Consider the following 52,956-nt stretch of genomic DNA (forward strand, 5'->3'; position numbering starts at 1 on the left):
GTTCGATTTCCCTAGGGCGGGCCAACAAATTCAGTCATTTACGCCCAGCGCGTCGAAAAGTTTTGCAGACCTGAATTTCGGTTTTGCACGAGTAACCGCTAGAGGGCATTTTTTCGTTCTCCTTTGAGCGCGAACGCCCGAGGAGCGCGATGTCCGTTCCGCGTCCGTCAAGATGGCAACAATCAATGATACCTTAGGGCGGCATTAACGGGAGCGACGATTTCCTCAGCGGCCCTCCTAGTTTCAGCGTCGAGCTCCAACCAGCGCTTAGGCCGCGAACGCGGCATGCGCTCGACCGCATCCAGCCATTCCTCGTGTCGTCCGTCCGGACGTAGAAACTCAATGACTACGCGCAGCGTACTTCGAGGATCCGCAATAAGATCTTCGTACCTGATAGTGAGGAGCTGGCCGCTCGGGATTCGTTCGATTGCCTGGAGCCCAAGACGCGTAGATTGCGCCCAGAATTTGGCGTAAACCGCAAGCCTGTCTTCGAAAGTCATGTCGTCAGGCAGGCTATATGGACGACGACGGGAATGCTGTTGAGTAAGTTTTCGCTCAACCTCGGTCAACCAAAGAAGGCTTGCACGCGCGGCGCCGCGCATATTGAAATACATATAAGATTGAAGGTGACCCCGGCTGGCAACCGATTGGAGTAGCCAGCTGAACCGGACGATTGGGTCAAACAAACGCATGCCCATCATCGATAGAACGACATCTCGACCATCACGTGTGAGATGAACGTATTTAGCAGCTGGAAAACCACTCAATATATCTGGGATATGCCAATAAGAGAGGCCCGATCTCTCGATCCACATTTGCCGCTTCTGCCGCAATGTTAAATAATCAAACAGCCGCTCCGTTTGGCCAGTTACGCTTGCCTTCTGCCAGCCTGGAATAATTCGACCAAGTTCATCGAATACTTTTTCAGGATTCGATGTCAAGGATGGCAATGTCATTGTCAGTATTGGGGGGCAATGGGCCAGGTCATATCGCCCCTTTATCTGATCATAGGTAAACTCAATTGGCAAAGCATCAGCCAGTTGCGCCTGATTTATGAAATTCGAATACCATACCGGAGGATAAGAGAGATGCCTCCAATACGTCTTGCCGCTCCAGTTCGGATTTCCGATCGACCTCATCCATAGGCAAGTCCAATATTCCGAGATCGACAACAATTCAGGGTGATGCGACAACGCCCGGGAAAGCAACGTCGATCCTGATCGTCCGGCCGATAGGACAAAAGCACCTGACACATCAACCTCAGGAGAGCAGGATGGCAATCCTGCCATCAACTTGGGTGATTGAATTTCGTCAGGAGAATGACGATGGACCATTATCGCGGCAAGTTCGGACAGTTCAAAAAGTGTTGATATGGTGTCACAATGACGGCGCTTTCTCGAGGCTGCGTAATCGGTTTCTCTACTATGCGCCCTCACGGCCCCTGCCGCACCTCCTTCAAAATCGCCTCGAGCGAGTTCTCAATCCGCCCATAGCGATCCTCGAGCACGGTGATCCGCGTCTCATGCCCGGACCGCTTGTCGATCGTCAGCCGCATCGCCTCGAGCGCCTGCGCATTGGCATCGGCGGTCTTCTGAACCGCCTCCACACGGATCACCGCCTCCTTCCCGTCCCCGGCCCCGGTCGTGACGTACCAGGCCCAGAGGAGGAACGAGACGAGGAGGCTCGCGCCGAGGCCCACCACCCAACGAAAGCTCGTCCAGAAATCCCGCGCGCGCTTTTCCTGCGCGGCGTGCCACTGCGACTTGAAATCCCGCAATTCCTCGCGAACCTCTCGCGTCTCGGCGTCGGTCATGAGCAAAGCGCTCCATAGGCGGCGTTGTGCTCTTTCACCTGGCGGAGCGTCGGCGCCGTATCGGCCGGGCTCCAGGTGATGGGCGCGAAGGCGAGGCAGCTAAGGCCGCCGGAAGCCGTCGTCATCGAGCAGGCGCCCAGCGTCAGCATCGCGAGCAGCGCCACGGCGCGCGCGGTTCGTCGCGTCCAATGCGTCATTGTCGACCTCGGATTGTTTGAGAATGGCGGCCGACAGAGCGGCCTCGATCTTGGCGGCGGCGGCGTGGCTTTCCGCCCAGCGGCCGGCCACGTAGCCGGAGCCCGCGCCGATCGCGACGCCGGCGGCAATGCCGAGGAGGCCGCGCCAGCCGCCGAGGAGGAGGAAGAGCGCGCTCATGCCGGCGCCTCGGTGACGCGCCGGCCGCGGACCTTGCGCCACACGAGATAGGCGACGACCGCGATGCCCGCCGCGAGCACCGCGGCAACGGCGATCTCGCCGAGCGGCCCGACGGTGGCGGCCATCGAGCCGAAGGTGTCGAGCGTTCCCTTCGCCTCGTTCACGACGGAGATCACGGCGCCCGCCCCGGCCGCGCCGGCGGTCGTAATCGGCGCGGCGGACTTCGCGACCGCCCTCTCCTGCGCCGCCTTCGTCTCGTGCGCCTCGAGCGCGACCTCGATCGCGCGCTGCGTCGCCGGCCCGGCATCACCGTCGACGTCGAGGCTGCCATTCGCGATCTGGAAGTTGGTGACGGCCTCTTCGGTCTTGATCCCATAATAGCCGGTGCCCGAGAGGGCCGGCTTGATCCCGAGACGCGCGAGCCGCCGCTGGAGCTCGCGCACGTCCTCGCCCGACATACCCGTCACGAGAAGCGCCCGCAGCCGGACGCTCGCGTCGGCCGGCGCGCCGATCGCCGTCGGCCGGCCCTTCCCCTTCCGATAAGCCTCGGCGGCCGCCCTCGCCGCCTCCGTCATCGGGATCCCCTCCGGCCAGATGAAGCCGCCGGGCAGCGCCGAGGAGACCGGATAGGTCGAGAACTTGATCATGTTCTGGACGTTGGCGTTGATCACCGTCATTCGCTTCCCGTCTGCCGAGACGTGATCGACGAGGCCGGTGTGGCCGAAGATCGAATCGATGCCGTTGCGCGGCTGGACGAAGATCGCGCCCGGCACGGGATAGGCGAGCGTCGTCCCATAGCCGTTCTCGGCGAACGAGCGGGCGAGCGCCGATTTGGTGCTGATGCCGCCGGCGACGACGATCACGCCGTTGAGGACGGCGGCGCAGTACGCGTCATCGTCGTTGTTCCACCAGGTGATCTCACCCGCTTTGCCGAGCGCGACGATCAGCGGATTGTGGCGCGGGCCGGGGATCTCGCGCTCGCCGTCCCAGAGCTTGAAATACTCGAGGTGGGCGAGCGAGCCGGCCGGGTTGCCGGCCGCGAGGATTGCCGCCTTCCGGGCCTCGCTGATGCCGGGCCAAAGGGGGTCTTTCTGCGCAGATGCGGCAGCCATAAAATTGACCTCATGTCGTGGGGATGTGCCGGTTCAGCCGTGCCGAGTGAGGCCCCAAGCCGATCTGCTCCGGCGGTCGTCTGATCGGTTCGGTTCACAACTCGAAGGGGGAGTAGTACAACGCGGACGCGCTTAGGATTTTGCCGGCCCCCATTGTCGGGTAACGCGTACCAATGGAGGAATACCTAGATGAGACCAGTCATGGACGCGGAGTACTATATATACGAGGCGGGTCTGACACATCAGGGCACACGCCTTCTAAGTCCCGAGGAGCTCAATGCCAGTCTTCACTTTATTCGAAAGCAGAACGCCTTCGTAAAATCGATGATTGCCTATGAAGCGATCAATGGAAAGCATTCTCCAAATCTAAATCTCAGTATCCTTGATAGTAGTGAGCTTTTGGAAGAGGGGAACTGGCTTGAGCTTCAGCGTTCATTTGCTGAAGTGAGCAAAAGAATAAAACAGGCTCAGAACGCGGAACATTCAATATCGTTCCGAGTATGGCTGGGGGGGTATCCCTACTGCTAGTGAGCGTCTAGGGGTATTGGCGCCTGAAGGGATTCTTATCTCCGACTCGGTCGGTGGCCGAGCGCGCAGGAGGCAGAGTTGAACTCTGAGTCCCGCTCTACCCTAGGGTCGAAGGGATTGCGCACAGGGGGCCCTTGATCCTCACGACCGTCGGCGCTTCTTGGTTCTCTATCCGACATTGAGGCGCTAAGAATGCCTGCGACGCATTGTTCCCTTTCGGTTGGGGCGCGGAGTGATAGCTCCGACATGCGTGGCTCGCCAGGGCCCAGCGTGAAGGTACAGGAAGTGGCTACAGGATACATTGATGACCAAGACTGACCATACCGATGCCCCTGATGCCCAGCGTCGGCGCGGCCTATATTTTTCGGGCATACAACATATGGTGCACGGGGAATTCAAAGTTCCGGCCAGCTATCCCGCATTCGTTGCGAACGCAGACGTAGACCAGGACAACCTTGTTGAATTCGCGCTTAATCAGCCGATTGGCCCAAGGTTCTGCGAGATGTACGGCGAGACAAGCTTTAATAAAGTTGTTCAAGAGTACATTCTTCCGATAGTGAAATTATTCGCGAAGCACCGACTTAAAGGAGACTTTGCAGTATTTGCTGGGGATAGCCGGTCTTCGTTTAAGATTCCGACGTTCTGCAAATCGCGTGATTTGATGAACCCGGGAAATGGTGTTTTGCTTCCACTAAAGCGCGGCCGCCATTTCGGCACCATCAAACAAGTCATGGAAAACGACCTCCCCTTTGACGAGAAAGAGACCAAGCTCTTGTGGAGAGGCTCTACAACGGGCCCCCTTAATACTAGCACTCTGCGAATGCGCACCGGCAGCCGTGCCTTCATTCCGGCAGCCATGAAAGTGGTCAACTCCGACAATATCGATTTGGGTTTCACTGGGATTACAGGAAATGTCCGAACCAGTAACATACCTTTGTCGGAGTTTGAGAACGCGATGCGGTCACATATGACAATTCCGGAGCAGTTGAAGTATAAATATCTTCTATGCCTCGAGGGCAATGACGTCGCCACCTCGCTTAAATGGATGATGTACTCTAACTCTACAGTTATTATGCCGCATCCGACCGTTGAATCCTGGGCGTGTGAAAGTTTTTTGCGCCCCTTTAAGCATTATGTTCCGGTTCGCTCAGACCTATCCGATCTTCAGGACGTGTATGACTGGTGTGTCGCCAATGAAGGGCGGTGCAGACAGATCGCTGAGAATGGGAGGCGGTTTATGGAAGCCTTTCTTGATGAAACCGTAGAGCGAAAGATCGAGACCCGGGTTGCCATGGCATATAGCGAACGCGTTAGCCTTAAACCGAGGGTTTCGTCCTGAGCGAAGCAGTCGCCACAGCGAGCTAAGGTCGGGGCTCATACCCAGTAGCTTACGGTCGCGGTAGAGGAAGGGCGAGAAGCAGCTCTTCCAGCGCCGGTTGGACTTCGGCGGCATGATCGGAAGGCGTCGCGAGCCGCGACCGTCTCAGCATGCGGCCGTTCGTGCCCGCATTACAGTACCAGAAGAGCCAGGATTTCTATCGCGCACTTGGCTTTGGACTCTTACGTTTTTGGTTTGCAGGTGATCGTCGTCCTTGCCGCGTCGGTACCCCAGCGATGCTCGACGTTGTCGGAGACCCAATTGCCGTCGACCATCGAGCGGATCCCCATCGCGATGACGTCCATTTCAGCCCGCACGTTCGCATCGCCATTGATCTCGAAGGTTGCGGACGCTTCGTCCCGCCCGAGTGATGCGGCCTTGGAGCGCGCCGCATGTTCGGCGAGCTCCTTGGTCGGATAGGGTTTTCGGATGCGAAAGGTCGGCGCCGCGGTGCCGGAAACGCCAATCTCGGAATGTGGGACCGGCGCCTCGACGATCTCGAGCTGCGACTTCTGTCGGTCGAACCAGGTCGCCTCGACCTTGTCGTGCTTGGCGCGCTCGCCAAACTCGCAGCTGTAGGAGACCAGGTTGCCGAATGGTGCGGGCGCGACGACGAAGGGACCAAGCCCTCCCTTCCCTTTCGGGATGACGATCATCACGTCGTTCTTGATCGTGACGGAGAGGTCGAATTCGTCGCGCAGCCGGGTCACATATTGCTGGTCGCTCTCTTCCTGCTGCGCGTGATAGGGCACCAAGATCGACGCGATCGACTCGTCAACTTTGGCGGACAGACTATTTCGGCCGGCGATCTCCTCGAAGATCTGACCAAGTGTTTTCTCAATATATTCCTTGGTCTGGCGCTGCTTGAGGGCGCTCGTCTGATCGGCGGCTCTGCCGGTCACGATGACCCTCTGCGGCCAGCCCTCCAGCTTCACGGTGTCCGCCGTGTACATCCCCATGAAGATGGTCGGCTGGTCATAACCGAGCCAGACGGCAAGCTTGGCCCCCGTCGACGGGAATGCTACCCGGCCGCCTTTGTCGTCGACGATGAACTGCACCGAGTCGCTTTCGAGCCCGGCCGCGTCGATGACTGTGATCTCGGCATTGAGTTCGGCCAGCGTCCCGGTGATATCGGTTCCATTGGCGGTGACCTTAAACCGAGGCTTTAGCGCCATAGATGGATTGCCGTGTCAGTCGTCGGAGCCGCGGGTAGCTCCGGCAGATAGACCGTCTCGCCACCGGCGAGCCGATAGGTGTTGAGGAGATGAGGATTCGCTTCGAGCATGGCCTCGAAGCCTCTGTCGCAGCGGCCATAATGCTTCCAGGCGAGTGCATCCAGCATGTCGCCCTCCACGGCCGTGTAAGCGAGCATCGTCATTGGAACAGCTGGTAGGCCCCCGTGAGTCCGACCTGGGGGATGGTCTGGGAGATGCCGAGGCCGGCTCCGCTGAACATCGGACCATCGGAGAGGAGCTTGATGTCGACCTCAACGCGCTGGGCGACGCCGGCGGCATCGAAATAGCGCATCTTCTCGTAGATATCCTCGATCAGAAAGCGCCCCCAGACTTCGCCGCTGATCGAAGCGAGAGTGAAAACCTCCCCCGCTTCCGCATCGCGTCTCATCCCGTCGACCTGATCAAGACCGCGCCCTCCGAGAAACCGCGGATAGAGCGTCGCCTCGATCCGGACCTCCTGAGCTTCCGAACCACTGTGGTGCATCGACGGACGGGACCCTTGGATCTTCACACGGCCGATTCGAGGCGACGTTCGTCGATCGATGCCGTGCATCGGGACATTCAGAACGTCGAAACGATAGGGCCCGAGGCCGAATAGCGTCATGATCCAGTCGCCCCGATATCTTCGAGCGCGCTACCCGAGCGGAAATCGAGTGCGCGAAGCACCTCGGCCGCCGCGCTGCGCGGGTCCGTCGAGCTGATGTGGAAGGTGGCGTAGATGGTCGGCCCGCTGCCCGCTGAGGAGCGAGGTTGCCCCCCATCGCGCTGCACCGGTACGGCTCGCAAGACAGGCTCCTGTTCCGTGCGCTGCTCGGGAGACAGACCCCGAATGCCCGCCACGATCTCGGACAGCGCCGCCGGTGGCGCCTGCACCGCATGTGCGGGGAACGCCGCGGCGATCGAGGCCGCGATGCCCGTCGCCGCCGCTGACGCGGGACCAGACCGCATGCCGCCGGCAAGCTGCTCGACGATCTTGCGGCCCATCAATGGAAGCTCTCGCAACGGGCCTTCCTTCGCCGGACTCGCCGGGAACTTGTTCGCCACGGCCTGCGCGAGCTGCGTCGAGGCCGCGTTCACCTCCCCTGCCCGCGACCGCATCCCCGCAGCGAGCTGCGACACCGCCGTTGCGCCTGAGACAAAGAGCCGGCCGCTCAGACCGTCGAACGCACCGATGATGCGAAGCGCCCCGCTCTGCGCCTCGGAGACGGCCCCGGCCATCCCCTCCGCGATACCGTTGCGGATCTCCTCGGCCATCGCCTGCGCCGCCGCGGACGTCTGCCCGCCGCCGTCGAGCAGAATGCCGATGAACAAGTCCACCTTTTGCCGGAGGCTGTCCTCGGCGCCGACGAGGAGCCCCTCGAGCTCGGACCGCGCCGCCTCGAGGGATGCCTTTTGCTCCTCCGTCGGCCGCATGCCCCGCGCGGTGCTCGCCACCGACTGAATGGCGGCGATCTCTCTGGACAGCGTCAGGATGCGCTCGGCGCGCGCCTCCGCCTCGGCGAGCGCTTCCGGGCTCGTCGGCGCCTTGAGGTTGACCACGTCGCGTTGGATGGCACCGCTCGCCCACTCGCTTTGCCAATCGCGCGGCGGCGAGTCCTGGAACTTCCCGAGCAAGCTGTTGATCGCCCCGATGAGCCCCTGGCCGAGGGTGTGCACCGCGCCGACGAGCTTGCCCTCGTCAGCCGAACGGTTCGCCTGTGCGCCCTTCGCGATCTCCTGGACCTGGTCCCATAGCCCGATGGCGCCGAGCGCACCGACCGCGCCGGCGCCGACGCGAACGGCACCACGCCCGACGCGTGGCCCGCGCGGCGCCGCCGGCTTACCCTCCGGCGTCGGAGAAGGTGATGATGGCGCGGTCGCCTTCTCCTGTGGCGTCGGAACCTTCGGACCTTTGCCGTTCCCGCCCGCCTTACCACCAACTCCGGCACTGAAGAGTCCGCCGATCCGCTTCATGCCGCCCACGGCGCGGCCGAGGGCGCGGATCGACCATCCCACGGCGACGATGCCCGCCGCGATTTTCCACCATGGCTGGCTCGCCAGGCGATCGAAGAAATCGCCAATGCCCTGCGCACCGCTCACGGCATCCGCGATCGCGGTGATCCCCTCGGCGAGGACGACGAGGCGGCCGAGCGGCGAGAAGAGAAGACGGATGCTAAGGGCGAACACCGCCGCGCCGAGACGCTTCAGCACTTCGATGCCGGCGATCGCCGCCCCGGTGCCCAGAACGCCGAGGCCGTCGACGATCTTGCCGAGCGCGGCGCCGAGCTCCGACAGCTTCGACATGTCGCCGCCCATGATGCCCGACAGCGCCGCGCCGAGGTCGCGCGACTGGTTGGTGATGCGCTGAATCACCCCTTCCGCGCGCTTGGTCGCTTTCGCGATCTCCGCCGGCCCAGCATCGGAATCGAGCTGCCGGCCGAAAAGAAACTCGTCGAACGCCTGAAACTGCTCTCGAACGCCCCTGAACATGTCCGTCTCGCCGAGGCCGAGCCCCTCGGCGAGCCCGCGCCAGGCTGCGCCGATCCGCGTCACGACCGTGTCGTTCGCTCGTCCGATCCTGCCCAGGCGATCCGAGGCAGCGTTGGCGAAGTCGGCGATCGCGGGAAGAAGGGTCGAACCGAACCCCGTCGAGATTCTGGAAATGTTGTTCCACAATCGCTTGAGCGCGGCGTCGGCGTCGGCGCTCGTCAAGGCGAAGGCGCGGTCGACGCTGCCGACATAGTTCGATTCGTTCGCAAGCGCCTTCAGCCGGTCGATGATCTTGTCGACATTCTCCGCGATCGCGGCGCCGTCATCGCCATATTCGAGGCCGAGGAAGTCGGTGAGAAGGCCGGAGCGCTGCTCCGCGCCGAGCGACTTGGTCAGCTCAAAGAACGTCGTCAGCGCCTCAACCGGCGCCTCATAAAACTTCTGTTGCAGCTTGCGCGAATAGCCCTTGCCGGCGATGGCATCGAGCGCCTTGACAGCCTTCTTGTTGGAGGCGAGCCCCGACATCTTCGTGAGGATCGCCTTCATCGACGTGCCGACGATCGAGGATTCGATGCCGACCTCTCGAAGCGAGGCGCCGAAGGCAAGGACGTCTTGAGCGCCGAGGCCGAACGTCTTCGCCGTGGCGCCCGAGCGCAGGAGGATATCGATCAAATCCTTTTCGGACGCACCCGCGGAGTCGGCGACGTAGTTGATCGCGTCGGCCAGCTTCGTCAGCCCATCCATGTTGAGCTGATAGGCGTTCTTCACCTGCGACAGCAGTGTGCCTGTCTCGGCGCCGGACATGTCGAAGGCCGTTGCCGCCTTCGCGCCGAGCATGGCGAAACGCTCGAGGTCGGCCGATGCGATGCCGAACTGACCGGCCATTGCGACCAGTTTGCCGAGCTCGTCCCGCGCGACCGGCGTCGCGTTGGAGATTCGGATGATCGACTCTCGCATTTTTTCGAGACCGGCCGGCGACAGCGTCGTCTTTTTGGCGATCTCCGTCATCACCGACTGGAACTTCATCGCGGCGCCGACGGTGCCGCCGATCCCGCGGGTCAGCGCCTGATAACCGACGAACCCGGCGGCCATATTCCGCAAGGACGCGGCCGGCAGGATCGGCGACGACGCTGCCATCGACTTTATGCGCTGGTTAAAGCCGTCGAGCCGACCGGCAAGTTTCTGCATCGGGCGGGTGATGCGGTCGTTCAACTGAAGCGTGAGCCGCGAGATCAAATTCGCCATATTATCGGCCCTTACCCTTTCCGCCGCCGTTGATCCGCTGATGCATGCGAAGCGCCGCAGACGCCCACGTCATCGCCTCGTCGGGCGTCAATCTCAGGACGTCGCGGGGACTCCAGTGGAGGACGTGGGCAATGAAGGCGACAACGTCTCGCCAGTCGTCGGCGCGTCCTCCATCGGCTTTCCCATAAGGGTGTCCTCCAACTGATCTTCGATCTTGACCGCCCACGTCGCCGGCTGTGCGTCGATGACAGCGCGGGGGACGTCGGCCAGCGATGCGAGCGTCATGAAAAGCCGCTCAACATCGTTTGCGGCGTCGGCCGCCGCGATCATGTCCTTGACGGTGATTTCCTCGCGGACATCGATTTCCGAGTAGGTCGTGCTGCCGATCGTGACCGGCTTTCCCAACGTGATTTTCATGGTTCTCTCTCTTTTATATCATCTCAAGTTCGCCGTCGCTGACCTTCAGTGACTATTCGGTGATGAAGGTCAGCGGCTGGATCGGCTCGCTCACGCGAATTACTAACGGCCCGGATCAGAAACCGAGGGCGGAGTTGATGGGCGCGTTGACGTCCACACCGTCGACGATTTTCTTCATATTGAGGATGTCGACTTCGTGGATCAGTTCGTCGCCGTGCATCAGCTTGTAGTAAATGATGCTTCCGACAGTGTAGCCGACGCCGGAAATGCTCCCGCGCTCCCACTGTGCCGCGTCCGGTTCGGAGAGCCGCCCCGTCAGCACGATCTCGATCGTCTTGGTGTCCCCGGTGACATCGGAGACGGCCGCGCCGCGGAAAGTGATCGTGTCCGTCTGGCCGATCGGAATACCCACGCGACGGATCACGTTGCGGTTCCAGGTGGCGAGCGAGAATGAAGCGTCCGACAGCGTGGTCCCGAGCGGGACGCTCACGGCGGCCGGCATACCGCCGCCGTGAAAGTCGTCGGTCAGATCCCCGATCATCGGAGGCGTGATCGACTGGATCTCGATCGCCATCTCCTTAGCGGAGACGAAGCTGGCGATGGAGCCCGTGAAGGCTCGGATAATGTCGCGCATGGTGGCCTCCTTGAGCCGCTACTGGATCAGAGCGCCAGACGCTCAAGTTCCCGGGCCGCATTGCGCGCGAGCTCGGTGTAGTAGCCAGTGTTGCGGTGGTAGTGGAAAATGATGTGCTCGGCCGGCGCCGCGGGCTCGGCGTCGTAGCTGACGTAGACCTCGCCGATCAGGAACGATTCCGGCGTGTTGTAAGCAGGGTCCAACCACACGCGTGACCCGATGGTCGCCCCCCGCGCCACCAGGCGGCGGAGCCCCGCCGAAGCGGTCTCCCCGATGTTCTTGAGCAGATCGATCGAGAACGGCTCGTCGACGAACGCGCGGCAAGCGAGCTCGACACTCTCGACGATGACGTCGGAGGTGCGTCGCACCGACCAGAAGGCCGTGACACTGTCGCCGCTCGTCGTCCGGTTGCCCCAGAACAGGAAGCCGCCGGAAGACCGATCACGGATGATCGTCGAGACCTCGTTGTCATTGAGATATTCGGCGTCGGTGTTCGGGTCGGACCATCCGTGCGAGATGGGCCGCGCCGTGCCGAGGATGCCGAGAACCTGCTTGTTCGAGGGCGAATGCCAGAAGCCGCGCTGCTGATCGACGCGGACCTGGAGGCCGGCAAGACGGGCCGAGGGTGGATCGGTGACGATCGCACCATCCTTGGCGATCTTGCACCACGGATCGACGATCATCACCCGGTCGGTGCCGTAGTCCTGACGAGCCAACACGGCTGCGGCATTCGTGGTGTTCGGCCCGTCGACGACGACCATGGCGCGCATCGGCCCGGCGATCGCCTCGAGTTCTTTGCCCACCGGGTTCGCGACTGTCCCGAGCGTCGCCGTCGCCGTTGCCGTGTCGCCGTCTTCAGGGGCCGCAATCGCGATCGTCGGCGCCTCCGAATAGCCGGCGCCGGGGTTCTCGATGATGATCGCCGTCACCACTCCGGCGACAGAGACCACGGCTCGTGCGCTGAAGCCGGCGCCACTTCCACCCGTCGTGGTGATCGCTGGCGGGTTCTCCCGATCGTAGCCAGAGCCGCCGGCGCTGATCGTGACCGACGCGACGCCGTCCGTCGGGCGCACCGCGGTGAATCCCGACGCGATAAGAATCCGTGGCACGATGGAGAACATCGACTCGGACTTGCGGAGCGCGTGGGCACCAGTGAGCTGAAGCCGATTGCCCAGGATGTTCCACATGGTCGCGGTGACATCGAGCTCGCCTTCGTCGAGTACCTCTTCGACACGAACCACGACGATGGTGGCGTTCGCCTGATCCCAGATCGCGTCGAGGGCGTCCGGGATGGTGCCGGACAGGCCGAGGCCTTCCGGGAGGCTGCTCTGTCCGGTGATCAGCACAGGCTCATTGAGCGGCCAGTTGGTCTCATCCGCGTCGGGCGCCGTCCCGATGAGCCCGATATAGGACAAGTCGATGAATTCGACGGCGCGAGGAACGTTAGTGAACTCGCGCGTAGTGAGGCCGTGGAAGCGGGAATCCACCATTCTTCATCACCTCTTGGATTTCAGGCCGGCGATATGCGCGCACGGCAACGGGCGCGGGCGGCGTAGGCCACCCACGTTGTGGGATTGTCAGGAGTGGCTCGGCGCTGACGGCGAGCCGCGATCATGTTGAGTGCTGCTATTCGTCGGCGGTTCGGGTCGCCGGAAACTGCCGGAGCTGACCGGGCCAAATGATGCGGACCGCGCCGGGGCCGCCTTTGCCGTAGCGCGCGTTGGTGAATGGGATTCCTCGGGCGCCGACCTGGATCGTCAGGGTCTCGCCCGCGACGACAGGCGCATAGTTGACCCAGGAGAGTTCGCCGCCTCCGCCACCGTACGTGGCGCCGGTATCGCCGTCCCCGCCACCTCCACCGCCGATCCCGTTTGCGTCGCCGCCGCGACCGGATGTCGTCATCGAGCCGCTAGCGCCTCCCGAGCCTCCGCCACCGGGCGCACTCGGTGAGGATCCGCCAGGGCCGTTAGCGCCTTGCCCGTAAAGCTCGACGCCACCGCCGGCGCCGCCGCCGTTGCCGAATACGGCCGGGCCGCCGGCGCCACCGCCACCGCCACCGCCTGCACCGCTTTGGCCATTGGTGTCGAATGTCACGCCGCCACGACCGCCATTGCCGGTATAGCCGCCGGCACCACCACCGCCGCCGCGGTTCTCGGTGTTGCCGCCCGCCCCACCATTGCCGCCGCCATGCTTCACGCCGCCAGCGCCGCCGGCGGACGGGGTCGATGGGTGGTTGCCCGCCTTACCTCCGACTGCGGAACACAGCGTCGTCACCCCGCGTTTGACGGAGGATTCACCGCCGTGCGCGAGGGATGCGTTGTAGACCCCATACGCGCCGGCCCCGCCGCCGCCGACGGCCACGATTGCGACCATCGTCACGCCGTCCGGGACGACCCAGCTATAGGAGCCGGGCGTTTTCCATTCGGCCTGTCCCGCGGTGGGCGGCTCGATGTCGTCCGAGATGCGCGATAGCGCCGGGCCGATCGACCGAAACTTCGAGGCGACAGGGTTGACGGTCGAGGATAACGACCGTTGCCGCGTCGAGAGCCGCGTGAAGCGCGGCATCAGGCATCCTCTTCGATCACGCAGACCGACATCTCGGCATCACCGGTCGCCGATGCGGATGCTCGGATCTTGTCACCCGCCTCGAGCACGAGCCCGCCGGCGACGACGCTGATCGCGTCGCCAGGAATGACCGTTGTGCTGAGGCAGAGCCGGGTCACCGCGTTGGACGCCGAGGCATCCGTCCACCACACCGTCACAACCGCCGGATTCGATCCGTCGACATTGGCGACCTGGCACATCGTCACGAGCGCAGTCTTGCCGTCCGGGCACGTGTAGGCGTCCGCCGCCGAGGTGGTCAGCGCCAGCCGCGCATTCCGATTTGCCATGAAACGCCTCTAGAGGGTTGAGGCGATCCAGAATGATCGCCGTGTCGCCGCTGCCTGCGCAGTTTCGGCGGAGAGCGCCGCCGCATCCGCAGCGATCACCGCGGCGCTCGCCGACGTGCTCGCATTGTTGCGATAGGCGAGAGCGTCGTTTCGAGCGGACACAGCCGTCGCCGCCGAGCTCGCCGCTGCGCCTGCCGCACCGGATAGCTCCTCGGCCGCATCCGTCACGGTCACGAGTGCCGAGGAGACATCGTCCCAGATGTCGATCACCGCTCGGATGACGGCCGATTCGCTGGTGATCTCCCAATCGCTGTAGGGGCCGCCTGACCCGACGATGTGCCGTATCGTCACCAGCAGCTCGCCGGTCTCGCTGTCGTAGCTGATGACCTCGCCGATCGCGCTGAACTCGTAGCCGCCCGACCGGGCGATCCCGACGAAGCTCGACGGACGGAACGTTGCCCGCTGCGAGCCTTCATCGGCCACGAAGACGAACTGCTCCCCCTCCGTCAGCGTCAACGACGTCGACGACGTGATCATCAGGAAGCCGAGCTTCGCCGCTTCGGAGACTTGCTCGATCAGCGGCTGCACGTACTCGAAGAAATTGCTCACGCCGATGGAATTGAGGCGGTTGACCGCCTCCTCCCAATCGGGTGCGAAGCTCTCCAGCTTCGTAAAGCGCGCCTGGATGTCGGCGAGGACCTGATTGACGAAGATGACGTCGATTGGGTCGGTCGGCTGGCGCCGATAAAGGTTGCCGTTATTCGGCACTCGCCAGGTGCTCCCGGAGCTTGTGCGCCAGCGCGCCGCGCATCTCGTAGGAGCGCGGCCGTCCGTAGCTGTCGAACGGACGCCAGCGAACGCCCTCGGCGGTCACGGCCTTCTTGAAGCGAACCGTGTAATTGGTCTCCGGGTCGAAGACGAAGTTCTCATCCATGATTAAGAGCTCCCGTAGGTGAAGACCTTTTGCAGGGCGTAGATGTTCGTCGTGTCGGTCGTCGTCCCCTCCACCTTGATCTGGCAGACCTGGAGGCTGACGCCCGTGAAGGTCCGGAAGAAGGTGATCTTCGTCGGGTCGGCGGGATCGACTTCCGAGTCCGAAGCGTCCGCCGTTTCGCTCCCACCGCCGTCTGGCAAGAGCGTCACGGTGATGTCGTGGTCCGATCCGTCGAAGTTCGCGCAGGTCACTTCGATGACAACCGTCGTGACGGTTTGCCCGAAGTCGACATCATTGCTGATCCAGGTAAGTTCGTCGTCAGGCCGCCATGCCTCATAGTCAGCGTCGGTGAAGTCGATCGCCGGCATGAGGTCGGTCGTACCGGTGAAGATGGCCCGCATATTGAGGACCGTCGGAAGACTGCCGAGCGGATCCGAGTTCTCGGCATTGTCGATCGGGTACCAGGCCCCGGAGCCATTCGGCTGATAGCTCAGCATAAGGCTCGTGCCTTCAGGCTCGATCGCACCGATATTGCTGTCGACCGAGAGGATCCCACCGGGCAGCGAGAGAGGAGCCAGCTGCACAACGGTCCGAGTCTGCGCGAAGCGGCAATAGTAGATCTGGATCGCGAGATCGAGATTCGGATTGATGTCGCTCCACACGCCGTCGTTCGCGGTCTGCAACGAGCCTTGAAGGTACTTATTGCCCGAGACGCAGGCCAACGAATGGCTCGCATCCGTAGTCAAAACGACCGCGTATTGCATGCCAGGTTCGAGAAGCGTCGGCTTGAACGGCACATCGGTCCGGGCCGGCCAGAGATTGATCGACCCGCTGGAGATCGTGGTGGTCGCCACGACGGCCTCGGTGTTCGGCACGCCGTCGACCGTCTCGCAAATCTGGACGGTGACGTCGCCACTCCCCTTCGCGGCGAAATAGAGCCCGATTTTCGGCACGTAACCGGCGGACGAGGACAGGAACGTCTGGGCGATGTTTCGCCCCGCCACACCGGTCTCGACGTAGTGCCAAGGATGATAGACGAAGCGGGCCCAATCCTTCCACCAACGCTTTCGGCGTTGGACCTTGGCAAGACGGCGCCGCTCGATCAGCGACAGACGGCTTTCCCAGACGTCGTAGTCGGGGTGCCAGTTCGAATCGAGCGCCTTGCGCCAGAGCGCAAAATAGCCGGACGTCAGATAAGAGACGAGCAAGGACGCGGGATGCGGCGTTTTATAGGCCGAGCCCCAACGATGCCGGATCCGACCGCAGCGCAGATGACGCCAGTGAATCGTGTGGGACTGCTTGTCCGAGAAGGACACGTCCGCATCCCGACCGACCACGTCGATCCGCAGCTCCTCCTCCCAGTACGGAAGAGTGAGATTGTCGACGGTCTTCACGAGCGGATCGTTGGCCGCAAACAGCGCGAACTTGCTCGTCACCGAGCCGTTTGATGCCGGCGGCGGGAACGTTGCGCCATCGTCGATCCGCGCTGCGTAATCGGGGTGCGTGGTGTTCGACCCGCTTTCGTCGCGGAAGTTCTCAATGTAATAGGCCGCCGCCGTATCCGGCACGTCGACCACATCCTTCAACTCCGCAAGATCCCGGAACACCTGCCGAAACGTGATCGGGCCAGGCAGCGCGTCGAGCTGATTGATCGTGTTCGACAGATCGGTTTCGAGGCTGTCGACACGACCGAAAACCTGGTTCTGGCGCGCCTGCATCTGGTTGACGGACGAGGCCAGGGATTCGTTGCTCGGCAAACGCCGCGAAGTGTTCAGCGTGATCCCGGTTTCGTCCTCGAGCCCCGCCGTCGTCAGGGTGATCCATCCGATCGCAACCTGCCCGCCGGGCGCGGCCGGCGCGGTCGGCGATGGCGACGGATCGGAATAGAGCGCCGCGGCGGCCGCGAAGCGGTCGTCCCGGGTCGCTGTGCTGCGGCTTTCCGTCGTGACAAGATCATTCGTCGGATCTTTCAGGAACTCACGAGGCGCATTGCCGGCGGGAGCCTGATTGGCCGACACGCAGATCGTGACGATCCGCTTGTTGCCTCCGGCTTGCGGAAGATCGTTGTCAAAGTCGAAGGTGTGCTCGGTCCGGAGCGGGTAGACCTTGCCGCCGCTCCAGAATGAACCGAGGGTCAGCGTGGCCTGAAGGTTGGACACCCGCTGAATCGTGAAGTCGGCCCAATAGAGGCCGGTCCCGACGGCCTGGGCGCCGACACGGTCGAGCCCCTCCCGACCGAATGCCCCGATGTTGTTCAGGAATTCGGTCGAGATCTTTTGCGCCGACGAGATCGTGGCGATGCGGTCCATTCACAGCCTCCTGCGGGCTCGGCGCGAGCCAAATTTGACAGAGCCGTCCAACGGGATCGGCGCTCGCAGATCGAGCCGCTCTGCCATCGTGAAAGTGACCTGGATTTCGTCCCGCAGCGCTTTCGCCGCGCGGATCGCTTCCCAGGCCGTGAAGTAGTTCGAAAGGTCGTCCTCGGACGCGAAGCAGAAGTCCGCCACCGAGACATCGGCATAGCCATGTGGCGGCCTTGCCCGCCCCGGGAAATCCGCGAGGAGATAGGCCGTGTAGGGGTCCGGCTGCGTCCAAGAGAAGTCCGTATAGGCCCCGGCCGGTCGCGCATCGATCGGCGGGGTCTCGCGGCTGACGATGTACCAGCGATCGTAATAGGCCAACTCGGCCTGATCATTGAATGCGAACGCATGGTCAGACACGGCGACGTTCGCCGCGTAGAAATGCGGAACCGTCCTCGTGACATTGACCCGCTCGGGCCAGACTTCCGTCGTTTCCAGCGACGGGGTCAACGTCTCGACGATGAGGTCGACGTCCGACGTCTCGCCATAGGTGCGGACCGTCGTCGTGATGATCTCGGGATCGATCTGATCGACCAACCACGCATGATCGACGAACGTGTTCGCATCGGCGAAGGGCGTATAAGGGCCGGCCCGCCGCGGGATTGTCACCCGCTCGACCAGATCCTCCGTGACGGTTGCCCGTGTCTCGTCATACTCCCAGCGCTGGAGTGCGATCTCCTCCCCATCCTTGGGGTCGAAGATATAGCTTCGCCGTCCGTGAACCGTCTCCGGCGTGTCGGGCCACCCCCAGCCGTAATCGGCGAAGGCATGGTCGGCGAAATGCTCCACTCGAAGGGCGTCGCGGGTGTCGTTTCGCGTGTAGACGCGCAGCTGTTTCAGCGATGCCTTCCAGGCCGCCGTCACCTCGGCAGCACGATCCGGCAGCGCCCACGGCCGATCTGAAGGCGTCAGCGTGTCGACGAGGCGCGCGCCGATCGCCTCGAAATATCCCGCGAACGCTCCCTCAGTGCCCTTGATCCGGTGGAGCGGGAGCATCCGCGCCGTGATCCGGCGCTTCGTCTCTGCATCCCAATTCCGGCGCCAGATGTCGGCGGAGACCGACCAACCGAGCCACGGAATGAAGCCATCGGGAATGTCTTGCGGCCGATAAAGCAGACGCAAGTCGACCGGGATCGTATCGATCCGCTCGCCGAAAACATCGTCGAACGCGAGCTCTTGTGGCGTCGACCCCAAGGGCAGAAGCCGATTGTCGGTCAACAGGTCACGGCGCGACCCAATCGTCGGAAGGCGCTCGATCGTCGGCGTGACGTCGACGCTCCCGAGCTTGACCTCGGCGTTCTCGTGCGCAGGCAATGGATCGACCTCGATCGGCACGTTGACGCCCCCCATCGCCGCAGCCCCTGTGAGGGCGTCGCTCGTCGCAGGGAACGGCTCAACTGTGATGGGGATGTCGGCGCCAGCGAGAACAACCTCCTGCACTTCAGCGCCTGCCATCGGCGCAATGCTCGGCGTGAGGTCGACGCTGGACAGCTCCGCATATTCCGTTGCGGTCGCCGACAATGTGCCGACGGTGACCGAAGCTCGGATGTCGGTGAAGGCGACCCCGTCACCCTGGACAGCGCGGATTGCCCCGACCGTCACCGCGAGCGACACCGACCCGAGCGGCGCCGGCACGCGCTCCACCGCTGACATGGGCGCCGTGCCGATGGGGACATCGACAGACGCAAGATCCGCCGCTTCCTCGAGGTGGACGGCAAGCGCATCAACCGCCAACCGCACGTCGACTGCGCTGAGCCCGACGGTGGAGCCTTCGCGCGCATCGGTTGCCGTGGTCGTCACCGCGATATCGACGGATGCAAAGCGGACAAGCTGCTTCGCCGCGACCGAGAGCGGCTCGACGGCCAAGGAAACATCGACGCCCCTCAGCGTCAGCGCTTCCTCGCTGGCGATTGTCAGCGGCTCGACACTCACCGCGCTGACGGTGCCGCTCAGCGCCACGGGCCGCGTCTCGCCCACTGCCATAGCGGACGCTGTCGGCTGCATGACGATAGACGCGAGCCCGATCGCTTCCACAGTGATCCCGCCCATAGGCGCGATGCTGACCGGAATACCGATTCCGACGAGGTCCGCAGCCTCGGCGATCTCGACTGACAACGGCTCGATCGTGATGTCGACCGTCACCCCGGTAAGGCCAAGCGCCATGGACTCGGACACCAAGAGGCCGGAAACCGCCACGGGCACGCCGATCGAGTCAAGGCCCACCACAGCGGCCTCGGCGGCCGCCAACGGCTCGACCGTGATGGCAATACCCGCGGCTCCAAGCGACGCTTGTTCCGCCGCTTCTACCGAGAGCGCGGCAACAGCGACCGGGAGGTCGATCGGCACCAAATCGACTGCGCCGGCCTCGTAAACGGCGATCGGTTGGACAGCGACCGGAATGGCCACGTCCACGAGGGGACCGGCATCCTCATCTGGCGCCGGCGCCCAAGTCGACTGCGTGTTGTACCAGATCGAGAGCGTGCCGAGCGACGAAGACGGCCAAGCGGTGGAGGGCGACGCGGGCGCACCATCGCCGCCATAGCGACCCCAGCCGCCGTCCCCGTTGCCGGTCCAGACGTCATAGGTCCAGTCGGCGCCCCAATCACCGCCTTCGCCGATCAGGTCATTGTCGAGCCAGAGCTTCGCCCATTTGTTGACCGGGTCGAACTCCCAGGTGAGATCGTGCGTCTCGCCCTCGAGCCCAAGCGCCGAGACGTTTACGCCGACATAGCGCGTCGCCGAGGTGCCGCCGTCGCCGAACCGCAGCGTGATGTAGTTTTGGCCGCCGGATACGGAGATCCAAATCTGCGCGCCGTCCTGGAACCAGTTGTTCCCGACCTCGAAGAGGATGTAGTTGCCCCACGTCGCCGGGAAGGTGACGCTGGCGCCACGCATGACGACCGGTTGGCTTCGACGCGCTTCTGAGGGCGATCCGAAGGTCTGCCCCTGGCTGTACGTGGCGCTGGGAGTGCCGAGACCTGCAATGGGGCTGGGGTTCGGCATACTGGCCTCGTGGGGCGCGTGACTCTGGTCGTCCCTGGATCATCGCCAGGTGATGGTGGCCCCCTTCAAACTGCCGAGAACCGCCTCGCTCGTTAGGCCGCTTCTTCGCCGTCAAGGATGGCGATTTCATTCGCGGTGGTCGTGAACCACTTCGAGCTCGTCGACGAAAAAGTCAGCGGCGTTTCCAGCGGCGCGACAATGCACAGAACACCATCGCCATCCGTGCCGCACCAATGGTTCGCTTCGACGGCGGCCACCGTGACGTTGCCGTCGCTGATCGGCGGAATGCCGGTGGCTCGGCCGGAGACCGATCCATCGGCAATGGTGGACGCGGTGACACCTGTCTTGTTCGCGACGGAATAGGTCGCGACGTCCCCATAGCTCGAGACCGCCTGGGAAAGCAGGTGGATCTCACTGATGTCGGCGATCATCGCGCTGAGAGCGGCGTTCGCATATTTGTCGTTTACCCAAACGGCCATTTTCGTCCTCTTTACTCGTCGCGCTCGGCGGCAACGGTGAGCGTGATAGCGCCCGCGCGAACGGCCTCGGTTTCATCGATAATGACGTCGCTGGCCGGCTCAGCGAGCACCACGCGCTCGACACCCTCCACCTGAAGGGCTCGGAACACCGAGGAGCGGCTGAGGTTTCGGCCGACCTTCTTGCGAAGGTTCAGCTCGTCGGTCAGAGCGTTGGTCGCCTCGGCCAGGAGGAGCGCGGCGTCGGGCCCAGGTCGAAGCACGAGCTCGGCCGTGACCTTCACCGGTACCAGCGTCGCCGCGACCACATTGACCACGTCCGTCAGCGGCCGGATGTCTCGATCCAAAAAGCGCGTCTGTACCGCGGCGATTTCTTCCGCGTTCGGCACACCATCGGCGGCGCCGAGGAGCGCAACGGTCACGTAACCCGGCGCCGTTCTGACCGCATTCGCGTCGAGCAGCGTCGGTGCTGCATCAAGCGCGTGATAGATGTAGGCGCCTTGCGGCCCGGCCGACGCGAACGCTTCGATGTGGAGATGGATTCGCTGGCGAAACGCCGCGTCCGTCTCCCCCTCTTTGCGGGCGACATTGTAGAGGGCCGCGAGATTGTCGAGATCGGCGCCGGTGGCGGTCGGGAACATCACGGCCCTCGCCGCCGCATTGACCCGCTCGCGGAGTTTTACCTCGCGAAGCGCCACGGCCTCGCAGAGCTTGATCACCGGTTCGGCTTCGACAAGCGCGGTGAAGGCCGGGTAGCGCGCGACGAAATCCGCAATGATCGCCTTCCTGATCGCCGCGGCCGGGACCGTTTCGACGATGTCCGGCACAGGCATCCGCGAAAGATCGACAGAGACAAATCGGGTCACAGCGTCACCGGGATCGTTAGGAGTTCCTGACCACTTTCCAGATCGATCACGTCGATGAGGATCTCGATCTCGCCGTTCGCCGCCGCCCCAGCCACTCGGACGCTCTTCACGAGCACGCGTGGATCCCAGCGCATCAGCGCGTCGTAGACGTCGATGATGATCGCGAGGATGGTCTCGGAGTTCAGCGGCTCATCGACGAGCCGATGATGCTTGGTGCCGTACTCGCGGATGGAGACCGTCTGACCGAAATTGTCGATGACATCGCCCGGCGAAACGCGTTCACCGATCCGGGTCCGAAAGAGATCAGCGATGCTTTGCTTGAGGTGCGCCGGTCCGGACAACGGCTGAAACGTCGTCGAGTCGAGGCCCAGCATTGCGCGGGATCAATCGGCCGGCTTCTTCGACGAACGCCCGCGCGGAACGCGCGGCCCCGGCGTCTTCGGCGACGCGATGTCGGCTCGCTTTTTGACGCGCTTCGCGAGCAAGAGGTACTTCGCCTGGCGCTCGGTGAGCTTCACGATCGCGCCCTCGTCGACCCAGCCGTTCGTGATCCCGAAGCCACCCTGACCGGGCAGCACTTCGTAGGACATGGTGGTCATGATCTCACCTTGGATGGATGTTGATTTTTGAGCTGCCGGCGACGCGAACGTGCCCGCATGTGTCAGCGTTTCCGTCGTGGTTGACGGGAATCCCCTGGATGCGAAACCAGCTCGCCCCGTTCGCCGTAACCCAATTGCCGGCACAATGGATCGGCACGAGCGGGCACGGCGGGTGCCCAGACCCGAGCGCCCCATCGACGGACAGGAGCCGTCCTTGATCGCGGACTTTCGATTGGGGCGTGGTCGTGACGATGCCGCCGCCATCGTTGGCGTCGCCGATCACGTGCACGATGGCCATGGCCGGCTCCTAGTAGACGTCGACTTGGTCGGCGTAGATCTTGAGGTGCCCGGTTCGGATCTCGATTTCGCCATCGCGCATGGTGAAGCTCGATGCCCCGACCACCTTCACGCTTTCCTCACCGGACTGGCTCGGCTGCCCATATGCCTCGCTGAAGCCCCCAGGCAGCACGAAGCCCTGCCCGGGCTCCCCGGAGGGCGAGACGAAGAGGACGCGCTGATCCTTCACCGGCGGATCCCATGTGCGCACACCCCCGGCGATCTCCATCCAGGGGACGAAATCAGTCGGAAGCCCTGCGGCCTCGACCTTTACCAGCCCCTCCTCCGGCTTAACCTCCAACACCCGCGCCTCGCGGAAGATGTTGTTAAGCCGCCGATCGTGCTGTTCGATCGCTGATTCCATGCGTGCAAGTTTCGCGGCGAGACGGCGGACCGCGTCCGCGTCTCCCGCGCTCATTCTGGTTCGCCCGGTTCGAGGACGGTCGCCTTGACGAGAACGCTGTCGACCGGCGCTCCATCAGGGGGCGCGATGCCGAGGCCTTTCGCGATCATCGCGCTCAGCCCATAGCGGTGGGCGATCTCTTTCCAGCCCTCCGACAGGTTGTTCGGATCATCGGTCCGGAGGCGCCCGGCGAACTCGTTACGGAACATCGCGGCAAAATCCTCGAGGAGGCCCTTCCCGCTCGCCTCCATCGCCTCGATGACCTCAAGCCATACCCCGCGGGGCGCGCCGTCAGGCACCGGCTCATGCAGCGGCATCACGTCGAGCGTCAGCTGTCGCGCAGCATATCGCGTCTTTCCCGAGCTCGTCGCCCGAAGCGAGCGAACGCGCGACCACCTCGCGGCGATCCTATCGAGACGCGCCGACCAGGGATTATCCGGGTCCATCAGCGCGACTCGAATTTGCCGCTCGATGAGATCGAGGAGCATCTCGATCATCTCGTCGGTCTGCGGACCGATGACGAACTCGTTCTCGTCGTTTTCGCCCTTCTGATTGGCTTGGACGGAGATTTCGAAGACCAGAGAGACCGGACCGGGGTTCGACAGAGCACCGAGCCCGTCGATCTCCATCGTGCTGTCGTCGGTGTAGACGACGACGAACGGAGCGCGCTTCTCGTCGCCGCTGAACACGCGCTCGATGATGCCGATCTCGCTGTCGAACACCTCGTCGCCGACGAAGGTCCGATTGATGATCGCCTCTTTCGCGCAAATGCGAAGGGCTGCTCGCGCGAGGCTCATACCGGCGTCACCAGGATCTCGGCTCGACCGGAATACCGCGCGATGCTGCTGACCTCGAATGCCGGTGGTCCGGGGCGATCGATGGCGACGATCCGATCACCGTCCCGCAGATCGTAGGGCGGCATCAAAGGGAGCTGGATGAAGATCTTCGCGCTGTCCGCTTCCATGTCGCCCTCCCAGCGCCGGCCGATGAAATTGCCGCGTTCGATCGTGCCGACATCGATTTTCAACAGGCCGCGGGTGACGAAGGCCGGGCGCGTGGCGTCAGAGCCCGGCCGCTCACCTTTGCCGCTCCGCACTTGCGGATCGATCCGGATCTGCTCGGAGAACACGCGGTCAATTGCGCGATCGGCGAGGCGCTCCATGGCGAACCAGTTGGCCATGGCGTCAGCCGCGAATGGCCTTGATGATCTCGGCCTTCGTGTCGGTGCGCTTCACCTCGACGCCGAGGGTTTCGGCTTCGGCGAGAAGCTCTTCCTTCGTCATGTCGTCGAGCCCATCGGGCTCGTCACCGGAGCCGCCCCCGACGTTCGTCGAGCCCTCGGCGCCGTCGGCCGGCTCGATGCTTCCGGCCATCAGCGGGAACTCTGCCTCGATCTCGGTCAGATCGACCAGTTCGCCAGCCTCACGAGCGGCGCCGCCGAGATAGGGGCGGCCGGAGAGAACCACGTACGTCTGTCGCGGAAGTTTGGCCATCCGGCCCTCCTATCGGTCTTGAGCTAGGTCAGCCGGTCAGGCGGCCGCGCCGTTCAGGCGCACGACGCCGGTCGCGGACGGGTTCGCCGCAGCGGCCAGCGCGACGCCGATCAGCGTGTTGTCGGTCGCGGTCGTCGTGGCGACCTTGTTGTCGTCGTCCCAATAAACCTTCGCGCCGACCGTCCAGGCCTGCGCCGAGGTCTTCGGGAGCGTGTAGACGCCCGTGGTCTTGAACTGGGCCTTGGTGTCGCCGCTCGCATAGCCGGCCACGGCCACGCCGAACAGCGAGCCGACGAGAGCACCAGCACCGGAGGCAACGTCGTAGGGCGCAGGCATGGTGACCGTGTCGCCGTTCTGGATGAAGTTCTTCATGGCAGTGTTTCCCAAGCGGAATGTCAGGAGAGGACGGCCGGCGCGGTTAGCGCACCGGCCAGGTCATGCCCAGGCTCAGGAGCCGGCGTTCTTGTAAAGCGCGAGCCACCCCATGGCCTTCACGCCGGCGTCGATCCGAACCTTGAACTCGACACCGTCGACGTTCCAGCCGGGGCGCTGCTCCAGCAGCGGCTGATCGTTGCCGTTGAGATAGGCGACCTCGATCGTGTCATAGGTGTTCGGGTCGCCGGCGAGATACCAAGCCGTCGTCGACGCCGCGTCGAGGCGCGGGTCGGAGATCACCTCGGACATCGCGCGAACCGAGTTCGGCTTCTGGAGCTTGTCGCTGTCGTGATCGAACTCGCTGTTCATCAGGACCTTGGCCGCACCTTCGAGGGCCACGGGAACGAGGAAGTAGCGGGGACGAATACCAAGGGCGTGGGCGACGCCGTCCGGATCCTTCTGGAGCGACATGGCGGAGCGCGCCGCATCGAGCGAGGCGACCGACGGCGCGGCCGCCGAGCCGGCGAGGTTGTTGTGGCTGGCGTGGAAGAGCGCCGTCCCGTCCGACATCGTCGGGTTCGCCGTAAGAACCGCATAGACGAGATTGCCGATCGTGCGGCGCGCGGCGCGGCCCATGCGCTGCGGGACGCGCGTCATGACGCTCATGTCGTCGTTCACGATCGCCTGGCGCGTGATCGCGAAGAGCGAGCCGAACGTCGCGAGCTGGATCTTCTCGCCGCGATCGCCGATCGTCGCGTGCTTGTATTCGGCGCCTTCCGGCACCTCTCTCAGCGCGGGGTAGAGGCCGAGATCGATGCGCGTGACTTCCTTGAAGTCGTTCAGCACACCGCGGGCCGTCCAACGCTCGAACGTCTCCTCGACCTCGGCGTAGCCCTTGAGCATCGATTTGTTCGCCACGTTCGCGAGGATGTTCGCGAAATCGGACGTCGAGTGCATCCCCGATTCCATGGAGATGCCGAGGGCGTGGCCGGCCATCGTGAGCGGATCGCTCGTCGCCGCGAGATCCTTGCGGTCCCGGTTGAGGAGATAGGCGCGGCCGAGTTCCTTGAGCGACATGTTGGTGAACTCGTTCACCTCGCCGCCCTCCATCCCCGCTTTGTGTAGGAGAGAGCGCGTCACACCTTCGCGGAAACGGTCCGTGCCGTCGGCGGTCACCTCGATCTTCGGAACCGCGGCCTCCTCCTGCGGAGTCCGGCCGGCGATCATGTCGATGATCAGATCACGGGCGCGCATCTCGTCGTTGTCGGCCTTTGCGATGACCTCGAACGTCTCGTCCGAGGAGAGCTTCGCCGAGCGGCAGCGGCTCATGATCGCCATCGTCGCGTCGCGCACCGTCGGCGCCGCCTTCGTGGGTTCGTCCTTCAATTCGTTCTCCGGCGCCTGTGCGACCACCGCGGCCGCCTGCTCGGCGGGGTTCGGCTCGCGCTGCTTCGTGACGAGTTCGGCATTGGGGACACCCGCCGCCGCGTTCGGATCGGCCATTCCGGCCTCCTTCATCTGCGCGGCGGGTGACGCCGCGGGGTGGGCAGGAAGCGACCGCATCGCCGCCTGCGGAATGGTCTCGGGGGTGTTGCGGTAGGCCCCGTAATCGAAGGCCGCGACGGCATCGGCGGGGGTCTCTGCAAGGTCCGTCGCGAAGCCTTCCGCGACGGCTTCCTCCGCGTTGAACCACGTCTCGGCAAGCATCAGCGCGCGGACATGCTCGACGGTCTGGCCGGACCGGGCGGCATAGACGGCCGCGATCGTGTTTCCGAGGCGATCGAGGAGCGCGGCGCTCTTGCGATGGACTTCGGCGGGCCCGATCGTGATCGAGCTCGGATCGTGGATCATCATCTGCGCGCCTTCGCGCATTATCCGAAGGTCGCCAGCCATCGCGATGTAGCTCGCCGCCGAGGCCGCAATTCCGTCGATGTAGACCGTGACCTCGCCGGGATGGGCTTTGAGCGCGTTGAAGATCGTCGTGCCTTCCCACACGTTGCCGCCGCCGGAGTTGAGGCGGACAGTGAGATCTTCGGGCCCGTGCTCGGCGAGCGCCTCGACAACCTCCCGCGCCGTGAAGCCCGATCCGTCGCCCCAGATGTCGCCAACACCCCCGAACAAGATCAGCTCGTCGTCGACGAGCAACCGGTGAGCCATCAGGCATCCCTCCAAAAGAAAAGGCGGCCCGTGGGAGCCGCCCCGTCGCGCTGCATCGTTCCGCGCGGTCTACTGTTGAGCATCGCCGCCGGTGTCGCCCTGGTAGAGACCGGCCTGCGAGACGCGACGGGAATCGCTGTCGAAAATCAGACCAGCCTCGTCGGCGGCGGCATTGTCCGCAATCTGCTCGGCCATGAGGTCGTCAGGATCGAACCCGAGCTTGCGTTGTTCGTGTGAGCGTGACGACAGTCCACCACGGATCGCCGCGACGGCGGCCGGCACCTCAAGGGTCGGATTGATCATCTCGCGACGCGGCGACGTCCACCACACAGAGGCCGGAGCATTGTTCCCCGTCACGAGAACAGCGCCGGCGAGAAACCACCGCGCGACCGGATGGCAGAACTGCGGGATCAGCATGTGCTCGCGCCAGGCATCGATCGAGCGCTGGAACTCCAGCCACCCCATGCGGCCCGACGAGAAGTTGACGTTCGACAGATCCCCCGTGAGAGCCTCGTAGCTGATCCCCATCCCCGCGGCGATCTCGCGATAGCCGGCCCGCATATAGTCGACGAAGCCGTCGACCTTCGGAGGGTCGCCGAACTCGATGCTTTCGCCGGGCTCCAGATAGCGGATCATGCCCGGCGTCATCTGCTCGACCGGGTACGGATCGCGATCGGACTCCGCCGCGTTCTGCGGCTCGTCGGTCGTCGTGACGAAGGCCGCATAGCAGGCGGCGATTTTCTGGCGCATCAACTGCGCGTCGGCAAAATCCGCGATATCCCGAAGGCGGACGATCACCGGGGCGAACCATGTCACGCCCCGCGCCTGTGATGCTCGGTCGGGCCGGAAAATGTGAGCGACCATTTCAGCCGGCACGCGGGACGATTTCTGAAGCCCGGTCGTGAGCGACGCCGCGCCGGGATGCTCCCGAAACAGGTGATAGGCAACGCGCCGATTAAGGCGGTCGAACTCGATGCCGCGGTGCGCGAGATTGCCGTTCGGCAGCCGACCGTGAACGCTCTCGTCGAGGTGATCCGGCTCCAACACTTGGAGCTGGAACGGGACCGCTAGTCCATCCTCGGCGCGACGCGGCCGCATGCGGACCAAACACTCGCCCGACTCGATCACCGTCTGCATCACGAGGTTCTGGATGCCATAGAGGGTATGCACCCCATCGGCGTCGATGTCCGTCGTGTCGAAGTGGAGCTTCATCAGCTCCTCGAGCGCGGCCCGTGCCGTGTCAGACGGGCTTTGCGCGCTCGGCAGGATGCCGGTCCCAACGACGTTGTGGGCGATCACCTGTTTGATCCGAGCCGCGTGCGGATTGTTGCGGCTCATGTCGCGCGCGACGTCGCGCAGCCGCTGTCCGCTCACACCGATCTCGGCATTGGCGTCCGACGGGACCGCGCGCCATCCTTGCGTTCGCCGGCTGATAGCAGCGCCATCGTAGGCCATTCGCACGTGGTCGAAGGCGGCGGCCTGGGCGCGCGCCCGAGCAGCCGATGCCTTGCCGCCGCGGAGGAGATCGAGGGCCCGATCGACGATGCCCATCAATAGAACCCGCTGGAGAACGTCGTGACGGTCGTGTTGCTCGGCAACGCCATTCCGAGCTCCGCCTTGATCTTGCGCATCTCCGAGCGCATCTCGGCACGCGATCGATATTCGACCTCGCGGCGCGTCCCGCCGCTGTGGAACACGATCCGCTGGGCGCCGGATGCGAGCGCCTCCTCGAGCGATCCAAGCCACTCGCGCAGCAGCGCTTCCCGTTCGGGCGTCAAAACCATTTCACCGCCCTCCCCAGAAGTCTTGCGTGTTGCCGAGCCATGAACCGCGCGAACCCGCCCTCCCCTTCGTTGGGCCGGCGGCGACGTCATCCGGTGTCGAAAGTTTTCCGCGCCGCTCATCGGCGTTGATGCGGACGAAGGTCTTCGCCGCGATCGCGTAGACCACGCAGTCGAGCGCTTCCGCGCGACGACCTTTGATCCGCTCGAAGCGGCGTTGCGGTTGCCCGCGGCTATACCGGACGACGAGCTTTTCCGAGGCGAGTTGCTCGTACCAGGACGACGGCAACGATCGCGAGAACCGGATGCGGCGGCCTGATTGGAGCCACCCCATCAACATGGTCTTGACCGTGTCGACGCCGACAATGATGAAGCGACCACCGCCCTTGATCTTCTGCTTCGAGAACTCGGCCGGCGCCCGCTTGAAGCCCTCAACGCCCTTGTGGGCGAAAATCTTCCGGCGAGCCCGCGGGAACGCGAAGCTATAGACGTGCGGCTGATGGTTGCCGTCCGAGGAGTCCACGCACGCGGCGTCGATCCCGATCATGCCTCCCAGCGGATGACGCCACCGGGATTTGAGGAGCTCGTCGAGCTCGTGCCAGACGCCCTCGTCCGCATAGGCGCCCCAGATGATGAAATGGGCAAGCACGAACACCGTGCCGTCCTCGGCGTGGCCGAGAATGGTGATCTCGATCCGGTCGTCTTGGACGTCGCAGCCCGCGGTGATCGCGAGCACGGCCTCCGGGATAGGAAGGCGCTCGTCGCCGACGAGTTCGTTGAGACCGAACGGCTCCGCCCGCGCTTCGAGCTCAACCTCGCTGAGATCCTCGCCCTCGCCTCGCCAACCTTGGCCGAGGATCGTGTTGACGAACGTCTGAAGCTCGCCGGGATCCTGCTTCGCCGTGACGAACTCGGCCGCGAGCTTCCCCCACGCCGCGTTCGGAGCGAGCGAAACCAACGCGTTGAGGTGGAACCCGGCGTGACGCTCGACGTGCGGCGCCAGCGCCCGCCACCGTCCGCCGGCCACCATGCGCGGCTTGAAGCGCTCCTCGATGAGGTCCCGGCAATGCGGGCAGCGGAACGCGGCCGCACCGGGGTCATCGCCCCACTCGATGTGCTCCCATTCGATCATCGTGAAGTGGCCGCATGACGGGCACGGCACCTCATAGATTCGCTGGTCGGAGTCTCGATAGGACCGAAGGACCGCAGACGTTTCCTCGATCGTCGGCGTCGACCCGATGATGATCTTGCGGTCGGGCTCGTTCAGAGTGCGCCGCTCGGCAAGCCTGATCGGCGAGCCTTCTTTCGTCATCTCCATCCCGTCTGCTTCATCGATCAGAAGCACACGGACGTTGTGTCGGCGAAGATTGCGAGGCGCCTTTGCCGGGACGACCTTCAAAAATCCGCCAGGAAATCGGCGATGATAAAGCGTGTTGCGCCCACTCTCATCAGCCTCCGCCGATAAGCGGCCAGCCAACTCCTCAGACGCATCAAAGATCGGCTCGACGTCCGAGACCATGTAGTCGCGGCAGTCATCCTCGGTCGGCAACAACGTCATGATCGGCGCCGGATCGTTGACGACGAACGAGGCGATCGCGCTTGTGAGGAGCGTGGTGAACCCAACGCGCACCGGCTTCACGAGCGTCACACGCTCATAAGCCCGGTCGCCAATCGCATCGGCGATCTCACGCTGGAAGGCCCACAGCCTCACCTTGCCGGGCAAGGACGAAACGCCTTCGGGCAGCTCGATCGTATCCTCGATCCATTCCGACAAGCGAAGACGCCCCGGCGGAACGAGGGCCCGCAGGGCCTCGCGCGCCACCTCCTCAACCAGATCATGCGGCATCGGCCGCCTCCGTCAGCGCCAGGCGGATCTCCTCGTCGATCAGGTCCACGTCCTCGCGCGTCAGGTGCGGACGCTGCGCCCGGACCCGAGACGGAACCGCCCGCATTCGCGCGCTCACATTCCGCAAAATCGTCGACCACCGAGAGAGGACTTCCTCACGGGGAAGCGCCTCTTTCCGAGCCACGAGGTTCTTGATCGCCTGCGCCTCACGCTGCTCCCGAGCGAGAAGCGCTCGCTCTTCGGTGAGGTTGAGCTTCTGGTCCGCCCCCGCCGATCGGCCAGCAGCAATGCCGCGGATATGCTCGCAGTAGGCTTTGACGCAGGGCTCAAGCTGATAGCGCCCGCGCGCGTTTCTTTCGATGATCCCCCGCTCGGCCAGCTCCCGCACCATGCGGTCGCTCACCCCGAGCCAGCGCCCGAGCTCACGAGCCCCTACAAGCCCATCGCTCATTTGCGGTGGAACCCCCCTTGAAAAACCTTCAGCGAGCGAAATCCTGCGGTGACGCGACCCCGCGGCCTGGCCCTTTGAGGGAGGACCCGCGCGCACCGGGTGCGCTTACTGTTGTGTTGTAAGGGGCAGCAGCGAGCCCCAAAGGCGCACCGAGCGCGCACCTCAACCTGACGTAGGTTGAAACCCCGCGATCTGGGGCACCACACACCCCACCACACAACCCAAGGGGGTCACGAGAACGCCCCTCCGGTGAGCTTGACGATCCGCCCCGCGAGGTTGGCCTGAATGATGGGTAGCCCAGCGTGGAAGGCCTGGGCGCTCTGGTCCTTCACCGCCTCCTCTGCGGGTGCTGGGCCGAAGATGTTATGGACCGGCTTGTCAGGCCAGAAGGTCTTGAACTTGCCGAAGCGCTGCTCGGAGTAAGCGAAGGTGCGCTTCTTGTCCCACACGGTCGCGGTGACGCGTCCCTTGGCGAGGCCGGGGTTCGGCCAATTGCCGAAGCGGCCATAGGCGTCACGCGGCTGCCTCGAGCGATCGCGCCCCTTCCGGCTGCGGATGGACTTGAGGTCCGTCGGCTGCACGCCGGTGCCTGAGACCTGGATGGTCCAGGACATCGACCCTTCGCCCTCAGCGTAGAAGTCCACCGTGCGACCGTCGATGACGCGCTTTTTGATAGAGGTCTGCTCGGTGAGGGCTTTCTTGACCTGCGTGGTGGTCTTGCGTCCGCCGCTGATGAGGGACCGTTTGAGCTCAGACCGCCCACGCTTCCCGAGCGCGTCGACCGCCTGCATGAGACGTTCGTGGCCATCGCCTTCGAGCTTGATGGTGATGCCGGCCATGGGTCACCTCCAAACGCAATAAATTCCGATTTTCCTGCGATTTTCCCCTTGCACTTATGGGCTACAGCCCATATATTGAGGGTGTCAACAGGGCACTGCGCCCACACAGGAGGTTGACCGATGGAAACCAAGATCATCATCCCGGTTCTCGACAACGACGGCTCCGACAACGCGGCCGTTCTCGACCGCACCATCCGCACCGTGTGCGGCCTCTTCGGCGGCGCCACCGTCTACGCCGCGAAGGGCTACTGGCTCAACGACGAAGGCCGCCTCTATGAGGACGCCGTCTCGGTCGTCGTGTCCTACTCCACCAACGATGAGGCGATGGACTCGCTTCGGGCGCTCGCCCGCGAGGTTCTCGACCTCACCGATCAGGAGGCGGTCTTCATCTCCGTCGGCGGATCGGCCGAAATCATCGAATAACAGAGAGGGGCTTCGGCCCCTCCACCACCTTGGAGAAGCCACCATGCCTATTGCGATTGTGTTCCGCGAGGATGGAAGCATCCCCGCAATCTATAGCGAGAAGACCGACGCGCTCCTGGCAGCCCGGTTGGGCGAGCTTCCAGGCGCCCCGGAGAAGGCCGATGCCAAGACGTTGCGCGCATGGCTCTATACCCTGCCCGAGCCGTCCGGCTGGTTCGCCTCAGTGGACGAGGCGCGCTCGCTGCTCGCCCGATCGCGGCAAGAGCCCGCGATGCAGAAAGACGAGCTGCGCCATATCCGCGAGACGCTCGGGATGACCCGTGCGGAGTTCGCCGACGCGCTCGGCTTCAAGGGCAACGACAACACCCGCCACAAGCAGGTGTTCGAGATGGAGTCGGGATCGAAGCCGATCATGCCCGAGCGAGCCCGCCGCGCTCGATCGCTCCTCGCCGAGCATTGGGTGAGCGAGGGCGCGGAACGGTAGTCGATAGGGTTGGGCGGCTTCGGCCGATTGAGGCGCATGAAACCCGCACGGGACACCTCGCGCATCGGCCGCGTGTCCTGCCCGCCGCCCGCGGGGCCCAGGTGGAGCGCCCCGTGCTTCTTCACACCAGCGAGGCGCGGCGATCACCTGCCTTTACTCGCCCCCGCTTGAGCGAGACGCCGGCCATTCCGTGTAACTTTCCGTTACCTTTCGATTGACCCCCATGTATCTGTGAGATACATTATTGACATGAGGTCAATCACCTACACCAAGGCCGCGACCAAGACCCTCCGGAAAATGCCGGCCAACGAGGCCAAGCGCATCCGGGCCAAGATCGAGGCCTATGCAGTGGATCCGGCATCAGTGGCCAACAACGTGAAGGCGCTTCAGAACAGCCCTTACATTCGCCTCCGGGTCGGCGATTGGCGGGTGATCATGCAGGACGGCGACGTGCTCATGATCGTCAAGGTCGGGGCCCGCGGCAGCGTCTACGAGTAAGGAGGCATCGAACATGAGCGACACCGTCACCATTCCCCGCGAGGAGTATGAGCGCCTTCTCGCCATTGCCGAGGACGCGAAGGACATTGCCGACGCGGACCGCATCGTTGCCGCCGTCTCGAGCGGCGACGAGGAGACCATCCCCGCCGAGTATGTGAACCGCATGGTCGATGGAGAGAGCCCGCTCCGCGTTTTTCGCGATCTGCGGGGCTTCACTCAGGCTCACCTGGCAGAACTGTCAGGCGTCAACCGGGTGATGATCGCCAACATCGAGGCCGGCAAGCGTTCGGGCTCCATCGAGACGATGAAACGTCTGGCGACGGCGCTATCCCTGACGGTGGACGACCTGATCTGAAGGACTCTCCGCCCCGCGGGAATTCCATTGATCATGCGCCGTCATGCCGCCCAATGAGGCACGAGATCGCAACCAGCGTCTGCGGAACTCACAGCCCGGACATTGACACTTCGGATGGTGGCAAAGAGGGTATCAACCCGAATACTGGATAGATATTATGCACAAAATGACTTTGCTAGCGGCCATCGTCGGCGCTCTGCTTTCGTCGACCGCCTCCGCACAAGAGTTTCAACCGCTTTCGGAATACATCGAACGTCCGCCGGAAGATCAGGTTTCGAGCTACATCTTTGAACGCTGCGCGGGCCTCTACCAAGGCATCCTCGCGTACAACCCAACGCGAATGACTGATGAGGTAAGCGAGAGATTTGAACAATCAATTGCCATCGTGGCCCTAGTGGCAGTTAAGCTGAGGGAGAAAGCCTCCATCACAGAAACACCGCCAGATGTGCTGACGAACTCGACTGCAAACGACATCGTCAGAATTGCAGAAATTTATCTGGACCGGATAAAAAACAATTATGCGACGACCGGGCAAGCTTTCGCTGATGACGCCCTCATTACAGGTGATTTAGACACGTGCCGACAGATCACAGAGATTTTCCGGGGCATCATCCCTCCCGACGCCTTGAAGTGATCTGAGCACTGAATTGACCGTAGAAATCTGGCCCATCGTCCAAGGCGTGTGCGCTGTTTTCGGAGCAGGTGCCTCACTCGCTCTATTGGTGGACAGGCTATCAAAAAGCCGGCCATCCGCTTACATTATCGCGAAGACCCTCGGGCCCGATGACCGCCGATGGCCATTTATCCGCGTGACGAACAATTCGGATAGACCAATCTTGGTCTCCTTTGAGAATGCCGAAGACCGGCCGATTGGCCTTTCTATCGACAATTCGATCGATGCGATCGCCGCCACACTATTGGATAACATTTCAAGGATCCATGTGGATGGTAAGGCGCACCGGGATATTCAAATCATAATCCATCCTCGGCTTTCGCGAGAGGATCATTTGACCTGCGTATTGAAGTGGCGTTGGGCACAGCTCCCACGATGGCGCCGCAACCTGCGAGAGGACCTTTTAAACAAATATGGGTCCACCCTCGAGATTAGTTTCACCGCACGCCAACTCGATCTACTGCGCGAGGATGAACTTTTTTCAGATAGCTGAACCTACTCCATAGGGTTCGACATCTGACCGCCACCTGAGCACCTTCAATTGGCACAGGGGTCGCCGGTCTCTCCCGGCGGTCACCTCATCCAGGGGAGGCCCCGGCGCACAGTGCTGGGCGATGCGGCTGCTGAGGTTGGCGGGGTCGCATCCTGGATATGGTTGCGGAGGCCAGATTCGCACCGGCGACCTCCTGCTTATGAGGCAGGCGAGATGGCTGCTTCTCCACTCCGCAGAAACTGGCTATGCCGCCTCCGCCAATCCGAGCTTCTCGCGCTTGCGAGCCTCGATCTCGGCGCGCCGGCGGCGCATTCGCTTGTTGTGATCTTCGATCGCCTTCGCGCTTCTCGCAGCGGCGTCAGGCTCATCTTCATCGTGAGCCAGAGGCTTTGCATCGGCGGTCATCCACGCCCTCGGCGCGTGTGCCGCCTGCTGCAACGCGAGTTCGTCCAGCGTTGCGTTTTGTTTACCCGAAACCGCCGTGTCGATGAACACCCCAGAAACGCCCGTTTCGCCCAACAATTCAACATCATGGCGAAAATGGCCTGCGATTTCGCAAATGGCCCGATCCGCGCGCCTTTTGCCCGTGTGCTCCTCAATCCCCTCGCCGCGGCACCAGCCCTTCATGGACCGACCGCCGGACTTCATCCGGGCCCATGCGAGCACGGCGCGCCGATTGTTCTCAACCGTGACGAGGCGCGCGATCCAGTCGAGACACTCCTCCCAGCGCGTCACCTCGGCGGCGGTTGCGGAGCGCGCAAACCGGCCGGCGGCATAGGCGGCCTTTTCCTCGTCGGACCAGCCGGCGAGGTCGTCTTGATCTCGGATGATGGATGGCCAGAAGCCCGATGCAGATGCGGGGCGAGCGCGGCCGGCGGGGAGTTTGCGCTCTGTCATCGCGGCCTCGATCAGGCGCGCGCGGATGATCTCTTTAGCGGTCTCTTGCGGCATGGACGGCCCTCCATTCACGGTCTGTTCGATATCTACCGTAAATGGAGGGGGAGGCGAAGCTGGATGGAAAGTGATGCCCCGTTCGTCCTACGAATTTAGCGCTATGTCGCTCCTAATGCGCCATGGTCTCATAAAGGTAGCGATCAGCGACCGGCAAGAATGTATCTATAAGAAGACGGGGTCTCGGGCCCCTCGCGCCCGGCTCGGCGACATAGCGTAGGGCGAAATCTGATTCTTTAGAATGTAGCGCACTGAGATCAGAAATATATTCTGCTAGAATCGTCACGGGATCCTCGGAAAACCCATCTATAAATCTCCGAGACGCCTCAGCACGTTGCCACGCCCCCCGAGCTGCGGTTTCCGCATCGCCGCGTAAACGCCGGTTCGACTCGTGCGCCCATAGCTTGGCAATGTCGTGCCCATACCCCTTTTTCAACTCATAAGGATCGAGCCCTTCACCGACGAGGTTGCCCTTCAGCAGCACCTCAATCCCATGCGCCGTGAGGTGAAGGATCGGAACGCTCACAAGTCGAGCTTCCCGACCATTAGTTGAGCGGAACAACACCTCCGCTGCGGTCAAATATCTCATCCCCGCCGCGAGAAGCTTTTGATGCGTCGTTGGTCCCGCTTCGGATTCCTCATCGGTCATGCTTTAGTCCTTTCGCGGAGTGCCATCAGCGCCTGATAGTGGACGCTGTCCGATCAGAAACACGTGACCATGCCACGCCCTGTGGCAACGCATGTTCGTGGCGCTTGCCGAACAGAGACATTGGTCTGAGCTTCAGCTACCGCCATCCTGTTTCGCTGGTCCATACAGGAACGGTACTCTCCGCGAGATCGCAGCACATCCTCGATCGCCATATTTGTGCGTTCATCTCGGAATACATTGCGATCTATTACCTGGTCGCACAGACGGGCCGTTGAGACTGTGTTTAATTTGGCCCGAAGTTCCTGGTCAGTCATCTGACGCGCCCGCTCATTCTCAGAAGAGATGCAACCTGAGACGCTCGCAAACGCCGCCAGGACCAAGAAAAATCGAGCGACCATCAGATCTATCCCACGTTGTGAAAGACGAATGTTGTACCGATTTCCGTCGATATCACCAGCCCCTCCATTCAGCCGCCGCCAGTTCGCGAAACCTCGCCAGGCTTTCCCTCGTGACCGGCACACCGTTGAGCATCAGGTGAGCGGCGAGGGCCGGCAAATCGTCGACGTGGTGCAGCCGCGTCGCATCCTCCCGCCAGAAATCCACGGCCATACGATACTGCCTCATCCGAGCACCTCTGATCACGGCGGTGTCGACACCGAAGACCTCCGCCGCGAGCGTCTCTCGGTAGAAACCTCTCGCTAAAGGCCCCTCTCGAACTTTCGCGCGATGTTGCTCATTCGAAACCCGCCGTGCCGCGCTCACGACCGACCTCCCCACTCCTCGAACACGTCAAGCGGCTCATAGCGAGTCCGTGCGCCGTTCCACTTCATCACGACCTTGCCGCCGGCGGACCCATGTCGGACCTTTTCGGCGATGATCTCGCCCTTCCCTTCCCATGCCCGCATCATCTCGGACCACGCGTCGTGCTGATCGACCTTCGAGGCCGCGGGCTCGACCATCGGCAACACCATCTCCGGCCGGTGAGCGAGGAGGATCAAGTCGGCATATTCTTCCATATCGCCGCCGCCATAGAGATCGTAGCGCGTCGGGCGGAGATCTTTGAGCGCGTGGCCGCCGCCATTGACGATCCGCTTCATCCCCTCTCTGGTCATCTGCGACAGCATCAGGACCGGGCATTCGGCTTCCTTGCTCAGTGCCTTCAGATCGTCCATCGCGATCGCAATCCGCTCGATCCGGTCCCTGACCTTGCCCTCGACGTGCACGAGCTTGTTGTGATCGACAACGATCAGCCCGAGCCGTCCATGACGGCCGCGCGCCCCAAGCGCCGAGGCGCGGATCTGGGCCGTCGTCTGGCGCGGGCGCCATCGCAGCTCGAGCCGATGCCCCTCGATCGCGCGTGACGTGTCGATCACCGCATCGACCTCGGCGGCGTTCAGGCCGCCGCGCCGCAAGCGGGACATCGACACGCCCGAGAGGCTCGCGAGATGCCGCTCCGCCATCGAAAGACCGTCCATTTCGAGCTGGTAGAATTGGACCGGGAGCGAGGCGGATACGTGCCACGCGATCTGCATCGCGAGCGCCGATTTGCCCGAGCCGCTCGACCCACCGAGGACGACGAGGTCGCCTGGCATCCACGCTCCTGTGAGGCGCTCGATCTCCTCGACGCCGATTGAGACGCCGCGCGTTGCCGCCGGCCCGTCTTCGTCCGTTGCTCGAGACGCTGCGCTCTTGATGAGGGTTGTGAAGCTCGAGCTGAAGCGATCGGACCGGCCGCCGATCGCCCGCGTAAACCCTTCGATGATTCGAGACATGGCTTCCTCTGCACTAAGGTCTGGATCGGTGATGTGTTTGACGGCGGTCTGAGCCTCGTCGCTCAAACGTCGCTTTTTGGCTGCCTCGGATAGGCTCTCGACGAGGTCCCCGATCGCGACGGGCTCGCTCTCCTGCGTGTCGGCGGCGTTGGCGAGGAGCGTCGCGAGATAGACCCCAATCGGGTCGATCTCCTCCGGCACCTTCCGCGCGTTAGATTCGACCAACGACATCGCGAACGACCCGCGGTCGTGCGTGTCCTCGATCGCCTGCCAGACGCAGCGCGTGAAGGCGTGTGAGAAATCCTCGATGCCAAGCCGCTCGTTGACGCTCTCGGAATGGAAAAGAAGGGGATTGAGCAGGAGCAGCCCGAGAAGGTCCTCCTCGATGGCGCGTGTGTCCCTCATGCGCGGGCCATCCGGGACACGCGGCGAAGGACGTCGTTGTAGTCGGCGCCGCGCCGCGGGCGAGACGGATCGATGAGGCAGGCGATCCCCTGCTCGTCCATCCGCGCCTTCAAGTCGAAGGCAGCCAAGACGCCCGGCGAGGGCCGCCATTCATCCGTCGCTCGCCGGCGCCGCGCCACGTCGTAATCGGGATAGATATGGATGCGCCCGACCTCGAACGGCGGCTCGAACGTCATCATGCCGCTGGTCGACAGCGCCGCCCACACGGGGATCCGACCGCCCGATAGGCACATGACTGACAACGCAGTCTCGACGCCCTCGGCGAGCCCGATCTTTCCCGCGGCGGGCGGGCCGAGGCGAACGGCTCCGCCCTTCACCGGACCGAGCCCGAGCTTCGACTCTCCGCCGAATGCCTTCTGACCCTCTTTCGTGATGTAGATGCGCCAGACGCCGAGGAGCTCGCCGGCCGGACCATCGACACGGCACAGCATCGCCGGCGACCACGCCCCGGACGGATGCTTGATCGAGCGCGCAAAGCGGAGCGAGTCCGGCCACGCATCGAGGCTGATGCCGCGATTTCGGAGATATCGCTCGGCCGGCGATCCAGCGATCGGCTCACCGTGATCCCAGAGCCAGCGGGCGTTGTCCTGCTTTTGCTCGCGCTCGGCCTGCGCCTCGGCTTCCGCGGCCGCGCGGCGACGCTCAGCGTCCGCCCTCGCCTTCTCCCGCGCGCGCTGTGCGGCCTCGTCATCGACCGCGCGACTGTCCATGCCGAGGAACCGACGGGCATAGTCAAACGCAGGCGCGAAATCAGAACTCGTCGGCTCGCCGCTTTCCCCCTTCAACACGTAGGCGATTAGGGACACCGGACCGCCACCGAACCCCTGCGAGAACCGGTACCAGCTCCCCTGGTAGCGGCCGGACAGAGCAACGGAATAAGAGCTCGAGGTGTCCCCGCTTGGATAGGCTCTGCCGCGGTGACGCTTCCAGCCTGGGTTCAATCGCGACAGCAGCTCCTCAATCCGATCGCGGAGCTGCTTGTCGATCTCTTCGGAATCGTCGTGCCTCACGCCGCGCTCTCCAGCGCCTTGACCGCGCCCTTCTCACCGTTCGACGGAAGGCGCTCGAAGTGGGGGCGGCATTCGCAACAATAGGCGCTCCCGACCTCGGATGGCTGCCCACAGACGCGATATTCGTCGAGCTCGACACGGCCCTCATCGGGCCAAAGCGGCGTCCGGCAGGCGCTCCATGGCGCATCGATTAGCGACACGCCGCCGTCCTCGCGCACCGGGCGACACACGCCTTTGAGGACACGCTTCGCGAGGCCTTGATCGACCGGCGGGCGCTCCCTGTCACGCCATCCGCCATTTCCTTGCGCGGACACCTGTCGGAGGTGCGGTTTCGCGCGGCTTTGCTCTCCGATGATGTCGATGTCGGCTCGTTTGCAGAGACCAGTGACGGCACTCGCCGAACATTGAAGCTCCAGGCCCACCTCGCGGGCCGAAAGGCCCTGCCGCAGCAGGCTCCGCACCGCAAAGATCTTCGCCTCGCGGGTCATTTCATCCCAACGTTTCATAGGTCCAAATGTCCTTGGGCAGAGCCCTCGCCGAGGCGGTCCTTGAGACGATCGTGGAGGAGGCCGTAGACGACCCGGTTCCGCGATCCGACAGGCGCGACTTTCTCGCCGCGCGCGCCAGTCGCCTGATCGAAGAGAGCCAGCAGATTGATCTTGTCCATTTCGTCGAGCCACCTCGAGGTGTCCTCGACCCATCGGGGGTGATTCAGGATTAGCCACGAGACCGCCGTGATGACGGGCTCGATCAGCGCGCGCTTGTTGTTGGTCGTCTCGACGATGCTGGTGAGGACCAAGCGCAGATGTCCCTCACCGTGCCGATCGAGGAGGTGCTCGAGCGTGGCGCCCGCATAGGTTTTGAGCTCGGGGCGCCGGACGTTGTTCGGCACGATCTCGACCCCGTACTCAGCGAGCACGCGGTCGAGGTCCGATTGCCTCTTCGCCTTTCGGGCACGCGCCACCTCACGACCCCGCGCTATTCGGTCAACTGCGCCTTGAAGCTCTCGACGAGCTCGGCGAACACGGCATCGCTAGCGATGCGCTTCTCGACCTTCTTGATCCCGTTTAGGACCGTGGTGTGGTCCCGCCCGCCAAATCTTGTGCCGATTTCAGGGAGTGATCGCGGCGTCAGGATATGGGCGAGATACATCGCGAGCTGTCGCGGCCCCACGAGGCGACGCGTGCGGCGCTCGCATTCAAGATCTGCGACCGTGAGTTCGTAGTCGTCGGCGACCGCCTTCTTGATCTGTTCGACCGGCCCTCGAATGCTGATCCGCACGGATGGGGACAGCACATCTTCAGCGTTGTCGAAACGTATCTTGTCCGGCGCGGGCTCCGATGCGGTGGGTTCCGCGCCCCGCAATTCTGCGAAAGTCGGCGCATCCACCGGTCGGCGTTTCCGGTTCAGCCGTGCGGCCGCCGCCTTATGGCGCTCGTGGAACTGCACAGCGACGGAGTTTTGATATGGCGCGTACACCGCGGCCCTCCTCATCTTCGTGTTGCTCTCGCGCTCGGCGGCGCGGTCAGGCGGCGAGCTTCAGCCGCCCGGTCTTCCGTTCGCGGGCCGCGTTCGGCTCGCGCTTGGACTTGTTGAGCCGGCGCTTACGCCGCTCGATCACCAGGACAGGAGTCGCCCCGCCCCGGCCGTAGATCTGCCGACGCCATTCCTTCACGCGGCGAGGTCCGCCGGCGTTGGGTCGAACTTCCCGACCTCGTTCCCGAAGGTCATCCAGCCGGGCCGACTCTGGCGCGCGAACGCCTCCAGCTTGGCGGCTTGCGGCCACACCTCGTCGATCCTGTCTTGGAGCTCGTCAGGCTTGCGGGAGTGCTCGCGTTGCGGGGCGACGATCACGCTGTCGCCGAACGGCGCGGGCCGCGGGCATGGGAATTTGCCCCGCTTGTAGAGCAGCACGGGCTCGTGGCGGTTTCGGACCCAGAAGCCCGTTCCGATCCGGCTTTTGACCCACACCCTTTGCGTGACGTACCGCCACCCGCCCCACTGCTCGATCACGCCTATCGAGCGCACGAGCATCGGCGCCGTGGTCCATACGAACAGGAGCGCATCGGGCGCGGCCCACTCGCTGACCGGCAACGCGGCAATCTCGGAGTCGGTCATGCACGGATAGTGGCGCATGGCGTTCCGTCCGGGTTTCGTCTCGCTGTTCGAGGAGAATTTCCACGGAGGATCGATGACGATGATGGAGGCGGGCCTATTCATCAGCGGCCTCCCGCGCCGCCCGCACGCAATCGAGCAGCCGAACGGCCCGCGGCCCCTCGCGCGCCTGGCGCTTCTCGTCCTCGTTCAGCGGCGGAACGCACCCGGTGCGGACCTGGCGCTCGCGCACGATCTGCTGGCCGAGCTCGAAGCTGACGAAGCCGTCCTCGGTGATCTGGTTCATGCCGCCACCTCGCTAAGCGAGTTCGCGGCGAGATCGGCGCAGTTCGCACTCACCAGCGCTTCCGCAATCGGAGGGCAAACACTGTTCCCGCACAGGCGGATCGCGGCGGTCTTCGTGATTGGAATGGCCGCCCCATCAGGCAGCACGCCGCGCTCGATCTCGTAGTCGTCCGGGAAACCTTGCGCCCGAAACAGCTCCCGTGGGGTGAGCATCCGCATTCCGATGTCGACGATCTCGAAGGGTTCGCCTTCGACCATCACCAGACCAAAGCGCGGTTTTGTCGTTGCGGTGTGAAGCGGCTCCTCGATGCGGGGATCCTGATCGACGCCATAGTATTTGACGAGAAAGGCGCGGACCTCGGCTTGGTGCAGGCCACCAGCGGTCACAGTTGCCGCCGGTCGATCGGTTGGCGCCATCCGCCGTTCAGAGCCTCTCATATTGACGAGCCCTGCCGACACGACGGCTTGCGTGCATCCTTTCTGGACGATCGTCGACATCGGCTCTTCGGCTGCATGGCCGACCACGCCGGTGTTGTGCTGTGCCAGAAACGCGGTCGCGATTCCCAGCGGTGGGGCTCCACCTGGCCTTGCGATGAAACCGTTGGCCGTGACCGTCGGCGCCGGTCGATCCAGGGCGATCCCGCCGGAGTCCCCGCGAAACTTCATCATGTGAGCAGCGACAAGCCCGCCGCCGTTCGCGGTCGGCACGATCGTCGCGGCTGGCTCAGTGACGGAAAGGGTTCTCGGCTCCTGCCCCGGCCGCTCGCCGTATCGCGGGACGAGGAATGGCGCGACAACAGCATGCTCACCGCGGTGGGCCGTGGTGATCGTCCGCACCGGCTCGGCTGCGCTATGGCTGCCGAGGTCTCCCACGTGCGTTACCGGCACGATGAATGGCTGCGCTGCCTCGAGCACATACCGTTGCACGCCCTTGGCGATCCTCGCCATCGTCTTCTCGGCCAGAGGCCGGTTCACGCGAATGCCGGTGGCAGCGGTGTAGGCGGCGGCCTCGTCCTTCGTCATGAATATTGACGGGCAGGGCAGCGACCAATCGATGATGTCCGCTGCGGTGCGCCAAGGCCGTTTGCGGCCAGCGATGACGTCAGCATCGGTCGGGGCGCCATGAGTCGGTTGGGGCCAGACGATCGGCTGACCGTCGCGTCGCGCGATCAAAAAGAACCGCTTACGGATTGTTGGCGCGCCGAAATCGCAGGCGCGCAGCTCGCGCCATTCGACCTTGTAGCCGAGACGGCGCAACTCCGCGGTCCAATGCTGGAAGGTCTGGCCTCTACGCTCCGGACACGGCACCCAATCGCCGGCGCCCGGTGTGCGCTCGACCAACGGCCCCCAATCGCGAAACTCCTCCACGTTCTCAAGGATGATGACGCGAGGCCGGACGCGCTTCGCCCAGAGCACGACCACCCACGCGAGATCTCGGATGGACCGCTTCACCGGACGACCACCCTTCGCCTTGCTGAAGTGTTTGCAGTCCGGGGAGAACCAAGCGAGTCCGACCGGCCGGCGGCCGACGACGTCGAGCGGGTCCACCTTCCAAATGTTGCGCGACAGGTGCTCGGTTTCAGGATGGTTGACGGCGTGGACGGCGAGCGCTTCGGCGTCGTGGTTGATGGCATAGTCAGGGGAGTGGCCGAGCGCCGCGGTGATGCCTGTCGATGCCCCGCCACCGCCGGCAAAGGAGTCGACGATCAATTCCGCGGCGCTCATACCGCCACCGGCGCCTTGATCGCCGGATGCGGGTCGTACCCGACGACCTCGAAATGATCGGCGGTGATCGCGTCAATATCCGTCGGCGTGTCCTCGGTGAACCGGAGCGTCGGAAGCGGCCGCGGCTCGCGTGCCAACTGCAACGCCACCTGCTCCATGTGGTTCGCGTAGATGTGCAGATCGCCGTAGCTGACGATCAGGTCACCGGGGACAAGGTTGGTGCAGCGCGCCACGATGTGCGTAAGCAGCGCGTATGAGGCGATGTTGAACGGGACGCCGAGGAAGGCGTCGGCCGACCGCTGATAGAGATGGCAGGACAGCCGGCCGCCGGCGCTGACGTGGAACTGGAAGAGGACGTGGCACGGCGGCAGCGCCATCTTGTCGAGATCACCGACGTTCCAGGCCGAAACGATATGACGGCGCGACTCCGGGTTCTCGCGGATCGCAGCGATCACGCCGGCGAGCTGATCGATACGCCGATGCCCATCGACGCCGCGACCGGCCGCGCGCCACGCGCGCCATTGGGCGCCATAGACCGGGCCAAGCTCGCCGCGGGCATCGGCCCATTCATCCCAGATCGTCGCGCCGCGCGCGTTCAGCTGCCGCGCGTTCGTCTCGCCCGCGATGAACCAGAGAAGCTCGGCGATGACCGACTTCAGATGCACGCGCTTGGTCGTCACCACCGGGAGACCGGCGGACAGATCGTAGCGGGTCTGATACCCGAAGACCGAGCGCGTTCCGACGCCGGTCCGGTCGTTCCGATCCTCGCCGTTGTCGAGGATGTGGCGCAGGAGATCGAGGTAGGCCTTCATTGCGATGCCTCGCCGATCGGTGCGTTGGCCTTCCGTTCACCGCGGAGATCGAGCACGGCGACGATGTCGTATTCATGATTGAAGTGTCGCAATTCGATCGCCGCCAATTGAGCGTCGATAAAGCAATCACACGCGTACTCTCGCGATTGGCGCTGGATTCGGTAAAGGAGGCAGAACTCGCCTCCTTTCAGGTCTCGAATGCCCGCAGGACAGACCAGCCCATCGCACTCGATCCAAGGCCGCGCGTCAGGATACCAAAGCCCATTCCGAAGGACGGACCCGTCTGGCAGGTGCTCAACCTCGTCCGGCGCCGACGAGGCCGGTCGCTCTTTTTCCGCGAGCGCGATCGCCCGCTTCACATACCATTCCGCCTTGCGCAGATCCTCGAGGCGGTCTCCTTTGAGCCCCGCGCGCCAGAGGTATTTGATCGCGTTGCCCTCGCAGAAGGGCATGCGCTCGACGACGTCGATGCACTCCACGCCGGACGGATGACTCGTGTAGTGCACCGGATGATTGACGGGATTGTTCACGCCGCGATCTCCCCGAAGAGGTTGGCTTGTTCGGTGTCGGATGTTTGGTGGCGCGCATCAGCGCGCGCGGCCGGCGCGGGCGCATCGCGCTGCTCCAGGAAGTGCGTGCGGCACATCCAGCCGCCGACCGGGCCCTTGTGGGTGGCGAAGCCGTTGCAACTCGGCATCGCACAGCGCGTCGGCTTCCAGGCCGTTGGATCTCGGCGGCTCACCAGGGCGACCTTGTCCGGCGAAGCGCAGCGAAGGCAGCAATCGGGATGAAGACCGGCCAGCCGATCGCGACGATCACCTTCGCGCCCCACCATCCGGCGGTCATCGTTTCGCGACGCTCCGCGGCGTCCGCCACCTCGAGCAGGAAGATGCCAACGAGGCCGGCCACATAAATCAGCGCGGCGAAGATCACGGATACGATGGTCATGCCGCGGCCTCCGCGATGGCGCGGCTCACCGACACCTCGGACCACGGGAGGGCGTCGAGCGCAGCGATGACCGACGGGTCCGCGTCGCGCTCGACACGGGCCCACACGAATTCGAGAAAGGCCTCCATGTCGACGACGGAGCGGATCGCCGAACCGCGTCGCACGCCGCATCCGGCCTCCGCCGCAAGGTCCATCATCCGCTCGTGGAAGCGGAGATATTCCGAGTTCGGGAACCGTCGGCGGAAGGCCGCGCTGCACTCGATGGCGCTCTTCCCTTCGCTCGGGACACAGCCCTTCGAGGCCATGAACGCCAGGAAAAGAGGGGTGAGGTGGGTGTGGCGACGGACGATCATCAGGCCGGCTCCCCAATCGGTGCCGGCGGCACTTCGGTCCACCCCTCGCCCGCGCCGAGAACACACGACCGGCCATTCGGCAGAGTGATCAGCGCGGTCCACGAGCCGTTCGGCGACGCGTAGAGTTCGAGAATCTGACGGTTGCTCTGGAGACCGAACGACCGCTGCGTCTCGCCGAATTTGCGCGACAGGATCTCGACGATCTCGTTGCGGTCCTTGCAGACCGTCCGCGCGGCGGTCGCCGGAACGGACAGGAGCGCCAGAGCGGAGGCGGCAATCACGACTCGCTTCACGGATTTACCTCGCAGGTCATGTCCGGCATGGGCTCGATCACCACGATCGGCCGGCGCGGGTTGCGTTCGGGGATGGGAATCATGGGCGCCGGATGCGCGATGAGCGCGGCTGCGAGGAGGAGGCCAGTCATGCAAGCTCCTTCTCGATAGCGAGCCACTCAGGGAGGCTGACCTCGGCGAGGCCGTCGCCCTTGGTGGCGATCTCGATTTGCGAAAGGGGCAGCCAGACCGCGCGAGCGGCATCGCCATCGGACGAGACCTTCACGGCGCGTTCGGAGGTCGCGTGGACCTGGACCTCGATGTCGAGGATGTCGGAGCGGTCGGGGGTCATTGCGCCGCTCCCGAGAACAGCGGGGTCGACATGACCTGGTAGGCGCGGGAGTTTTGCGAGCGCGCGTAATCGAGGATTCCGAGGGCGTCGCTTTCGTCGTGGAATGCAACCTCCCACCCGAGCAGGCGGCACCGATCCCTGACGGCTTTCTTTAGCCATGCGGTGCCGTCTTTGACGCCCTTGGGAGCCTTGCTTCGACCGATGAAATGGCCTCGCCACGTCTCGGGTCGGACGAGTTGCAGCCGAACCTTATTGCGCGCGCAGACCGCCTCGATGATGCCTTCCAGCTTATGCTGGAGCTTCACCGTCACCGGGTTCGAGAACTTCCCCTGCCACGTCTCCTCGCAATAGACGGCGTCGACCGGCTCGCCCTTGTTCGCGAATGCTAGGAGCTTTCGGTTGAGGAAGTCCCGAGCATCCTCCAAGCGGTCGCCAACGGTGGAGCCCTCCAGGTCGTAGATGCCTGACCACAACACATCTGGATCACGCCAACGCGCGAGGCCCATCCTCGCCGCCGGGTCTATCGCGAGGAGGTGCAAGCGCCCTACTCCGCGCTCGCCGCCACGCGCTCGGCGTGCGTTTTGTCCAGGAACGCATCGACCTCGCCGTCGCCTTCCTCGGAGGCTTTCGCCTTCGCCAGCTCCTCGATATCGGTCTGGCCGTCGTCCGCCTTCGACTTCGTGCCGGCGAGCGCGGCCTGCCCGAGCGGCGTGTCCTCCATCCCCTGGATCGCGAGGAGCATCTGGTCGTAGGTGTCGCCGTCATCGTCATCGAGGTCTTCGGTGAGTTCGTCGATCTTCCTCTCGAACTCACGCTGTTTCAGGATCAGCTTGAGGAGCTTTTTCGGGATGCCGTGCGTGTCTTTCGCTTCGTCGAGGACCGAGCCCTGATCCGCTTTGAGATCCTGGATCTCCTTCATCGCCCTGCCCTTCACCGAGAGGATCTGGCTGGCGATGTTTTCGTGGCGGCGGATGTAGTTTTGGACGACTTCGGAATCGAAACCGTTGTGGCCTTGGACCGTCATGGTCGCTCTCCTGGTGATGTGCCGGGCCGAACCTGCCGGCGAGGTGCCGTTCAGGCGGTCTGGCGATCGCGATCGATGGAGACGACGCCGCTCTTCCGCCGGGCCTTCTCGGCGAGCGCCTGATTGAGGTTGGCGAGCGCCTCCATCGCCTCACGGACCTCGTCCTGGGCGGCCGAAATCTCGTCGGCGTCGAACTCGCCGTCCGCGTAGGCATTCGAGATCGAGCTCACGACGTCGGCGTGCTCCTTCGCGACGGCGGCAAGGTGCTGGAGCGGTGAGCCCGCCGGGCGCGTCGCCTCGTCCGGTATCACCGTGAAGCCGGACAGCGAGGCGAGCGTCCGGGTGACGATCGGATCCTCGGCGTGCGCCTCGAGGTCGGCGATGACGTCGATCGGCAGGAACGAGCTGTCGTTCGGGGAACAGGCCCGCGAAATGCGCGCGGCGTCGAGCCGGGTGATCGCTGCGGCGCGCGTCACACCTCCGACCGCGCGGACCAGATCGCGGCACGCCGCCTTGATTTTCAGGTAGTCGTTTCGCGGCAGCTCACGAGCCTCGAACATCACGCAACCTCTGCAATGGTTCGCGCAACGTTCCGCACAATTCTTGCAATGCGGCAGGCATAGAATTGCGCCACATTCTGAACATCGAAGCGGAACGAGAGCGGAGAATGGGAAAAAGCCGAGGGCACGAAAGCCCTCGGCGAGTGACCCCGGCGAAACGCCCAACACCGGGGGGAGGAAGGGAGGTGACCGGCGGGGCAATCGCCGGCCACCGAACGCCACGCGGCCACAGCAAGGGAGCGCACATGACGTCCAAGAGATTCAGGATCGAGGTCGGCGAGATCACGAAGGCGATACCGCACGAGGTGAGCGGAGACCCGGTGAGGAAGGTCAGCTTCCTCGTGGCCGACATGCGCTCGAAGGATCATTTCCGCATCAGCATGAGCGTGCCGGCGGGGTACGATCCCGAGGATGTCGTGAGAGAGGCCCGCGCGCGCTTCCATGATGTTATGAGCGCTCTGGCCGACGAGACGCGGGAATGGGCCCGCGATCCGGAGCGTGATCCGCAGCCGCAAGAGCCGTTCGACGATGACTTCCCGTTTTGAGGGCGGGGTCGGGCTCGCCCGCGCCGCTCTCGCGCGACGCTCGATTGGGGATTACCCCGCAGTTGCGGAGGGAATGTTCGGCGACGGGGTCGGCGAGCGGGAAGATCTTCACCCCGCAGTCCGTGATGAAACCGATATGACCGAACAGAGACATGCGGGCGCCATCGACGGACGTCGTATGCACGAGCGGCTTGGGGACCGCGCCGATGACGGGCATGGATGCCGCGACCGGGACAGCCGCCACACCGGCGAGGAAGGCACGGCGGTTCATGCCGCGGCCTCCACCGACGGCGCGGCCGGTTGCTCACCGAAGATGTCGGGGCGGAGGCGGTGGCGGCTGATGCCGGTGATCGACTCGACGAGGCGAACATGATGCGCCGGAACCTTTCGCCAGAGGCAGACAGCCTGCGACGTGATCCCGGCCTTCGATGCGATCAGCGTCTTCGCCCGCCGCGGGACACGGTGCCCGCACAGATCGATCATCACGTCTTCGGCGATGATTTCGGGCTGGAACTGCACATGCTTGTCGACGAAGGCCCTGACCTCATCGGTGGCGAGAAACCACTCCCCGTGCACGCGGTGGGCTTTCAGACGAAGATGGGCAAGCCGCTCCTCCTCCATCGTCCCGTCCCAGAACCCGAGGAGCGTGGGAGGGAACGGCCAGTCGGTCGCGATCTGCACCAGTCGCTTCGACGGGTCGGTCGAGAAGCCAATCTTGATGCGGCCGGCGCACTCGATCGCGTAGATGAAGCCGCTCATGCCGCGGCCTCTTCCTGCGAAGGGAGCTCAGGCTTGTCAGCCTCAGCCAGGGCAGCATGGATCTTCTCGGCGGTCTTCAACGTGATGCTCGCACCACCACGCAACCGCTCAACCAGCTTGCCGTCGTTCACCACCATCCGGCCGAATGTGCTTTCCGCGATTTTGCGGCGAGCACAGTGGGCTTCGATGCGCGCGAGGAGGTCTTGGGTCATCATCATGACGCCGAATATAATGGGCATTAGCCCAAGGCATCAATGGTCAATTTCCCAAATGACTTGCCGCGCCTGTTGGGCATAATCCCACGCATGGCAAGAGACCCCGAAATACCTGAACTGACCCAGGAATGGCAGCGGCGCCTTTGGGACCGCATGAACGAGTCTGGGTTCAAGATGAAGACGTTGTCACTCGCGATCGGGGCGGGCGAAACCTACGTGCGCGACATCCTGAAGCGCGAAAGGCAACCGTCACACGACCGCTTTTCCAAGTTGGCCAGCGCACTCGGCGTTTCCGTCGCCTGGTTATCAGCGGAAACACCTTCGATTGAAGGGCCCGCAACCTCGGGGTTTAACTATCTTGGCAAATATGCAGCCCGAGTGGTTGGAGATATTGCCTATGATCACTGGCTCGGGCGGAAGCGCCTAGATAAATACCCGGGCAGTGATATGCATAAAAACACATCCCTTGAACTCTCCACCCTCGATTTCGAGTACGGGCTGACGGTCACCGACACCTCAGTCAACCAGATTGCCAACGTCGGCGACACGCTTCTTTGCGAGCCGACTGGGCCCGATTATTCCGGCAGCCTTCTTGGCGCACTCGTTATTGTTGAGCGCGAGAACCAATCGACAAAAGCGGTGGAGATCACGGCGAGGCGCGTCGTGGAGCGGGAAGGTGCGCCCGCGCTCGTCTTCGCCTCAACAGACACCCGATTGACCGACGTCATCCGAATTCCTTCTGACGACACCGAGATCGTCACCCGTATTGTTGGCCGCGTCGTTGGCCGAATTGAGAGATTTTAGAATGAATAGGTGCTCGCAATGGACCAAGCATTTCTTCGACGCGTTCACTCCGACCGAATCGAAAAGCGCCAAATAGACGAACTGATCGGGCTGGCGCGCGGCATCGCAGCCGATGGAGCCATCAACCAAGCCGAGGCTGAGGTGTTGGCGACATGGCTCGCGGCCAATGCCAGCGCCAGCGAGAGCCCGATCATCTGGATCCTCTACACCCGCGTCGGGGAAATGCTTTCCGACGGCGTCCTCGACGACGATGAGAAGAGCGAGCTTCTGGCCACGCTGACCAAACTGACGGGCGACCCGTCGGAACTCGGCGAAGAGCTGAAGGCAACCACTCTCCCCCTCTGCGATCCTGCACCCGCCGTCAGGTTCACCGATGAGAAATTCTGCTTCACCGGCACATTCGCGTACGGGTGCAGAAAGACTTGCGAGAACGTCGCCAAGCTCCACGGCGGCGACGCCGGCGGCTTGCTGAAGTCGACGACCTATCTCGTGATCGGCACATATGTGTCTGACGCGTGGGTCTATTCGACATATGGCAGGAAGATCGAGAAGGCTTGCCAGATGCGCGCGAAAGGCCTGCCGATCGCGATCATCTCGGAGGATCATTGGGTCCGCGCCGTCGAGGCTGAACAAGCTCGCTCCGATCTGGGCAGCATGTGATCGCCCGCGTCGTCGGCTACCTCCACCGATTTTAGGTTCCTCGATTCAGGAGATCGACATGCGATTTCACGTCATCGCCGCAGTTTTCGCGGCCGCAGTGTGCGCGACGCCAGCGCTCGGCGCCGAGAGCTGCTCCGTCAGCGAGGCAGAGATCCGAGGCAGAATTGCTATGCAATTTTTCAAAGAAATGGCGAGTCTCGAAGCCGAAATCGCACGTCTGAATGCGGAGAATGAATCGCTAAGGGAATCCCTCGCGGAGGCGCAAACCGCAGCGGAATCAGCGACGGAGAGATCCCCGCTCGACAACCTGCGCGGCTTCGCATCCGGCTTCGCTCAGAGTGCCGGATCGGGCGCGGCGCTCAGGGACGTGCTCGTCTTTTCCGACGAGAGCATCACGCGGAACAATTTCATCGACATGAGCACGGTGAACTTCGCGGTCGAGAACATGAGCGATGATGAATTCTCGGTCGTGGAGGTGTCGTGTTCTCTGTTCGCGGGTGGGCGCGCGGCCGGCGTGGCAATCGGTGAATTGCTTGCCATGGGGCCGCGCTCGAAGCTGACTGGATCAGCGCTTGTGCTCGATGGACCGACCGAGAATGTCGACGAGATCGAGTGCCGCGCGACGGCCGATTACGGTCCGCTGTTCGAATCCATGCGGTGATCTTCGGCTTGTTCGCCGGCTGTCTTCCTGGCGTCGAGCACGGCCTGTTGTGCGGTGGCAGCTTCCCGAAGCACACCGATCACCGCCCGCAGGACATGATCCCCCATGGCGATCCGATGATAGGGCACGAACCGAGAGGAGGTGGATCCAGGCATGGCCAAGACGCGATCGAGAGCGTCGGCCACGGCCGTCATGTCAACATATCGAAGATCATCTTTATTTTCATCATCATCAACCCATACAGGCATCGTATTGCTCATGGCACATTCCTCATCTGATGAACTTTGGCTCAAAGCCGCCCGATACTCGATACAACAATCAAATTATCTTACCGCAAACGTTGATTTTGACAACGTCAACGCGCACATCTTCAACACACTCCAATACTTTATTATCTCGGATGAAATCCGGCAGGCAGAATTACAGTTACGAACGTCGGCGTACGACTATTTCACGCTGGTGCGATCAAGATGGATGAAGGGCCCCTCTGACCCTCAGGTGATGGCCGCTAAGGCCGCCGCCATCGAAGCGCTCGATCACCTCGACGACCTTCTCAAAACAGCCCCATCAAGCGACCTGGCAAAGGCACTCGGCATCGGGCTGTCTTAATCGATCACGCGCCAGATTGTCGCCTCGATGCGTATTCGGCCACGGCTGGCACTCTTTCGATGGCATCCTCTGTTAGGCTCAGGACCCATAAACACGATCCGTTAAGGCGGATCTGATTCCACGATCTCCGAAGGGAGATCGCCATGAGCAACGCGCACTTCTGGCTGAGCGAGGCGCAGTTCGAGCGTCTCGCGCCGCTTCTGCCCACCGATACCCGGGGCAAGCCGAGGGTCGATGATCGCCGCGTGATCAGCGGCATCATTCACGTCCTGAAGTCGGGCTGCCGATGGAAGGATGCGCCCGAGGCCTACGGGCCGCATAAGACACTCTACAATCGCTTCGTCCGTTGGGCCGCGAAGGGCGTGTGGGTCGACGTCTTCCATGCCCTGGCCGCCGCTGGCGGCCCGCCTGCGGCGATCCTGATCGACTCTTCGGCGGTAAAGGCGCATCGCTGCGCGGCAGGAGGCA

The 52,956-nt window shown here is 63.5% G+C and carries 73 protein-coding genes and 1 tRNA gene; 14 read left to right on the top strand and 60 right to left on the bottom strand.

Translation table 11 applies throughout. The annotated features are described in order from the left end of the window. Positions 1-182: 182 nt before the first annotated feature. From L1787_RS16400 to L1787_RS16415, 4 genes are all read right to left on the bottom strand, one after another. Positions 183-1,139, bottom strand: coding sequence for a sulfotransferase family protein (locus L1787_RS16400; protein WP_369415106.1), 957 nt, complete (start codon positions 1,137-1,139; stop codon positions 183-185). 293 nt (positions 1,140-1,432) lie between these two features. Beyond that, positions 1,433-1,813 carry a hypothetical protein gene (locus tag L1787_RS16405; RefSeq protein ID WP_235709905.1) on the bottom strand — a complete coding sequence of 127 codons (381 nt, stop codon included), beginning with the start codon at positions 1,811-1,813 and terminating at the stop codon, positions 1,433-1,435. Positions 1,814-1,912: 99 nt separating this feature from the next. Continuing rightward, complete coding sequence (locus tag L1787_RS16410) at positions 1,913-2,188, bottom strand: hypothetical protein (RefSeq protein ID WP_235709906.1); 276 nt, start codon at positions 2,186-2,188, stop codon at positions 1,913-1,915. Then, entirely contained in the window at positions 2,185-3,300 is a 1,116-nt protein-coding gene (locus L1787_RS16415) for a C40 family peptidase (protein ID WP_235709907.1), read from the bottom strand. Before L1787_RS16415 ends, L1787_RS16410 begins: the two co-directional genes overlap by 4 nt. Before the next feature lie 189 nt (positions 3,301-3,489). Here L1787_RS16415 and L1787_RS16420 point away from each other — a divergent pair, with 189 nt between their 5' ends. Next, complete coding sequence (locus tag L1787_RS16420; RefSeq protein WP_235709908.1) at positions 3,490-3,828, top strand: hypothetical protein; 339 nt, start codon at positions 3,490-3,492, stop codon at positions 3,826-3,828. Between the two features lie 304 nt (positions 3,829-4,132). Continuing rightward, positions 4,133-5,167, top strand: coding sequence for a glycosyl transferase family 90 (locus L1787_RS16425; protein ID WP_235709909.1), 1,035 nt, complete (start codon positions 4,133-4,135; stop codon positions 5,165-5,167). 221 nt (positions 5,168-5,388) lie between these two features. Here L1787_RS16425 and L1787_RS16435 read toward each other — a convergent pair whose 3' ends face one another. The 29 genes from L1787_RS16435 to L1787_RS16575 all read right to left on the bottom strand — a co-directional run bounded on the left by L1787_RS16435 (position 5,389) and on the right by L1787_RS16575 (position 32,016). Continuing rightward, complete coding sequence (locus tag L1787_RS16435) at positions 5,389-6,381, bottom strand: phage late control D family protein (protein WP_235709910.1); 993 nt, start codon at positions 6,379-6,381, stop codon at positions 5,389-5,391. Then, on the bottom strand, positions 6,372-6,584 hold the full coding sequence (locus L1787_RS16440) for a tail protein X (protein ID WP_369415107.1): 213 nt from the start codon (positions 6,582-6,584) through the stop codon (positions 6,372-6,374). Before L1787_RS16440 ends, L1787_RS16435 begins: the two co-directional genes overlap by 10 nt. Beyond that, positions 6,581-7,045, bottom strand: a complete 465-nt coding sequence (locus L1787_RS16445) for a phage tail protein (protein WP_255720543.1) — start codon at positions 7,043-7,045, stop codon at positions 6,581-6,583. Before L1787_RS16445 ends, L1787_RS16440 begins: the two co-directional genes overlap by 4 nt. Further along, entirely contained in the window at positions 7,042-10,155 is a 3,114-nt protein-coding gene (locus tag L1787_RS16450; RefSeq protein ID WP_235709913.1) for a phage tail tape measure protein, read from the bottom strand. Before L1787_RS16450 ends, L1787_RS16445 begins: the two co-directional genes overlap by 4 nt. A 93-nt stretch (positions 10,156-10,248) precedes the next feature. Further along, a complete protein-coding gene (locus L1787_RS16455) occupies positions 10,249-10,572 on the bottom strand; it encodes a phage tail assembly protein (RefSeq protein ID WP_235709914.1) in 324 nt (107 codons plus the stop codon). 115 nt (positions 10,573-10,687) lie between these two features. Next, a complete protein-coding gene (locus tag L1787_RS16460) occupies positions 10,688-11,206 on the bottom strand; it encodes a phage major tail tube protein (protein ID WP_255720544.1) in 519 nt (172 codons plus the stop codon). A gap of 26 nt (positions 11,207-11,232) precedes the next feature. Further along, entirely contained in the window at positions 11,233-12,696 is a 1,464-nt protein-coding gene (locus L1787_RS16465) for a phage tail sheath subtilisin-like domain-containing protein (protein ID WP_235709916.1), read from the bottom strand. A 136-nt stretch (positions 12,697-12,832) separates the two neighbouring features. Next, positions 12,833-13,771, bottom strand: a complete 939-nt coding sequence (locus L1787_RS16470; RefSeq protein ID WP_235709917.1) for a hypothetical protein — start codon at positions 13,769-13,771, stop codon at positions 12,833-12,835. Further along, positions 13,771-14,097: a hypothetical protein gene (locus tag L1787_RS16475; protein ID WP_235709918.1), complete on the bottom strand. Its 327-nt coding sequence runs from the start codon at positions 14,095-14,097 to the stop codon at positions 13,771-13,773. Before L1787_RS16475 ends, L1787_RS16470 begins: the two co-directional genes overlap by 1 nt. A 9-nt stretch (positions 14,098-14,106) precedes the next feature. Continuing rightward, the gene (locus L1787_RS16480; protein WP_235709919.1) at positions 14,107-14,865 is read right to left on the bottom strand and encodes a hypothetical protein; all 759 of its coding nucleotides are present in this window, start codon (positions 14,863-14,865) and stop codon (positions 14,107-14,109) included. Further along, complete coding sequence (locus tag L1787_RS16485) at positions 14,855-15,031, bottom strand: hypothetical protein (RefSeq protein WP_235709920.1); 177 nt, start codon at positions 15,029-15,031, stop codon at positions 14,855-14,857. Before L1787_RS16485 ends, L1787_RS16480 begins: the two co-directional genes overlap by 11 nt. Positions 15,032-15,033: 2 nt before the next feature. Continuing rightward, the gene (locus L1787_RS16490; protein WP_235709922.1) at positions 15,034-17,340 is read right to left on the bottom strand and encodes a hypothetical protein; all 2,307 of its coding nucleotides are present in this window, start codon (positions 17,338-17,340) and stop codon (positions 15,034-15,036) included. Further along, positions 17,341-20,394 (bottom strand): phage tail protein I, encoded by a 3,054-nt coding sequence (locus tag L1787_RS16495; RefSeq protein WP_235709923.1) that lies wholly within the window; start codon positions 20,392-20,394, stop codon positions 17,341-17,343. Between the two features lie 92 nt (positions 20,395-20,486). Continuing rightward, the gene (locus L1787_RS16500; protein ID WP_235709925.1) at positions 20,487-20,873 is read right to left on the bottom strand and encodes a hypothetical protein; all 387 of its coding nucleotides are present in this window, start codon (positions 20,871-20,873) and stop codon (positions 20,487-20,489) included. 11 nt (positions 20,874-20,884) lie between these two features. Then, complete coding sequence (locus L1787_RS16505; RefSeq protein WP_235709926.1) at positions 20,885-21,736, bottom strand: baseplate assembly protein; 852 nt, start codon at positions 21,734-21,736, stop codon at positions 20,885-20,887. Continuing rightward, positions 21,733-22,110 (bottom strand): GPW/gp25 family protein, encoded by a 378-nt coding sequence (locus L1787_RS16510; protein ID WP_235709928.1) that lies wholly within the window; start codon positions 22,108-22,110, stop codon positions 21,733-21,735. The genes L1787_RS16505 and L1787_RS16510 overlap by 4 nt, the downstream gene beginning before the upstream one ends. 9 nt (positions 22,111-22,119) lie before the next feature. Further along, positions 22,120-22,335: a hypothetical protein gene (locus tag L1787_RS16515; RefSeq protein ID WP_235709930.1), complete on the bottom strand. Its 216-nt coding sequence runs from the start codon at positions 22,333-22,335 to the stop codon at positions 22,120-22,122. Between the two features lie 4 nt (positions 22,336-22,339). Beyond that, positions 22,340-22,633 (bottom strand): hypothetical protein, encoded by a 294-nt coding sequence (locus L1787_RS16520; protein ID WP_235709932.1) that lies wholly within the window; start codon positions 22,631-22,633, stop codon positions 22,340-22,342. 9 nt (positions 22,634-22,642) lie between these two features. Beyond that, positions 22,643-23,089 carry a phage baseplate assembly protein V gene (locus L1787_RS16525; protein ID WP_235709933.1) on the bottom strand — a complete coding sequence of 149 codons (447 nt, stop codon included), beginning with the start codon at positions 23,087-23,089 and terminating at the stop codon, positions 22,643-22,645. Beyond that, positions 23,086-23,871, bottom strand: coding sequence for a hypothetical protein (locus L1787_RS16530; protein ID WP_235709935.1), 786 nt, complete (start codon positions 23,869-23,871; stop codon positions 23,086-23,088). Before L1787_RS16530 ends, L1787_RS16525 begins: the two co-directional genes overlap by 4 nt. Continuing rightward, positions 23,868-24,254, bottom strand: a complete 387-nt coding sequence (locus L1787_RS16535; RefSeq protein WP_235709937.1) for a hypothetical protein — start codon at positions 24,252-24,254, stop codon at positions 23,868-23,870. Before L1787_RS16535 ends, L1787_RS16530 begins: the two co-directional genes overlap by 4 nt. A 4-nt stretch (positions 24,255-24,258) precedes the next feature. Beyond that, positions 24,259-24,567 carry a hypothetical protein gene (locus L1787_RS16540; protein WP_235709938.1) on the bottom strand — a complete coding sequence of 103 codons (309 nt, stop codon included), beginning with the start codon at positions 24,565-24,567 and terminating at the stop codon, positions 24,259-24,261. A gap of 36 nt (positions 24,568-24,603) precedes the next feature. Then, positions 24,604-24,939, bottom strand: coding sequence for a DUF2190 family protein (locus L1787_RS16545; RefSeq protein ID WP_235709940.1), 336 nt, complete (start codon positions 24,937-24,939; stop codon positions 24,604-24,606). A 75-nt stretch (positions 24,940-25,014) separates the two neighbouring features. Continuing rightward, the gene (locus tag L1787_RS16550; protein WP_235709941.1) at positions 25,015-27,099 is read right to left on the bottom strand and encodes a ClpP-like prohead protease/major capsid protein fusion protein; all 2,085 of its coding nucleotides are present in this window, start codon (positions 27,097-27,099) and stop codon (positions 25,015-25,017) included. Between the two features lie 69 nt (positions 27,100-27,168). Further along, positions 27,169-28,650, bottom strand: a complete 1,482-nt coding sequence (locus L1787_RS16555; protein ID WP_235709943.1) for a phage portal protein — start codon at positions 28,648-28,650, stop codon at positions 27,169-27,171. After that, positions 28,650-28,883, bottom strand: a complete 234-nt coding sequence (locus L1787_RS16560) for a phage head-tail joining protein (RefSeq protein ID WP_235709945.1) — start codon at positions 28,881-28,883, stop codon at positions 28,650-28,652. The genes L1787_RS16555 and L1787_RS16560 overlap by 1 nt, the downstream gene beginning before the upstream one ends. Before the next feature lies 1 nt (position 28,884). Further along, positions 28,885-30,726, bottom strand: coding sequence for a phage terminase large subunit family protein (locus tag L1787_RS16565; protein ID WP_235709947.1), 1,842 nt, complete (start codon positions 30,724-30,726; stop codon positions 28,885-28,887). Further along, positions 30,716-31,177, bottom strand: a complete 462-nt coding sequence (locus L1787_RS16570; RefSeq protein WP_235709949.1) for a type IV toxin-antitoxin system AbiEi family antitoxin domain-containing protein — start codon at positions 31,175-31,177, stop codon at positions 30,716-30,718. Before L1787_RS16570 ends, L1787_RS16565 begins: the two co-directional genes overlap by 11 nt. Positions 31,178-31,407: 230 nt before the next feature. Beyond that, positions 31,408-32,016, bottom strand: a complete 609-nt coding sequence (locus L1787_RS16575) for a hypothetical protein (protein WP_235709950.1) — start codon at positions 32,014-32,016, stop codon at positions 31,408-31,410. A gap of 120 nt (positions 32,017-32,136) precedes the next feature. On the opposite strand from L1787_RS16575, the gene L1787_RS16580 reads away from it, so the two are divergent. The 6 genes from L1787_RS16580 (at position 32,137) to L1787_RS16605 (ending at position 34,942) form a co-directional block, all read left to right on the top strand. Continuing rightward, positions 32,137-32,439, top strand: a complete 303-nt coding sequence (locus L1787_RS16580) for a molybdenum cofactor biosynthesis protein MoaE (RefSeq protein ID WP_235709952.1) — start codon at positions 32,137-32,139, stop codon at positions 32,437-32,439. A gap of 43 nt (positions 32,440-32,482) precedes the next feature. Continuing rightward, positions 32,483-32,923 carry a hypothetical protein gene (locus L1787_RS16585; protein ID WP_235709953.1) on the top strand — a complete coding sequence of 147 codons (441 nt, stop codon included), beginning with the start codon at positions 32,483-32,485 and terminating at the stop codon, positions 32,921-32,923. A 249-nt stretch (positions 32,924-33,172) separates the two neighbouring features. Continuing rightward, positions 33,173-33,421 (top strand): type II toxin-antitoxin system RelE family toxin, encoded by a 249-nt coding sequence (locus L1787_RS16590; protein ID WP_235709955.1) that lies wholly within the window; start codon positions 33,173-33,175, stop codon positions 33,419-33,421. 13 nt (positions 33,422-33,434) lie between these two features. Continuing rightward, positions 33,435-33,776 carry a helix-turn-helix transcriptional regulator gene (locus tag L1787_RS16595; protein WP_235709957.1) on the top strand — a complete coding sequence of 114 codons (342 nt, stop codon included), beginning with the start codon at positions 33,435-33,437 and terminating at the stop codon, positions 33,774-33,776. A 157-nt stretch (positions 33,777-33,933) separates the two neighbouring features. Further along, positions 33,934-34,410: a hypothetical protein gene (locus L1787_RS16600; RefSeq protein ID WP_235709959.1), complete on the top strand. Its 477-nt coding sequence runs from the start codon at positions 33,934-33,936 to the stop codon at positions 34,408-34,410. A gap of 13 nt (positions 34,411-34,423) precedes the next feature. Continuing rightward, on the top strand, positions 34,424-34,942 hold the full coding sequence (locus tag L1787_RS16605) for a hypothetical protein (RefSeq protein ID WP_235709960.1): 519 nt from the start codon (positions 34,424-34,426) through the stop codon (positions 34,940-34,942). 159 nt (positions 34,943-35,101) lie between these two features. Here the strand turns inward: L1787_RS16605 and L1787_RS16610 are convergent. The 24 genes from L1787_RS16610 to L1787_RS16720 all read right to left on the bottom strand — a co-directional run bounded on the left by L1787_RS16610 (position 35,102) and on the right by L1787_RS16720 (position 48,235). Beyond that, positions 35,102-35,177: transfer RNA gene (locus tag L1787_RS16610), tRNA-Met, on the bottom strand. An 8-nt stretch (positions 35,178-35,185) separates the two neighbouring features. Beyond that, positions 35,186-35,893: a DUF6362 family protein gene (locus tag L1787_RS16615; protein ID WP_235709962.1), complete on the bottom strand. Its 708-nt coding sequence runs from the start codon at positions 35,891-35,893 to the stop codon at positions 35,186-35,188. 112 nt (positions 35,894-36,005) lie between these two features. Then, the gene (locus L1787_RS16620; RefSeq protein WP_235709964.1) at positions 36,006-36,542 is read right to left on the bottom strand and encodes a hypothetical protein; all 537 of its coding nucleotides are present in this window, start codon (positions 36,540-36,542) and stop codon (positions 36,006-36,008) included. 450 nt (positions 36,543-36,992) lie between these two features. Next, the gene (locus L1787_RS16625; RefSeq protein WP_235709966.1) at positions 36,993-37,151 is read right to left on the bottom strand and encodes a hypothetical protein; all 159 of its coding nucleotides are present in this window, start codon (positions 37,149-37,151) and stop codon (positions 36,993-36,995) included. A 149-nt stretch (positions 37,152-37,300) separates the two neighbouring features. Further along, a complete protein-coding gene (locus L1787_RS16630; protein ID WP_235709968.1) occupies positions 37,301-38,719 on the bottom strand; it encodes a DnaB-like helicase C-terminal domain-containing protein in 1,419 nt (472 codons plus the stop codon). Next, positions 38,716-39,789, bottom strand: a complete 1,074-nt coding sequence (locus L1787_RS26110) for a DUF7146 domain-containing protein (protein ID WP_235709970.1) — start codon at positions 39,787-39,789, stop codon at positions 38,716-38,718. The genes L1787_RS16630 and L1787_RS26110 overlap by 4 nt, the downstream gene beginning before the upstream one ends. Then, positions 39,786-40,277: a GcrA family cell cycle regulator gene (locus tag L1787_RS16640; RefSeq protein WP_235709972.1), complete on the bottom strand. Its 492-nt coding sequence runs from the start codon at positions 40,275-40,277 to the stop codon at positions 39,786-39,788. Before L1787_RS16640 ends, L1787_RS26110 begins: the two co-directional genes overlap by 4 nt. A 14-nt stretch (positions 40,278-40,291) precedes the next feature. Then, positions 40,292-40,708: a hypothetical protein gene (locus L1787_RS16645; RefSeq protein WP_235709974.1), complete on the bottom strand. Its 417-nt coding sequence runs from the start codon at positions 40,706-40,708 to the stop codon at positions 40,292-40,294. Positions 40,709-40,767: 59 nt separating this feature from the next. Next, the gene (locus tag L1787_RS16650; RefSeq protein ID WP_235709976.1) at positions 40,768-41,268 is read right to left on the bottom strand and encodes a helix-turn-helix domain-containing protein; all 501 of its coding nucleotides are present in this window, start codon (positions 41,266-41,268) and stop codon (positions 40,768-40,770) included. 46 nt (positions 41,269-41,314) lie between these two features. After that, positions 41,315-41,464, bottom strand: a complete 150-nt coding sequence (locus L1787_RS16655; protein ID WP_235709978.1) for a hypothetical protein — start codon at positions 41,462-41,464, stop codon at positions 41,315-41,317. Continuing rightward, complete coding sequence (locus tag L1787_RS16660; protein ID WP_235709980.1) at positions 41,461-42,009, bottom strand: MT-A70 family methyltransferase; 549 nt, start codon at positions 42,007-42,009, stop codon at positions 41,461-41,463. The genes L1787_RS16655 and L1787_RS16660 overlap by 4 nt, the downstream gene beginning before the upstream one ends. After that, on the bottom strand, positions 42,002-42,190 hold the full coding sequence (locus L1787_RS16665; protein ID WP_235709982.1) for a hypothetical protein: 189 nt from the start codon (positions 42,188-42,190) through the stop codon (positions 42,002-42,004). The genes L1787_RS16660 and L1787_RS16665 overlap by 8 nt, the downstream gene beginning before the upstream one ends. After that, positions 42,187-43,914, bottom strand: a complete 1,728-nt coding sequence (locus L1787_RS16670) for a DNA cytosine methyltransferase (RefSeq protein ID WP_235709984.1) — start codon at positions 43,912-43,914, stop codon at positions 42,187-42,189. Before L1787_RS16670 ends, L1787_RS16665 begins: the two co-directional genes overlap by 4 nt. Then, positions 43,911-44,726 (bottom strand): thymidylate synthase, encoded by an 816-nt coding sequence (locus tag L1787_RS16675; RefSeq protein WP_235709986.1) that lies wholly within the window; start codon positions 44,724-44,726, stop codon positions 43,911-43,913. The genes L1787_RS16670 and L1787_RS16675 overlap by 4 nt, the downstream gene beginning before the upstream one ends. Continuing rightward, positions 44,723-45,256: a DUF3310 domain-containing protein gene (locus L1787_RS16680; RefSeq protein WP_235709988.1), complete on the bottom strand. Its 534-nt coding sequence runs from the start codon at positions 45,254-45,256 to the stop codon at positions 44,723-44,725. The genes L1787_RS16675 and L1787_RS16680 overlap by 4 nt, the downstream gene beginning before the upstream one ends. Then, on the bottom strand, positions 45,253-45,468 hold the full coding sequence (locus L1787_RS16685) for a hypothetical protein (protein ID WP_235709990.1): 216 nt from the start codon (positions 45,466-45,468) through the stop codon (positions 45,253-45,255). Before L1787_RS16685 ends, L1787_RS16680 begins: the two co-directional genes overlap by 4 nt. Next, positions 45,465-45,674: a hypothetical protein gene (locus tag L1787_RS16690; RefSeq protein ID WP_235709992.1), complete on the bottom strand. Its 210-nt coding sequence runs from the start codon at positions 45,672-45,674 to the stop codon at positions 45,465-45,467. The genes L1787_RS16685 and L1787_RS16690 overlap by 4 nt, the downstream gene beginning before the upstream one ends. After that, positions 45,671-46,027 (bottom strand): hypothetical protein, encoded by a 357-nt coding sequence (locus L1787_RS16695; RefSeq protein ID WP_235709994.1) that lies wholly within the window; start codon positions 46,025-46,027, stop codon positions 45,671-45,673. The genes L1787_RS16690 and L1787_RS16695 overlap by 4 nt, the downstream gene beginning before the upstream one ends. Then, positions 46,027-46,320, bottom strand: a complete 294-nt coding sequence (locus tag L1787_RS16700; protein WP_235709996.1) for a hypothetical protein — start codon at positions 46,318-46,320, stop codon at positions 46,027-46,029. The genes L1787_RS16695 and L1787_RS16700 overlap by 1 nt, the downstream gene beginning before the upstream one ends. After that, entirely contained in the window at positions 46,317-46,451 is a 135-nt protein-coding gene (locus tag L1787_RS25780) for a hypothetical protein (protein ID WP_255720546.1), read from the bottom strand. The genes L1787_RS16700 and L1787_RS25780 overlap by 4 nt, the downstream gene beginning before the upstream one ends. Further along, on the bottom strand, positions 46,448-46,651 hold the full coding sequence (locus L1787_RS16705; RefSeq protein WP_235709998.1) for a hypothetical protein: 204 nt from the start codon (positions 46,649-46,651) through the stop codon (positions 46,448-46,450). Before L1787_RS16705 ends, L1787_RS25780 begins: the two co-directional genes overlap by 4 nt. After that, positions 46,648-47,190: a hypothetical protein gene (locus L1787_RS16710; protein ID WP_235710000.1), complete on the bottom strand. Its 543-nt coding sequence runs from the start codon at positions 47,188-47,190 to the stop codon at positions 46,648-46,650. The genes L1787_RS16705 and L1787_RS16710 overlap by 4 nt, the downstream gene beginning before the upstream one ends. A 5-nt stretch (positions 47,191-47,195) precedes the next feature. After that, on the bottom strand, positions 47,196-47,675 hold the full coding sequence (locus tag L1787_RS16715) for a hypothetical protein (RefSeq protein ID WP_235710002.1): 480 nt from the start codon (positions 47,673-47,675) through the stop codon (positions 47,196-47,198). A 50-nt stretch (positions 47,676-47,725) separates the two neighbouring features. After that, positions 47,726-48,235 (bottom strand): phage regulatory CII family protein, encoded by a 510-nt coding sequence (locus L1787_RS16720; RefSeq protein WP_235710004.1) that lies wholly within the window; start codon positions 48,233-48,235, stop codon positions 47,726-47,728. 245 nt (positions 48,236-48,480) lie between these two features. Between L1787_RS16720 and L1787_RS16725 the strand changes: the two genes are divergently transcribed. After that, positions 48,481-48,780 carry a hypothetical protein gene (locus tag L1787_RS16725; protein ID WP_235710006.1) on the top strand — a complete coding sequence of 100 codons (300 nt, stop codon included), beginning with the start codon at positions 48,481-48,483 and terminating at the stop codon, positions 48,778-48,780. Between the two features lie 267 nt (positions 48,781-49,047). Here L1787_RS16725 and L1787_RS16730 read toward each other — a convergent pair whose 3' ends face one another. Continuing rightward, complete coding sequence (locus L1787_RS16730; protein WP_235710007.1) at positions 49,048-49,539, bottom strand: YdaS family helix-turn-helix protein; 492 nt, start codon at positions 49,537-49,539, stop codon at positions 49,048-49,050. Continuing rightward, on the bottom strand, positions 49,536-49,751 hold the full coding sequence (locus L1787_RS16735; RefSeq protein ID WP_235710009.1) for a hypothetical protein: 216 nt from the start codon (positions 49,749-49,751) through the stop codon (positions 49,536-49,538). Before L1787_RS16735 ends, L1787_RS16730 begins: the two co-directional genes overlap by 4 nt. Positions 49,752-49,907: 156 nt before the next feature. Here L1787_RS16735 and L1787_RS16740 point away from each other — a divergent pair, with 156 nt between their 5' ends. Genes L1787_RS16740 through L1787_RS16750 form a run of 3 tightly spaced genes read left to right on the top strand, consistent with a single transcriptional unit; the run spans position 49,908 to position 51,879 of the window. Further along, positions 49,908-50,558 carry a helix-turn-helix domain-containing protein gene (locus L1787_RS16740; RefSeq protein ID WP_255720589.1) on the top strand — a complete coding sequence of 217 codons (651 nt, stop codon included), beginning with the start codon at positions 49,908-49,910 and terminating at the stop codon, positions 50,556-50,558. An 18-nt stretch (positions 50,559-50,576) separates the two neighbouring features. Further along, entirely contained in the window at positions 50,577-51,218 is a 642-nt protein-coding gene (locus tag L1787_RS16745; RefSeq protein WP_235710013.1) for a BRCT domain-containing protein, read from the top strand. A 58-nt stretch (positions 51,219-51,276) separates the two neighbouring features. Next, on the top strand, positions 51,277-51,879 hold the full coding sequence (locus tag L1787_RS16750; RefSeq protein WP_235710015.1) for a hypothetical protein: 603 nt from the start codon (positions 51,277-51,279) through the stop codon (positions 51,877-51,879). Here L1787_RS16750 and L1787_RS16755 read toward each other — a convergent pair. Beyond that, the gene (locus tag L1787_RS16755) at positions 51,849-52,139 is read right to left on the bottom strand and encodes a hypothetical protein (protein ID WP_235710018.1); all 291 of its coding nucleotides are present in this window, start codon (positions 52,137-52,139) and stop codon (positions 51,849-51,851) included. The two genes, L1787_RS16750 and L1787_RS16755, sit on opposite strands and share 31 nt — an antisense overlap. Between L1787_RS16755 and L1787_RS16760 the strand changes: the two genes are divergently transcribed. Both L1787_RS16760 and L1787_RS16765 read left to right on the top strand, forming a co-directional pair. Further along, positions 52,138-52,488 (top strand): hypothetical protein, encoded by a 351-nt coding sequence (locus L1787_RS16760; protein WP_235710019.1) that lies wholly within the window; start codon positions 52,138-52,140, stop codon positions 52,486-52,488. The two genes, L1787_RS16755 and L1787_RS16760, sit on opposite strands and share 2 nt — an antisense overlap. Before the next feature lie 143 nt (positions 52,489-52,631). Further along, a partial coding sequence (locus tag L1787_RS16765; RefSeq protein ID WP_235710021.1) for an IS5 family transposase occupies positions 52,632-52,956 on the top strand: 325 nt, incomplete at its 3' end.

Origin of the sequence: Acuticoccus kalidii (assembly GCF_021556395.1) — a bacterium.
GTDB lineage: Bacteria > Pseudomonadota > Alphaproteobacteria > Rhizobiales > Amorphaceae > Acuticoccus > Acuticoccus kalidii.

Coding starts and splice junctions, on each gene's coding strand:
- L1787_RS16400 (WP_369415106.1), bottom strand. CDS start 1,139: ATGAGGTCGATCGGAAATCCGAACTGGAGCGGCAAGACGTATTGGAGG.
- L1787_RS16405 (WP_235709905.1), bottom strand. CDS start 1,813: ATGACCGACGCCGAGACGCGAGAGGTTCGCGAGGAATTGCGGGATTTC.
- L1787_RS16410 (WP_235709906.1), bottom strand. CDS start 2,188: ATGAGCGCGCTCTTCCTCCTCCTCGGCGGCTGGCGCGGCCTCCTCGGC.
- L1787_RS16415 (WP_235709907.1), bottom strand. CDS start 3,300: ATGGCTGCCGCATCTGCGCAGAAAGACCCCCTTTGGCCCGGCATCAGC.
- L1787_RS16420 (WP_235709908.1), top strand. CDS start 3,490: ATGAGACCAGTCATGGACGCGGAGTACTATATATACGAGGCGGGTCTG.
- L1787_RS16425 (WP_235709909.1), top strand. CDS start 4,133: ATGACCAAGACTGACCATACCGATGCCCCTGATGCCCAGCGTCGGCGC.
- L1787_RS16435 (WP_235709910.1), bottom strand. CDS start 6,381: ATGGCGCTAAAGCCTCGGTTTAAGGTCACCGCCAATGGAACCGATATC.
- L1787_RS16440 (WP_369415107.1), bottom strand. CDS start 6,584: ATGACGATGCTCGCTTACACGGCCGTGGAGGGCGACATGCTGGATGCA.
- L1787_RS16445 (WP_255720543.1), bottom strand. CDS start 7,045: ATGACGCTATTCGGCCTCGGGCCCTATCGTTTCGACGTTCTGAATGTC.
- L1787_RS16450 (WP_235709913.1), bottom strand. CDS start 10,155: ATGGCGAATTTGATCTCGCGGCTCACGCTTCAGTTGAACGACCGCATC.
- L1787_RS16455 (WP_235709914.1), bottom strand. CDS start 10,572: ATGAAAATCACGTTGGGAAAGCCGGTCACGATCGGCAGCACGACCTAC.
- L1787_RS16460 (WP_255720544.1), bottom strand. CDS start 11,206: ATGCGCGACATTATCCGAGCCTTCACGGGCTCCATCGCCAGCTTCGTC.
- L1787_RS16465 (WP_235709916.1), bottom strand. CDS start 12,696: ATGGTGGATTCCCGCTTCCACGGCCTCACTACGCGCGAGTTCACTAAC.
- L1787_RS16470 (WP_235709917.1), bottom strand. CDS start 13,771: ATGCCGCGCTTCACGCGGCTCTCGACGCGGCAACGGTCGTTATCCTCG.
- L1787_RS16475 (WP_235709918.1), bottom strand. CDS start 14,097: ATGGCAAATCGGAATGCGCGGCTGGCGCTGACCACCTCGGCGGCGGAC.
- L1787_RS16485 (WP_235709920.1), bottom strand. CDS start 15,031: ATGGATGAGAACTTCGTCTTCGACCCGGAGACCAATTACACGGTTCGC.
- L1787_RS16490 (WP_235709922.1), bottom strand. CDS start 17,340: ATGGACCGCATCGCCACGATCTCGTCGGCGCAAAAGATCTCGACCGAA.
- L1787_RS16495 (WP_235709923.1), bottom strand. CDS start 20,394: ATGCCGAACCCCAGCCCCATTGCAGGTCTCGGCACTCCCAGCGCCACG.
- L1787_RS16500 (WP_235709925.1), bottom strand. CDS start 20,873: ATGGCCGTTTGGGTAAACGACAAATATGCGAACGCCGCTCTCAGCGCG.
- L1787_RS16510 (WP_235709928.1), bottom strand. CDS start 22,110: ATGCTGGGCCTCGACTCGACGACGTTTCAGCCGTTGTCCGGACCGGCG.
- L1787_RS16515 (WP_235709930.1), bottom strand. CDS start 22,335: ATGACCACCATGTCCTACGAAGTGCTGCCCGGTCAGGGTGGCTTCGGG.
- L1787_RS16520 (WP_235709932.1), bottom strand. CDS start 22,633: ATGGCCATCGTGCACGTGATCGGCGACGCCAACGATGGCGGCGGCATC.
- L1787_RS16525 (WP_235709933.1), bottom strand. CDS start 23,089: ATGAGCGCGGGAGACGCGGACGCGGTCCGCCGTCTCGCCGCGAAACTT.
- L1787_RS16530 (WP_235709935.1), bottom strand. CDS start 23,871: ATGAGCCTCGCGCGAGCAGCCCTTCGCATTTGCGCGAAAGAGGCGATC.
- L1787_RS16535 (WP_235709937.1), bottom strand. CDS start 24,254: ATGGCCAACTGGTTCGCCATGGAGCGCCTCGCCGATCGCGCAATTGAC.
- L1787_RS16540 (WP_235709938.1), bottom strand. CDS start 24,567: ATGGCCAAACTTCCGCGACAGACGTACGTGGTTCTCTCCGGCCGCCCC.
- L1787_RS16545 (WP_235709940.1), bottom strand. CDS start 24,939: ATGAAGAACTTCATCCAGAACGGCGACACGGTCACCATGCCTGCGCCC.
- L1787_RS16550 (WP_235709941.1), bottom strand. CDS start 27,099: ATGGCTCACCGGTTGCTCGTCGACGACGAGCTGATCTTGTTCGGGGGT.
- L1787_RS16555 (WP_235709943.1), bottom strand. CDS start 28,650: ATGGGCATCGTCGATCGGGCCCTCGATCTCCTCCGCGGCGGCAAGGCA.
- L1787_RS16560 (WP_235709945.1), bottom strand. CDS start 28,883: ATGGTTTTGACGCCCGAACGGGAAGCGCTGCTGCGCGAGTGGCTTGGA.
- L1787_RS16565 (WP_235709947.1), bottom strand. CDS start 30,726: ATGCCGCATGATCTGGTTGAGGAGGTGGCGCGCGAGGCCCTGCGGGCC.
- L1787_RS16570 (WP_235709949.1), bottom strand. CDS start 31,177: ATGAGCGATGGGCTTGTAGGGGCTCGTGAGCTCGGGCGCTGGCTCGGG.
- L1787_RS16575 (WP_235709950.1), bottom strand. CDS start 32,016: ATGGCCGGCATCACCATCAAGCTCGAAGGCGATGGCCACGAACGTCTC.
- L1787_RS16580 (WP_235709952.1), top strand. CDS start 32,137: ATGGAAACCAAGATCATCATCCCGGTTCTCGACAACGACGGCTCCGAC.
- L1787_RS16585 (WP_235709953.1), top strand. CDS start 32,483: ATGCCTATTGCGATTGTGTTCCGCGAGGATGGAAGCATCCCCGCAATC.
- L1787_RS16590 (WP_235709955.1), top strand. CDS start 33,173: ATGAGGTCAATCACCTACACCAAGGCCGCGACCAAGACCCTCCGGAAA.
- L1787_RS16595 (WP_235709957.1), top strand. CDS start 33,435: ATGAGCGACACCGTCACCATTCCCCGCGAGGAGTATGAGCGCCTTCTC.
- L1787_RS16600 (WP_235709959.1), top strand. CDS start 33,934: ATGCACAAAATGACTTTGCTAGCGGCCATCGTCGGCGCTCTGCTTTCG.
- L1787_RS16615 (WP_235709962.1), bottom strand. CDS start 35,893: ATGCCGCAAGAGACCGCTAAAGAGATCATCCGCGCGCGCCTGATCGAG.
- L1787_RS16620 (WP_235709964.1), bottom strand. CDS start 36,542: ATGACCGATGAGGAATCCGAAGCGGGACCAACGACGCATCAAAAGCTT.
- L1787_RS16625 (WP_235709966.1), bottom strand. CDS start 37,151: ATGGCCGTGGATTTCTGGCGGGAGGATGCGACGCGGCTGCACCACGTC.
- L1787_RS16630 (WP_235709968.1), bottom strand. CDS start 38,719: ATGAGGGACACACGCGCCATCGAGGAGGACCTTCTCGGGCTGCTCCTG.
- L1787_RS16640 (WP_235709972.1), bottom strand. CDS start 40,277: ATGACCCGCGAGGCGAAGATCTTTGCGGTGCGGAGCCTGCTGCGGCAG.
- L1787_RS16660 (WP_235709980.1), bottom strand. CDS start 42,009: ATGAATAGGCCCGCCTCCATCATCGTCATCGATCCTCCGTGGAAATTC.
- L1787_RS16665 (WP_235709982.1), bottom strand. CDS start 42,190: ATGAACCAGATCACCGAGGACGGCTTCGTCAGCTTCGAGCTCGGCCAG.
- L1787_RS16670 (WP_235709984.1), bottom strand. CDS start 43,914: ATGAGCGCCGCGGAATTGATCGTCGACTCCTTTGCCGGCGGTGGCGGG.
- L1787_RS16675 (WP_235709986.1), bottom strand. CDS start 44,726: ATGAAGGCCTACCTCGATCTCCTGCGCCACATCCTCGACAACGGCGAG.
- L1787_RS16690 (WP_235709992.1), bottom strand. CDS start 45,674: ATGACCATCGTATCCGTGATCTTCGCCGCGCTGATTTATGTGGCCGGC.
- L1787_RS16695 (WP_235709994.1), bottom strand. CDS start 46,027: ATGATCGTCCGTCGCCACACCCACCTCACCCCTCTTTTCCTGGCGTTC.
- L1787_RS25780 (WP_255720546.1), bottom strand. CDS start 46,451: ATGACTGGCCTCCTCCTCGCAGCCGCGCTCATCGCGCATCCGGCGCCC.
- L1787_RS16705 (WP_235709998.1), bottom strand. CDS start 46,651: ATGACCCCCGACCGCTCCGACATCCTCGACATCGAGGTCCAGGTCCAC.
- L1787_RS16715 (WP_235710002.1), bottom strand. CDS start 47,675: ATGACGGTCCAAGGCCACAACGGTTTCGATTCCGAAGTCGTCCAAAAC.
- L1787_RS16720 (WP_235710004.1), bottom strand. CDS start 48,235: ATGTTCGAGGCTCGTGAGCTGCCGCGAAACGACTACCTGAAAATCAAG.
- L1787_RS16725 (WP_235710006.1), top strand. CDS start 48,481: ATGACGTCCAAGAGATTCAGGATCGAGGTCGGCGAGATCACGAAGGCG.
- L1787_RS16730 (WP_235710007.1), bottom strand. CDS start 49,539: ATGAGCGGCTTCATCTACGCGATCGAGTGCGCCGGCCGCATCAAGATT.
- L1787_RS16735 (WP_235710009.1), bottom strand. CDS start 49,751: ATGACCCAAGACCTCCTCGCGCGCATCGAAGCCCACTGTGCTCGCCGC.
- L1787_RS16740 (WP_255720589.1), top strand. CDS start 49,908: ATGAACGAGTCTGGGTTCAAGATGAAGACGTTGTCACTCGCGATCGGG.
- L1787_RS16745 (WP_235710013.1), top strand. CDS start 50,577: ATGGACCAAGCATTTCTTCGACGCGTTCACTCCGACCGAATCGAAAAG.
- L1787_RS16750 (WP_235710015.1), top strand. CDS start 51,277: ATGCGATTTCACGTCATCGCCGCAGTTTTCGCGGCCGCAGTGTGCGCG.
- L1787_RS16760 (WP_235710019.1), top strand. CDS start 52,138: ATGGCACATTCCTCATCTGATGAACTTTGGCTCAAAGCCGCCCGATAC.
- L1787_RS16755 (WP_235710018.1), bottom strand. CDS start 52,139: ATGAGCAATACGATGCCTGTATGGGTTGATGATGATGAAAATAAAGAT.